Origin of the sequence: Nostoc sp. DedSLP03 (assembly GCF_034530815.1) — a bacterium.
In the GTDB taxonomy this organism is placed as follows: domain Bacteria; phylum Cyanobacteriota; class Cyanobacteriia; order Cyanobacteriales; family Nostocaceae; genus Nostoc.
Window position 1 is genome coordinate 1 of record NZ_JAVRCK010000080.1, and the last position, 42,651, is coordinate 42,651.

Genomic DNA, 42,651 nt, shown 5'->3' on the forward strand with positions numbered 1-42,651 from the left:
TTTTTCTTTTAGTCCTTTTATTTAGAATACCCGGAAAGTGACAGAAGAGGGGTAACTGGTTGTAGCTGAATATAACTTGCCAAAAAGACTGTTCATCATTCCAAATTGAGTTGATATAGTCAGACTCTGCTCTACGACCTAACGAATTATCGTAGATATGTCTTGCTACGATAGATAAATCACATTTTCTTCTCTCGCTAAAAGCTAGAAATGCTGGTGGAATTTGCTTTTGAGCATAGAAACGCAAAATATTTTTTACATCTTCATCTCTGTAACCTAGCAAAGTTTGATAGTCAGGAAAATAAATTTGCTTTGCAGTTTGCCAAAGCTTTCCAAGTTCTGCTTCGCTCAATATTTCCCTATCTTGTAAATCAATACTTTGGAATATAAGCTTCAAATCGTTAACAAAATTATCGTATGCTTCTTCTGTATCGTCATACAACAATACATCATAAGGTCTAGGATTAGGCTCATATCCTTCGGATGGTTCGAGAATGGAAAAATGATAAATTCCAATAGGAATCCTTTTCAAAAAGTCTAGTTTTTCTAAACTACTAGTATCAATTGAGTTATCCATGATACGAGCGAATTCTTCGATCATCTCAATAGATATCAGTCGAGCAGTTCTATTACTTGATGGAATTCCTTTTACAATAAATTCTGCATCTTCTTCAAAATGAAGTTTTTCTGGGTTCACCCAGTTAATTTTGTTTTCCCAGTCATCAATAAAACTGACCACATAAGCTTTTTCTGTACCGCCTGCTTTTTGCCCACGCAAAGCCCGACCAATCATTTGTGTCATTAGTATTGTAGAGGCGGTCGGTCGTGTGAGAAAAACAGTTTTTAGGTTAGGTAAATCTGTTCCCTCAGTCAACATTTCTACATTTATCAATACCTCAAGCTCTCGATTTCTGAATTTTTTGATTTTTTCTGAGTTTTCCTCGGCAGAAACTGTAGCACCTGTAGTTAAATCTTTAACTGAAGATACAACAAAATCAGAATTGACTTTTTTCGCCTTAAACAGTGCGTTCAAAGTGATTGCGTATTCTACATCAACTGCAAATACTAGAAGAGGTTTGTATTCAGCCTTATTGTTAATATAATGATCAACAATTTGATTGTTACGCGTACTAGATTGAGCAATTTTCTCAGCAATGTCCTTTGGCAGTCTGTCAAAATCTTCGATATTTTTTATTTGCCTTGCATTCAATTCATTCAATTTTTGCTTGATTTCTATGTTCGTTTTGAGATTTTCAAAAATCGGTTCAGCAAGGATTCCCTTGGCGATTAAATTTCTCAGGTGTTCTGAGAAGATAATATCATTTGGAAAAACTAACTTTAGTAAACTCTTCTCACTCTCATCTGTTCTGAAAGGGGTAGCCGTTAGTCCCAGCATTTTAAAGCCGTTATTATGACCTCGTTTTTTTAGATTATCCTTGACAGCATTAATTAATTTACGATACGTCTTAGCTGTTGCATGATGCGCTTCATCTACAACCAAAAGAACTTCATTTAAGTGACCAACCCAGTTTTTCAATAAATGATCAAGCCCACTGTTTAGACTATCTTTACTGGCAATGATGATGTTATCAGTCTTTTCAATATTTACAGGTCGATCGTGTTTAGGATGACCGGAGATAATGCGGTATTTAAATCCTGATACATTGCTCAATAATGATGAATAAGCACTAAGTTGAAGTGTCTCAAGTGCTTGGTCGAGTAATTCATGGCGATGAGCAATCCACAGAACCTTTTTGTTTTTGTTAATAAAATTACGTAGTAGCCAGTGAATTGCCGTTAAAGTTTTTCCGCCACCCGTAGGTAGAACTAGTAAACCTTCAAAGGCATTTTTATTAGTTTCATTCAGTGCTTTGATTGCTTCGTTCTGGTGGGAGTATAGCTCTTTGGGAGCCTCACCTCTTGTTACTTTGATTAGACCTGCGTATGTAACTTGAACAGTTGTCATAATATCTAAAATCCTAGAAAGACAGTGCTTTAGGTGAAAGGCTGGAACTATGGCTAAATCAACGGATTACAGCAATCCATTACCCTAATTGCCAGTATTCCCAAACCGATATGCTGTCTAACTAGTTACTAGAATATTGATTTAGAAATGAATGTATGAATAAATACTTTTATTCAGGCGATCGCACCTTTGAAAGTAAGATTAGTACCCAAATAAATTGTTAATTTGAGCCGTTCATGACTCAATGTCTGATTAGACGTTCCTCACTTTCACGAAGAAACAACTTTCAAATGTGAGCCATGATGAGATAGGTAGCTGGAGTTAATCACCCGATTACGCCCAGAGGTTTTAGCCTGTAACAGACATTGATCGGCACGATGCAGCAGACTCTCTCCTTTTTCATCATCCTCAGCTTGCAGAGAGGCTGTACCCAAACTAATGGTGACATTAATTGTCAGTTTATTGTTGAGTGCAAATGGTTCGTCGCTGACTACGCGATTGAGACGACGGGCTACTAATAGTGCTTCGTCATCGGTAGTGTTCGCTAGAAGAATTACAAATTCTTCGCCACCATAGCGGAATGCTGTATCTTGACAGCGCAGATTGTGGCGCAAACGCTGACATAATATTTGCAAGATGCGATCGCCTATTAAATGCCCATGAGTATCGTTAACTTTTTTGAAATGATCTACATCCAGAATAATCAAGCTCAAGGAAGTTTTTTGAGTCTTGGCTCTTTGAATTTGCCTTGGTAAGTCCCATTCTAAAGCCCGACGATTATTTAATTCTGTCAAGGAATCGGCTAAGGCGATCGCAGATAACATATCATTTGTGCGAATCAAATCTCGGTATTTTTGTGCTTTCCGCAAACCAACTGTCAATTGAGCAAGTATTAGTCCATGATTAGCAGTCAACTCTGCCAAGCTATAGTCTGTTTTTTCTTCAATAAGATGCCAAATATATGCATCGGCTCCTTGCTTTAGCGCCGCAGCACTCATTTCCAATTCCCTATGCCAACCTTTATTTCGATCGGTAAGCTGCTGGGAACGATCCTCGAAAAGAATACAATATATCCATGATAGTTTTGTTTGATCTTTCAACCAACCGCAGAGTTCCATACTATTATCCAGGCTAGCCTGCACCAGGATTATATCGGGAGGTGTTGTTTTAATCCGTGACACTGCTCGATCCAAATTGTCTATAACTTCTACACTAAAAGCAGTCGCATAACGGATCTGATCTGGAAGTGTGGCGATAAAATTATTTTTTCCAAAGATCAGAATAGAAATATTCATTGCTTTATTTTTTATCCTATTTAAATTTTAAATAAATTTACTTGGGTAACTACTGCTTTTATCGTCTAATACTAAATATTATGTTCTAGGCTCAAGTAGATTTTTTTCATCTTGTTTTTTGAGCATCTATTAGATAGTGAACTTTCAAACTTAATCTCATTTTAAGATTTTATGTTTACTACTACCGTTTCGGAAATATTGATTTCTAATAACTAATGTCTTCTTTACGGTTTATTTTTAAAACAGTAAAAATACTGAATATTATTTAAATGCATAAAAACTGTTTTTGTTATTTTTTAAGTACTATTCACATGATGAAACTACCGAAATAAATAGTTTTCAATAACCATTGCGTTAGGTAAATAAATTTATTCCTAAGTAGAAAAATTAAGAAAATATAAAAATTTTTAACTGAGTTATCAAATCTGAAATTTTATTATGTAATTTAAAATATTATTTCTCATAAAATAAAATTTTCTAGCCTTTTTATTTATAAGCTAGGCTTAGATTGCATATTAAAAAAATGTTTAAAACATATATAATATACACAGCAAAACTACCTCCTGTTATGTACAGTAGCTTTTTGGGGCTTACCTCTCATCTCAATAAAGACAGAAGTTGTCGGGTAAAAATTTATAATTTAAGTAAAATTTAACCCAAAACAAACAATGCATAAGCAGGAGAAATAAAATATTTCTGCCAAAGTCTTATCTAGATTTGCCTATTTACTAATTCACGTCTTTTTTATTTGCTGTAACAGCATAAGTTTAGAAAACAAAGCTAAATAAAAAGTTATGTCAAAACCTGCCACTAATTTGGGGAAGTTATTTCTATTCCGCCTTTATACAGGCATAAAATATAAAAAAATTTTGTTAGGTCGCTTGAGATATTAAAGTCTAAACTTCTTCTATGAAAAGCTGAAATCCGATCGATAACCTTCTCCAGCGTAACCAGCAACAACAATTACTTGTTTGATTGACTCCTCAGAAGCTTCGGACTCCACCGTGACAGTTTTTGCGTTAATCTCAACATTCACTTCGATCTCAGGTTCCATAACGTAGATAGACTCAGTAATTATTTCGGCACATCTTTCAAAAGCAATATCTGATACTTTCAGTTTTAGTGCCATTTGCTACCTCAGTATGGGAATTTTAAACTATTTCTTAATGATTAATTTTAAGCATCGAAATCCGATGTTTACAACGGGCTACGCCTATGCACATCCTGCCAAAGTTAGATAGTAGTCTAAAAGCATCATAGTAACTGCATATATCTCACCCAATGGCAGAATTAGCTGGCAGTAATATGAAACAAAATGCAAGAATATATAAAGCTATTTATGAAAATACACCTACCTAGTGCCGCTACGCCTAAGTCGAAAGTCTAAAGTCTAAAGTTAAAAACACCTATGTCTTCAAATCCCCAGTACCTAAGCGGTAACGAAATTCGCAACATATTTCTCGACTTCTTTGCTCAACGGGAACACCAAATTCTCCCAAGTGCCTCCCTCGTGCCAGAAGATCCAACCGTGCTGCTGACGATCGCGGGGATGCTACCATTTAAGCCAATATTCTTAGGGCAGCGCACACCAGAATTTAAGCGGGCTACGACTTCGCAAAAGTGTATCCGCACCAACGACATTGAGAATGTCGGACGCACCAAACGGCATCACACCTTTTTTGAGATGCTGGGTAATTTCAGCTTTGGTGATTATTTTAAAGAACAAGCGATCGCTTGGGGTTGGGAAATCTCCACGCAAGTCTTTGGCTTTTCCCCCCAAAATCTTGTCGTCAGCGTTTTTGAAGATGATGATGAAGCCTTTGCAATTTGGCGCGATCGAATCGGTGTGCCGGTAGCGAGAATTAAACGTTTGGGCGAAGACGATAATTTTTGGGTGTCTGGCCCGACTGGCCCTTGTGGCCCTTGTTCCGAAATTTATTATGACTTCCACCCAGAACGCGGTGATGAAAATATAGATTTAGAAGACGATTCCCGGTTCATCGAGTTTTACAACCTCGTGTTTATGCAATATAACCGGGATGCGTCAGGCAATTTAACACCACTGCAAAACAAGAACATCGACACCGGAATGGGTTTGGATAGAATGGCGCAAATTCTCCAAAAAGTGCCCAATAACTACGAAACTGACCTGATTTTCCCAATTATCCAAACAGCAGGGAAAATTGCTGGCATTGATTATCACAGCAGTGATGAAAAAACCAAAACTTCCCTAAAAGTCATTGGCGATCACGTTCGCGCTGTTATCCACATGATTGCTGATGAAATTCGCGCTTCCAATGTGGGAAGGGGTTATGTGCTGCGGCGGTTAATTCGGCGGGTGGTGCGTCATGGGCGGTTAATTGGGATTTCTGGAGAATTTACTACTCAAGTTGCCGAAACTGCGATCGCTCTTTCCGAATCAGCTTACCCCAATGTGCGCCAACGAGAAGCCGCAATTAAGGCTGAGTTGCAAAGGGAAGAGTCTAATTTCCTCAGAACTCTGGATAGAGGCGAAAAACTGCTAGAAGAAATCATCCAAGAGGTGAAACAGCGAGGGGAAACTCAAATTAGCGGTGAAAGTGCTTTTACTCTTTATGATACCCACGGTTTCCCCTTTGAACTTACTCAAGAAATTGCTGAGGAAAACAACTTGACAGTTGATGTTGATGGATTCCAGAAAGCAATGGAAATCCAACAACAAGGAGGTAGAGGCGCACATGAAACCATCGATTTAACTGTGCAAGGTTCTCTCGACAAATTAGCAGAACACATCCACGCCACCGAATTTATCGGATATACCCAACCTGCGGCGACTGCGAAAGTCGAAGCGATTTTGGTAGAAGGTGTTTCTCAAGAAGAAGCAGAAGCCGGGACACAGGTACAAATAGTCCTTGACAAAACGCCATTTTATGCTGAATCTGGGGGGCAAATCGGCGATCGCGGTTATATCTCCGGTGATGGTATTGTTGTTCGGGTAGAAGACGTGAAAAAAGAATCTGATTTCTTTGTTCACTTCGGACGCATCGAACGCGGTACACTGCGCGTAGGCGATCGCGTCAGCGCTCAAATCGATCCAGCTTGTCGCCGTCGCGCCCAAGCTAACCATACCGCAACGCACCTATTGCAAGCGGCATTGAAAAAAATTGTTGATGAAGGCATATCTCAAGCAGGTTCCCTAGTTTCCTTTGACAGATTGCGCTTTGACTTCAACTGTCCCCGCGCGTTGACAGCAGAGGAAGTTCAACAAGTTGAAGAACAGGTGAACAGTTGGATTGCTGAGGCTCATGCTGCGAAAGTGGAAGTATTACCAATAGCCGAGGCGAAAGCTAGGGGTGCTGTTGCCATGTTCGGAGAAAAATACGGTGAGGAAGTGCGCGTGATTGACTTTCCTAGCGTATCAATGGAACTATGCGGTGGAACTCACGTAAGTAATACTGCTGAAATTGGCGTTTTCAAGATTATCTCGGAAGCTGGCGTAGCTTCTGGGGTGCGGCGGATTGAAGCCGTTTCGGGGCCAGCAATCCTAGATTATTTGAATCTGCGGGATAAAGTAGTTAAAGATTTGAGCGATCGCTTTAAAGTTAAACCCGAAGAATTACCAGACAGAATCACAAGTCTGCAAAGCGAACTGAGAAATAGCCAGAAGGAATTAGAAACCTTAAAGGTACAGCTAGCGATCGCAAAATCAGACAGCTTGCTACAAACAGCCCAAACCGTAGGCGATTCTAAAATTATTGTCGCCCAATTAGAAGATGTCGATCCAGAATCATTGAAAACCGCAGCCGAACGCTTGTTGCAAAAAATCGGTAACGGTGCAGTGGTGCTGGGTTCTGTTCCAGAAGAGGGAAAAGTGAGTATAGTTGCAGCTTTTAGTTCAGAAGTGAACAAAAAAGGTTTGCAAGCTGGTAAATTTGTGGGTGCGATCGCTAAAATTTGCGGTGGCGGCGGCGGTGGAAGACCAAACCTAGCCCAAGCTGGCGGACGCGATGCAAGTAAATTACCAGATGCATTGGCACAAGCGGAAAGTGATTTAAAGTCCGCATTAGGTTAACCAAATCGAAGGAGAACTCTTAATAGGGGAAGAATTTGAAGCTTTGCATATTTACGCGATGATTTCGCAATTTCCAAAATTCCCCCTGCCCCTCTGCCTCCCCTGCCTCCCCTGCCTCCCCTGCCTCCCCTGCCCCCTACTTCTCCCCATTCTCCAGATATGCTTCAGACTTTTCTATAATTAAGTGATTCCCGTCATCAAAAACAGCCTGTGACTACCACTCCCCTATCTCCAAGTTCAACTGCTCAGGTTCCAGATACGTTAGGCCGCTTCGGACAGTTTGGCGGTAAGTATGTACCTGAAACCCTCATGCCTGCCCTAGCTGAACTAGAAACAGCTTATCAGCAATACCGCAATGACCCTGGTTTTCAAGCAGAACTACAGCAGTTGTTACGAGACTATGTAGGACGTGCGACACCATTGTATTTTGCTGAACGCCTGACTGCTCATTATGCTAGACCCGATCGCACCGGGCCACAAATTTACTTGAAACGTGAAGATTTAAATCATACTGGCGCTCACAAAATTAATAATGCTGTTGGTCAAGTATTGTTGGCTAAACGCATGGGTAAGCAACGGATTATTGCCGAAACGGGTGCTGGACAACATGGAGTGGCTACAGCTACAGTTTGCGCTCGTTTTGGGCTGGAATGCATAATTTACATGGGCGTTCATGACATGGAACGCCAAGCTTTAAATGTGTTTAGAATGCGGCTGATGGGGGCAGAAGTGCGTCCGGTGGAGGCGGGAACCGGAACTTTGAAGGATGCTACTTCTGAAGCAATCCGCGATTGGGTGACAAATGTAGAAACGACTCATTACATCCTGGGTTCGGTAGCAGGGCCTCATCCTTACCCGATGATGGTACGTGATTTCCATGCAATAATCGGCGAAGAAACTCGCGCCCAAGCAATCGAAAAGTGGGGTGGATTACCTGATATTCTCTTGGCTTGTGTGGGTGGTGGTTCCAACGCGATGGGACTATTTTATGAGTTTATTAATGAGTCTTCTGTACGCTTAATTGGGGTTGAGGCAGCCGGAGAAGGTGTCAATACCGAAAAACACGCAGCAACCTTGACAAAAGGACGAGTTGGTGTATTGCACGGAGCAATGAGCTACCTACTGCAAGATGAAGATGGGCAAATCATTGAGGCACACTCAATTAGTGCGGGGTTAGATTATCCTGGTGTCGGTCCAGAACATAGTTATTTGAAAGATATTGGTCGCGCTGAATATTATAGTGTGACGGATGCCGAGGCTTTGGAGGCATTCCAGCGATTAGCGAAATTGGAAGGGATTATCCCGGCATTAGAAACAGCCCATGCGATCGCTTATCTCGAAACTCTCTGTCCTCAACTAACCGGCAGTCCTCGAATTGTAATTAATTGCTCTGGACGTGGTGACAAGGATGTACAAACGGTAGCCAAATTATTATATCCAGCGTAAATATAGCTCAAATTTTTGGGAGGAAGCAATCATGAATCGACAATTCCAACACCCAATGTTACCGCAACCCACTCACGACGAGTTGGCACGCCAAAACTTTGTGCAAACTATGAAAATGCACATTTTCAAGAATGTCACTCCTGGTAATAAAGAAATTTATGAAAAACTAGCCAAGCCGAAGTTTGAACAAGAACATCAGCGCCCTCCCGAAAATCGTTATGAAATTCGGGAAGTAATGCAGCACGAACCCTACTATCGCTGGACTAGTGCCCTGAAGCGCATCAACCAGGAAATGTTATGGGATGCTGTAAATGCCAACGTTGACAGACAACTGCCTGAGTTGATTGAGCGTGCCAAAGATAAGGGTGGTGAACTGGGTACTTTAACCCTCGATCCAAATTTTCAAATACCTGCTTATCAAAAGGCTGTAGACATTCACTGTATGCCCGGAGGATATCACGGTGACTTCACTGCTGATGATGTCGCAGCCGGTGCAACCTACGATCGCGGCGCTTACGTTTATGGACTAGGTTGGTTGGGGCCGCTCAACGATGATATGGGGCTATCTATAGTCCAAAACTACGTTTTAGCAGAGTTTTCCAACTTTCGACCGAAAAAAATCCTTGATATGGGATGTTCTATTGGCAATAGCACATTACCTTATGTGGATGGTTTCCCAGATGCAGAAGTCCATGCTATAGATATAGGCGCATCTATACTGCGTTATGCTCATGCAAGAGCCGAAGCCTTGGGAAAACGGGTACACTTCTCTCAGCAAAATGCCGAACATACTAACTTCCCTGATGAATCATTTGATTTAGTGGTTTCTCACATTTTGCTGCATGAAATCCCTCCGTCAGCTGTGCGTAAAGTTATGCAAGAGTCTTATCGTCTACTGGCTCCTGGTGGCATGATGATTCATCTAGAAGCACCCCTTTATCGTCACATGGATGTTTATACACAGTTTATTTATGATTGGGAAACCGCTAACAACAACGAACCTTTCTGGAGTGCTGTACGCGATTTAGATTTGGTGCCGCTAGTTACTGAGGCTGGTTTTGCAGCAGATAAGACATTCGAGAAATTTGTCCCGAATGGGGCCTGGAAAGCAAAAGAAACTAATGGTATGTTTCAAAATCGTAACTCAGCCACCCAAGGCACTTGGTTTGTGGTTGCTGCAACTAAGTAAGCAGAGAAAATTTTGTAATTCGTAACAGGCTATGGCCTGCTACGAAGACAATAATTTGTAATTGGGAAAGTCAGATTTTTTCTGGCTTTCCTCATTTTGTATGTCTAGTCTTATTTTTGGAGAATTGGTATTAGGATGACAAAAATAGCCAAAGGTAAACGACCTGTTTACTTAGAAAATCCCCAAACTGATAAATTGTTAGCGATCGTCATGGCCTTGACTGGTGAGGTGTCCGTGCTGCATGAGCGGCTAGACACCATCGAACGGTTGCTAGAGGTGAAAGGTATTTTATCGACTAGTGAAATTGAAGCTTACGAGCCGGATGTCAAAGTAACCAAGGAACGGGAACAGTGGCGTGCAGAATATATTGCACGGGTGTTGCGTGTGATACAGGAAGAGTTAGAACCCCTTAAATAAGTCTAGTTAAAATCACGTAGAAAAATGGCTGAATAAATCCAGCCATTTTTTATCAGACATTCCGCATCTTCAACTACTACAATCGGTTTTTACTGATTTTTTAACATAAAAAAGCTATATAATATACTTAAATACAGTAAAATAGCTGAATTTATGAAGATAAATATGCATAATCTAAAACTCATGAATTCAAATAAATCTAGTAATTACACTAGATGACAGTCTAAATGCGAAATCTTAAATAAACATAATTATACTAATGCTAGAAGACAAATATTGATTAAATAGTATCAATTTTGCGTTATATCGTGCATTTTAACGCTTGATATTAGTTTTTAAGTAAAAAAGCCCACAATTAGAGCAATTTAGACCTATAAGCAATTTGTCACATTGATATTAGTCGGTTACATTGTCTAAAACTTTACAGCCAACAAATGATCAAACAAATAGTTTACAACGTTGTTTTAGGCACTCTTGCTCTCAGTAGTGGAGCGATCGCTACTTCTGTAACAAATCCAACTTGTACGCCTGTGTCTCCAAACGTATCGAATAATACTAATCAAATTGCAGCATCTAGTACGGACACTGCTGCTCTAGAACAGTCGATTTTTAACCAAATCAATAACTACAGAGTTTCCCAAGGGCTACCAGCGCTAACTCGTAATTCTGCTATGGATAATCCAGTTAGGCTTCACAGTAAGAACATGGCTAATGGTAGTGTTCCCTTTGGACATAATGGATTTTCAGAACGTCTTAATGCAACCGGTGTTTCTTACAGATCGGCTGCTGAAAATGTCGCTTACAACCAGGGATATGGCGATCCTGCCACAATGGCTGTTCAAGGCTGGCTCAAAAGTCCAGGGCATCTTGCCAATATCAGAGGTAATTACAATCTGACGGGGATTGGTGTTGCTAAAAACAGTCAAGGCGCAATCTACTTCACACAAATATTCATTCGCTCATAAGTTTGACGCGATGTGCAACTTAATATTCTGACCTAACTTCCATTCCTCTCTCCTGCAAAGAGCTATCCATTACCCGGATCTTTTTCAAAATTTGCGAGAGTATTCACTTACGTTTTTTATAACCCTGATTCGTTCGTCATTATTTCTCAATAAAAACCTACTTTTAGCGAGAAGAAGAGCTAACTTGTCAAGTATGCCACACACCGAGCGTGTCAAGATTGTAAAGAAAGATGTGACTAATGGATAGCCTGCAAAAAGAGAGAGGCTTTGAATTCTATCTATTCCTTATTGTTAGGCAAGGAGATTAGGTTTGAGTAAAAATTGCACATAGTGTTAGATTTAGTAAAGTTTAGGTTTTTTCGTAAATTCCCCAGACTTTAACCTGTTAGTAAAGCTTTTGCTAGATAATTCATGAAAATCTGAAATTATTAGCAAAATTAACCATGATTTTCATGAAGCTGACCTATTGAAGTACTGACAATTGGAAATTATTGTTTGTGTTACTTGTAAAGGATGTAGCCAAATTGCCGAAATTCATCATTACTTAACAGTATTGTGGTATATATCCTTGGAACAATAGGGTAGAGTAGAAGTCTTATATCTCTACACATTACGCAATTCTCCATGTTCCGACAAACTGCTTTTGGCATCGCTTTAAGTGCGCTTGTCCTTGCTAGTGGATTAACGACTGCTCCGATACCAAATCATACTTCTACGAATACATCCACCCGTAATAAGCTGTTGTCGCTTTTTTCTAGTCAGGTTGCAATATCGACTCCTACTTTTAAAACTACTGAGCTAGAAAAATCAGTATTTGACCAAATTAATCGATATCGGGCTTCTAAAGGGCTGCCAAAGTTGACTTTAAATGCAAATTTAACTCGACAGGCAAGAATTCATAGTCAAAATATGGCTAAAGGTAAAACCCCATTTAGCCATCAGGGATTTGAAGGGCGAGTTAAAGCTATCCCGATTCGCTACAACAGTGCAGCAGAAAATGTTGCTTTTAACCGGGGATATAGCAACCCCGTAGAGGAAGCTGTTACTGGCTGGATCAAAAGTCCCGGACACCTAAAGAACCTTAAAGGAAATTACAATCTGACTGGAATTGGCGTTGCTACTAATAATCAAGGCGAAGTCTACCTAACACAGATGTTTTTTCGCACTAGGTAGATTTAATTTCTGATTTTTTTGCACAATAATAATGTAGTGTCTGACAAGACTTTTTTCTGCTGGACACTGCTATTATTTTTGAACAATTGATGACATTACCAGATTTTCAGGTGAGCGATCGCGACCTCAGTGACGCAGCCCTTAGCCAGTATTTAGAATCTACAGCGATCGCAGTTGATACAGAAACGATGGGATTGCTGCCGTTGCGCGATCGCTTGTGTCTCGTCCAGCTGTGCAATCTTGAAGGGAAAGTAACTGCAATCCGCATAGCCAAAGGGCAAGCTGACGCCCCCAACTTAAAAAAACTCTTGGAAGCAGCCAATGTCGTGAAAGTGTTTCACTTTGCTAGATTTGACTTGGCCACTTTGCGAGCCAATCTAGGTATTCAGGTACGGCCGATTTTTTGCACCAAAATTGCCAGTAAATTAGCCCGTACTTACACAAATCGCCACGGACTCAAAGACGTGGTACAAGAGTTAGAACAAGTGGAACTAGATAAAAGCTCTCAAAGTTCTGATTGGGGTAACGCCGTTAGCTTATCTGAAGCTCAACTAAGTTATGCTGCCAACGATGTACGCTATTTACTTAGTGTGCAGCAGAAGTTAATACAAATGCTGAAACGAGAGGATCGTTGGCAAATTGCTCAAGAATGTTTTGAGTTTCTACCAACTATAGTTTCCTTAGATTTATTGCAATTCAAGGATCTATTTGAACACTAATCGAATAGGGAATAGTGACAAGAAATTTTTATTGTTCGTCAATTTCCACTAGTTATATATTAAGTTGAAATTGATAGATAAGCAGGTTCGTAGTAAGTACTAAAGTCGTTCTTTCCCAGGCACTAAAGTGCTTACTACAAACCCTCATGCTAAATTACAGCAGATTTCAAGGAAAGTGAAATACACAAAGGTTCGTCTCAAAACCAGGTATATATAAAGAAAGCCTCTTTTGCTTTTGGATTCTGACGCCTCGGCGAAGCGTCTTTGGCTTTGCTCCCAAATTCTGAATTCTGCTGTATTTTTTGCCTAAGAGCCAGCATTAGAATCATTAGTGTCTCTAGAAGTAGATTCACTAACGCCTTCCTTGAGGTTACTTGCTTGCTCTTGAGCACCTTCTTTGAGGTTACTTGCTTGTTCTTGAATGCCTTCCTTAAGGTTACTTGCTTGCTCTTGAGCGCCTTCCTTGAGGTTACTTGCTTGCTCTTGAATACCTTCTTTAAGGTTACTTGCTCCTTCTTTGAGGTTACTTGCTCCCTGTTTAATGGAATCCGTGACGCTAGTACCGCCCTTTTGCAGATTTTCTTCGTGGTTTTTTAGCCGATCTACAACATTGTAGTCATCTGCACCTGCGGGAGTTTTTGATTCAACAATACCTTCTGTTGGGCCGCCGATCGCCTTCCATGCGCCAAGACCACCTTTGAGTTGGGAGACATGCTCAAATCCATTAGAACGCAGTTGTTGTGCGGCTTGGGCAGTGTCTTGTTCGTTATCACCGTAAAGGTAAATGTCACGGCTCTTATCTAAAGAAGCTACTGCACGTTCTACCAATTCATCTGCTGGCATTGGCATTGCCCCCATGATGTGACCTTCGTTGAAGGTTGCGCGATCGCGCACATCCAGGATTGTAAAAGCTGGTTCGCCCCATTCCAGACGACTTTTTAGGGTATGAGCATCAGTTTGTGCTTCTATTGGTGGTTGTGGAGGAATGATGCCGCCGACTAAGTTATTGACCATAATTTTTCCTTGCTGACGATGTTAATAGTAATTTAGCGAACTGAAGATATTCAATTGATCTTTCTCTGGTATGAATATTTTCAAACTCTCTCCTCAGATAGACGAGTATTTTCCCGAAAATCAACCAATTAATCAATTGTAAATAATGCCCTTTGAGAGTATAAAGAGACAAGATTTTCTTTAAATCTAATCCAATATATTTAAAGTTTATATTTTTTTGATATTTTAGTTATTTAGATATTTGAGATTTTACTTAATTCCTCATTAATCGATAAAACATTATGTTTAAATGAAAATATTTAACAATAAAATAGTAATTAATACCTTTTTAATAACAGCGACCACTAATAATAATCTCTCTTCATTTCCTGCCAAAATTGTAGAGTTATATACAGCAAATTAGAAGTTTGTGAGGTACATAAGTTAAATCTGTTAAGTAGGTAGACATAATTAAATATAAAATAAAGTTCTAGTTTGTAGTGAGCGATTTCTCGCTCAGAGCAAGGATTATCAGCACTAAAGTCCTAACTACAAACTTTAAATTTATTTATGCTTAGATACTTACCCAAATACAAAAGGTGTTTTACTTCTTAATTCTGCTGTCAGCAGTACTATTAAAACAAGCTTCTAGCAAGTTATTGACATCATAATATTGCTAGAGAAATTCTTGTTGCTATTGCTTTTGTCTGTTAAAGCTGGTTTTGACGCCCTATATACCTTCTGGCGATGCTTTCAGTCTTTTTGTCATAGCTCAGGCTGAAACTTGTAGTATAGTATATGCTTAAGAGGGCAGCTATATGTAAATGCACCAGGGTAGATTTTCGTAGACCTTCTTCAAGAGAACATACCTGTTGGTTATAGTACAGTCGAGTAAGTAGGAGTTGAGAATCTAGATTGGCTGATAAGTTAGTTTTTCAGCCTTTATAGAGACCTAATTAACCAGGGAGTGCCTTACTCTTTTAAATTTGTAGCAATTCCCGTCGCTTTTGGATGTGTCTTTTGACTATTTGCGGTTACGGAGATGGTTTTTAATTACACTTATTCCAAATGTAAAAGTTTGACATTATACAATACAAATTCAAAATTATGCAAAAATCATGCCATAATTATAAATTTTATTGGCCCTATCGTGGCTGAGGTTGCGATCGGCTTCATGGAAAATTAAATGTACACAAGTACTACAGTAGCGGTGGTACTCAACAAAAACACGTAAAGTAAAGCTGGCACAACAGCAAATCGCCCAATCTACAATAGATAGCACTATGGTTATGGTTACTGCTACTACTACTACTACTCCCAAAATTCTGATCGTTGATGACGACTTCGGCGTCCGAAATCTTGTCTATCGTTTTTTAAGTCGGAAATATCAAATAGAGTCGGCAGCAGATGGTAGGACTGCTTTATCGTTGTTTGAGCAATTCAACCCAGCTTTAGTAATTCTGGATTGGAATTTGCCGGATGTTACTGGTTATAGCCTTTGCCAAGAAATGCAGAGTCGTACTAATGTTTTAGTGCTGATACTGACTAGTAGGACTGACGAGGCTGATAAAATTAAAATCTTAAGCGCAGGTGCTGATGATTTCATGACTAAACCATTTAGTCTTGCAGAAGTTGAAGTTAGAGTAGAAGCTCTTTTGAGGCGGATACGCTACATCAATCCCTCCCCAACACAACGTATCGTTTTCAAGCAGCTAGTAATTAATCCAGAGGGCCGCGAGGTAACACTTAACGATAAAACTCTTCCCTTAACAGCACTAGAATTTAATATCTTACATTTTTTGGCAAGTCATCCTAATCAAGCTTGGAGTCGTCCACAGCTAATCCAAAAAATCTGGGGTTGCGACTATGTAGGAGATGGCCGGGTAGTTGATGTCCATATTGGTCAACTTCGCAAAAAGATGGAAGTCGACCCCAGCATACCGGAGTTTATCAAAACTGTACGAGGCTATGGTTATAAGTTTGAAGCGCCCGAATAGAATACTAGTTTTTATGGCTACCACAAAAGTGCAAACAACACTGAAAGAAGAAATAAATGCTTAACTGAACCATATTCAGAACTGATTTGGTCGTGTCTTGAAGATTTTAAGCAAAGCTGCACTTAAAGATTATTTATTATTTTTCTTAGCCAATCTTTGACTAACTAACTCAGCGGCTAAATGTATTGCTGCTTTTATACTCGTAGCATCAGCGATTCCTTTACCTGCAATATCGAACGCTGTGCCATGATCGGGTGAAGTGCGAACGAAAGGAAGACCTATAGAAGTATTAACTGCCCGATCGAACGCCATCAGCTTCACAGGAATTAAGCCTTGGTCGTGGTAAAGTGCCAAGTAGCCATCAGCTGGATTTTGTACTAAAGAATTTCCATACCAAGCTTGACCAGGTTTAACCCACATCGTATCTGGCGGTATCGGGCCATCTAACTGCAATTGCGGTCGGTTTTGCCGCTCTTGCTCTAACCAGGGAATTAACCAATCTTGTTCTTCGTGTCCAAGTTGTCCCTGTTCGCCACTGTGGGGATTTAAACCGGCGATCGCAATTCTCCCTCTATATATACCAAAATCTTTCTCTAAACACTCTACTAACAAATCCAGTTTTTGTGTCAACAACTGCGGTGTCAACACATCGGCTACTTGACGTAAGGGAATATGTGTGGTTGCAAGTAAGGCGCGGAGTGTCCAATTAGTATGAGGCGATCGCGCTACAAATAACATCCCAAAACGGTCAACACCAGATTTTTGTGCCAAAAGTTCTGTTTGCCCTGGATAATTATATGCTGCGGCCTTCCAAGCAGATTTGGCGATCGGCCCTGTGACAATACCATCAAATTTACCAGCCAGTGTTTGAGCGATCGCATATTCCATATACGCAAAACTAGCCGCACCACTGGCTGCATTACCTATTCCTGAAATAATTCGATCTTTAATTTTTCCATCTAATTGCACATCGCTGACTGACAAATCATCTGGATTTGCCAAAGCTACTAAATTCTCAGTTAAATTCAGTTTGTAATAAATCTCTGCCAGCAAATCTCCGTTACCCACTACTGTAACGTCATATTTTTGACGAATTTCTGGATCGGCTAAAGCTTTCAAAATCACCTCCGGCCCAATTCCCGCCGGATCTCCAAGCGTCAGCGCCAAACGCGGACGATTCTCTTTCACAAAATTTATTAAATTACCTTGATTATTTTGATACATAAAAATTCTTCATAATTGTTATCATCAAAATTTTCCAATTTACCCATCTTCCCTTCTACCAAGAATGGGGATTACCCCCCAAACCAGTAGGGATTAGCTGCTAAACTAGTTTAAAATTGTTTACACAGGTCTAATCCTAGCAACTGTTGAAAAGCTTCTGGTAGACCTAGTTTACACACCAATTTGCATAAGGAGAATCACACTAATGGGCGGCGAAATTTTGAATGCAGCTCTATTGTCTTTCGGTTTAATCTTCGTAGGCTGGGGCTTAGGCGCGTTGTTACTGAAAATTCAAGGCACAGAAGAATAATTGAGTGCTGAGTTAGAAGTAGAGACGCGATTAATCGCGTCTGTACAAGAGTTATTATTCTCATCATTCCCCATTCCCTACTCCCTTTTTCACTGAAATGAGAAAAAAGCTTGTTCGTTAATCGGACAGCTATTTTCTCATGAGTCCATCCAAATAAATTGATTTTCTGAGAAAAGATGTAAACTTTTGTTTGCATAGGTTATTCTGATAACATTCTTTTCATAAAACATTAAAATTTATTACAATCCTCATGACCTTATTAATCGTCGGTGCCACTGGCACCTTAGGAAGACAAGTGGCTCGTCGTGCTATCGATGAGGGATATAAAGTACGCTGTCTTGTCCGCAGCAGTAAAAAAGCAGCTTTTCTGAAAGAATGGGGAGCAGAACTCGTCCCTGGAAATTTACGTTACCCCGATACCCTAGCAGAAGCTTTAGTTGGTGTAACCCAAGTTATTGATGCCTCAACCTCTCGCCCTACAGATTCACTAAGTATCAAACAAGTGGACTGGGACGGGAAAGTAGCATTGATTCAAGCTGCAATTGCAGCGGGTGTAGAACGTTTTATTTTCTTTTCGATTTTAGATGCTGATAAATATCCAGAAGTGCCGCTAATGGAAATTAAGCGGTGTACAGAATTATTCTTGGCTGAGTCAGGCTTGAATTATACCATCTTGCGACTAGCCGGGTTTATGCAAGGGTTAATCGGCCAGTATGGGATTCCTATTTTGGAAGGACAGCCAGTTTGGGTGACAGGTAATTCTTCTCCCATTGCTTATATGGACACTCAAGATATTGCTAAGTTTGCAATCCGGGCATTAAGCGTACCAGAAACGGAAAACCAAGCTTTTCCTGTAGTTGGTACTCGTGCATGGAGTGCAGAAGAAATTATCAACCTGTGCGAACGCTTATCTGGAAAAGATGCTAGAGTAACGCGGATGCCAATAAACTTACTGCGTACAGTGCGGGGCATAATGCGATTCTTTCAGTGGGGATGGAACGTAGCAGACAGACTGGCGTTTACAGAGGTATTGGCTAGTGGTAAACAGTTAAATGCTTCAATGGATGATGTATACACAGTATTTGGTTTAGATCCGCAACAAACCACAACCCTAGAAAGTTATCTCCAAGAGTACTTCAGCCGAATAATGAAGAAACTCAAAGAAGTAGACTACCAGAAAAATAAAAATAAAAAGCAAAAACCTAAAAAAACTCCTTTTAAACAGTCTTCAAAAGCTAATAGTCAATAGTCATTACGAAACAGACATTAGTCGTTAAACTCTAGACTCTGGATCTTTGACTCTAGATTAATGACTACATGACCAAAATGTGTAACGATTACATAATACAGAGCATCGCCTAAACTTGGATATTTGAGTGTGCCGAAAGCAGGCATTATCTACAATGACGTTAAACCGATAGCGGGCCGTGTCGCTATTGAGTTGAAAGACAAGCTAACCGCAGCCGGTTGGAATGTATGTATCACATCGAGTATCGGTGGTATATTGGGCTATCCTAACCCGGAGAGTCCTGTGTGCCACACTCCCATTGACGGTCTGACACCCCCTGGTTTTGATTCAGATATGGAGTTTGCAGTGGTATTAGGGGGAGACGGTACTGTTCTGGCAGCGTCTCGTCAAGTAGCCCCTTGTGGTATTCCACTGTTAACAGTGAATACCGGCCACATGGGATTTTTGACGGAAACTTTCCTGAATCAATTGCCTCAAGCACTAGAACAGGTAATGGCAGGTGAGTATGAAATTGAAGAACGAGCAATGCTCAATGTCAAAGTGTTTCGGGATGATTCAGTGCTATGGGAAGCCCTATGCCTGAATGAAATGGTGCTACACCGAGAACCTTTGACCTCTATGTGTCATTTTGAAATTGCCATAGGGCGTCATGCGCCAGTAGATATTGCCGCAGATGGTGTGATTGTTTCTACGCCTACTGGTTCTACAGCTTACTCATTGAGTGCTGGTGGCCCGGTGGTGACTCCTGGCGTACCTGTTTTACAGCTAGTACCCATTTGTCCCCATTCCCTAGCTTCTAGAGCATTGGTATTTCCAGATACTGAATCGGTCAATATCTACCCAGTCAATATCCCTCGGCTGGTAATGGTAGTAGATGGTAATGGAGGGTGCTATATCTTACCAGAAGATCGAGTATATATGGAGCGATCGCAATATAGTGCCCGATTTATTCGCCTGCAACCGCCTGAGTTTTTCCGAATTTTGCGAGAAAAGTTAGGTTGGGGTTTGCCACATATTGCTAAACCAACTTCGGTAGAATTGCCGTAGGGCTTGGGGATTGGGGATTGGGGATTGGGCACAAGAAGCAGAGGGGCAGAGGGGAAAAACTTAGTGTAACTTCTCCTCTGCTACTATGCCCCATGCCCAAAAGAGCTGATTTCCTTCCAGAATTACTGGTATGGAGATGGAATTTGGAGTTAGTTATTAAGATTGCATCCGAGAATTCGATAGCTGACACCTGAACGTGCTAAAACATCCTTAGCAGCGTGTCAAATCAGAATTGCTACATCACTAAAAGCTCGTAATTGCACTTTATAACTGATGTAAAGATTTTCTCTGGAATATCTTTACAATCCCAAATCCAATATCCCAAATTGTTATGACAGTTGCTCAAAGTCCTTGTGTTTTGGTGATTGAAACCGATGAGAGCCTTGCAAATCAGCTTTCTTGCGATTTGCAAGAAGCCGGTTATGAATCAATTTTGGCTCATGATGCAACGAGTGGTTTACAACACTGTCGCGATCGCCAACCTGCTTTAATTGTTTTAGACCGGATGCTAGCAGGAGAATCAGGACTCTCATTGTGCAAAAATATGAGAAGCACTGGTATGCGATCGCCTGTATTGATTTTAATGGCAAGGGATACAGTTGACGATCGTGTAGCTTGTCTAGAAGCTGGAGCGGATGATTACATCCTCAAACCTTACCGCTCAGAAGACTTTTTGAAGTTGATTCGCCTCTACTTAAAACCCGATGTAGATACCACAGAGCAATTACGCTTTGGGGATTTAATTTTAGACATAGCAACTCGCCGTGCCATACACAACGGGCGACCAATTGACTTGACAATGAAAGAATTTGAACTATTAAAATTCTTAATGGAACATCCCCGTGAAGTATTAACCCGCGAACAAATTCTAGAAAATGTTTGGGGTTACGACTTTCTGGGTGAGTCAAATGTAATTGAAGTGTACATCCGTTACTTACGGTTAAAAATCGAAGATGAAGGTCAAAAGCGCCTGATTCAAACAGTGCGAGGCGTAGGGTACGTTTTAAGAGAATCCTAGTATACTATAGCGGGAGTTTGCTTATCTCCTTGCCTCATTCTCAGTTTCGGATTGGGAATGTAAATTTGGGTGCTAATGCCTTCCACCCAAAGGGTTTTTCTGCCTACAACACTGTAAAATTGAAGTCTAAATTACAAAATCGAAAAGCTATATGACTCGTCGGCTAAGTCTGCTCTCAATAGTGCTGAGTATTTTTCTGATGGGTTGTTCTGTGCCAACAACTGCTAAATCTCCTAGCCCCACCTCTGGTTCTAAAACTCCAGCACCAGAAAGTTTAGGTCAAAAACTACCAATTTCTGCTAAAGCCATTGTGCCGAATGGTACAACGATTCAATTAGAGGTAGCACAGACGCCAAAACAGCAAGCGATGGGATTGATGTATCGACCAGCTTTACCAGATGACCGGGGGATGCTGTTTGGCTTCCCTTCAGCACAACCAGTCAGTTTCTGGATGAAGAATGTACCTGTACCCCTAGACATGGTATTTCTACATAAAGGTGTAGTTAAATATATTCAGGCTGCTGCACCTCCTTGTACAAGTGAGCCTTGTCCTACCTATGGTCCCAATACACCAATTGATAAGGTGATTGAACTTCGTTCTGGAAGAGCTGCCGAATTGAAGTTAAAAGTGGGCGATATTCTCAAAATAGAGTTTTGAAACTCTAGTGTTTTGCCTGGATAAAAACTTGGGTAATTACTCGGTTGAGAGCCTATACGGTTGAAATATATGTTTTTTTTGTAAAAAATGTCACTGTATGTGGTCAAACAGCACTTGTAACGCTACTATTTAAAAACTGTAGTAATAATGTAAAATTCTACTGTCTCAAACCTGAAATCGCAGTTTTCAGGTTTAGTCTCAAAAATATTCCCTTGGGCGTAAGTGTAAATAGTCGCCAATAAGAGAGTATAGGCTATGGAATCTTTATTACTACCTGTGTAATTAAATAAAACACAAAGGTAAATAAGATGAAGTCAATTTAATTAAGTAAAAATACCGCTTAATAAGCTAGCAAAAGATTTGTATGAGAATTTTTATTTCTCAGACCATCTATAAGAAGCTTCTGTTGAAGGCGGATTAACAAAAACTGTGCTGGGGTGTATGGCCGAAAACGGCACAGTGACAGATGAAATACTGGTTACTGTCTACTGAGTAATGGTGAACTGATATATGACAATACATTCTGCACAAGGAGGTGAGATACAAATGTCACCATCAAAATATTCTCGACTGATTAATTTTTTGCAAGAAGATTTGGCAATTTCCACAGCATCACTAGCGGTGGCACTTCGGCATCGGGAGCAAGACCCAGGTCCTTTGGCAATGATTCTTTGGCAATATGGTTTGATTACTCTAGAGCAGTTAGAACAAATTTATGATTGGCTGGAGACGGCGTAGGTTATACCAATTTTAGATTGTAAATTTTAGACTTTGGCTTAAAAGTTTCTACCAAATGCCTATTAGCAGAATCTCAAACAATACTATTTATACGAATTTTGGATGATACTAAGTTGCCAAAGTTAGTCTTGTTTGGTGTCAAAGATACAATACAACTTTCTTCAAAGCAAATAATACTATCTAGGGCAACTTGGTGTCATTTAAGAGGATTGAGGTATGTCACATCAACTCTACCTTACGTAAAGATTGATATATATCTTTCTTGACTGACAGTTTCTACTTAAATATCAATTAAAAGAGCGAGTTGATAATTTAACTCGCTCTTTTGATTTATTACTCAGGACTAACTAAACACTTTAACTGCTGCTGCTATACCAGAACCAGGAGTGAAATCTTCGTAGCCAAGTTCTGTGAGGGTAACTTCTAAGGATGCTATACAGCTAAGGATATCGCGATCGCTGACAAAACCCAAGTGACCAATACGGAAAATTTTATTGCTCAAATGATCTTGACCACCAGCGAGGGCAATATCAAAGCGTTTTTTCATCAATGACCGAATTTTATCGGGTTCAATTCCTTGTGGTGCTACAGCCGTAATCGCCGGACTAGCAGAATTATCTGCTGCAAGCAAGGGTAAATTTAACCCTTTTATGGCGGCGCGAGTCGCATTTTTCAGCCGTTCATGTCGAGCAAAGATTGATTCTAAGCCTTCCTCTTTCATGATTCGCAACGTGGTGTGTAACGCTACGATCAAGTTCACAGGCGGAGTAAATGGAGTTGTATTTTTGCCTGTAGCTTTGCGATATTTGCCTAAGTCCAAATAATATTTCGGTAGCTTCGCAGTTTTGTAAGCTTCCCAAGCCTTGGGACTGACAGAGACAAAACCCAACCCTGGCGGAATCATATAACCTTTTTGGGAACCGGAAGCGACGATATCCAAACCCCAAGCATCCACGGGTAAATTGAAGGCACCCAAGCTCGTGACGGCATCAACGATAATTAAAGCTTCACCATGTTCTTTGACGTGGCGGTTGATGGTTTCTAGGTCATTCAACACACCCGTCGAGGTTTCGCTGTGGGTAATGATTACAGCTTTGATTTGCTTTTGGGTATCTGCTTGGAGTTTTTCGGCAAATACTGCGGGGTCTAAGGGTTTTCCCCATTCCACCTTAACTTCTTCTACATTCAAACCGTAGGCTTGACCAACTTCTACCCAGCGTTCGCCAAATTTACCATTAGAGCCAACTAAAATGCGATCGCCTGGAGAAAGAAAATTAATTATTCCCGCTTCTACAGCACCCGTACCACTGACATTCAGCATCAACACATCACTTTGAGTTTGGTGCAGCCACTTCAGGTTTTCTGTCACCTCTGCCAATATATTGCTAAATTCACTAGTACGGTGCCCAATCGGATGCTTGGCTAATGCCAGTAAGGCAGCTTCTGGCACCGGTGTAGGGCCTGGAATCATCAGCATCAGCTTATCGTTCATGTTTCTATCCTAAAAGTCAAATAAAAGTCAAAATTGTGGGAAGTCGGTTAAGTCTGGTAGCAAATCCTAGATATTCATCTACAAATTCCACTCAGATTGTCACCAGCATTGTTGTATATTTTCCAAATTTATAGGAAAAGTATTGTGGGAGTTAACGATCGGTCAGCTTGACCTTTGCAATTTATACCAGACTCCAACTCAGATAAAACCTCTGTTCCAGGCAATCTTACCACACACCTAGACGCCAGGTTAAGGTGTCTGCTCGTAGGCGAACGGCTATTTTAGCCAAGGATTAAACATCTATCTAGATGAAGCATCGGTACGATAAATTCTTAAAATCTACCCATAATCCACCTCAGTTGTTTTTATAGAAAAACGCGAAATCATTTTGAACATCGCGGTAATTATCGCTGAAAAAGTTGTGTTTTGCTTCCATGAAAGAAGTAACTCCCTACACTATACAGAAGACTTGGATGTTACCGTTTGCTAAGAGATAAAAGATACCCAACCCAAACTTTTCAATCTATTTGGGTCAAAGATTTGTTCTTGGGTTGCCATTCTCTAAACAATACCTTCGTTTATGATTTATATGAGTCAAAATCGCTTTGCCACTAATATCCAAGCCTTTTCTAGGTTATTTGATAGCGACTAATTTGACGCAGAAGTTGAGATATCTATGCTACTAATTGCTGCACTTTTTGATACTGCACTTAGTAGTAAGCAATGTCGGCGGCGGGTAGTAATAAACTATAAGTTTTTATACTATACTTACAAAATTGCTACAATCGTGCTTAGTCTCCTTAGTTACTATTCACGGTGAGTCGTTTTTAACTAGTGTTCAGTTCATAAAGTGTCACTCACTAGATCCCCGGTATTCTTACAAAAGAGATATTCTTAGTTAGTGCAAGGAGTGATACCATTTCACCACATGTTTGTCACAAGTTATCCCCGTAATATTCCCTCCTGAGGGAGTGTTGCAGATTTCAAATGTTGCATCAAACGAGTGAGTTGGTATAAGCTTTTACGGAAAAGCGCTTGAGTAAGCAAAATTCTCAAGCGCTTTTTTGTGTATAAATAAAACAGTCTAACTCTCTGGACGCTTGGATAAATGTTTTTAAATACACATCTACCAGAGAAGGAACCTACTGTTATAAAAATTGTTGCAACATATACTTGATAACTCTAGCATTTGTGCGTACCACCAAAACCTTTTTAAGTTACTGGACGTACCACACGAATTAGTTTTCCTTGCAAAGGTTCTTCTGTTGCCACAGCCTCATCTATCCGTGCTGCAAATTGTTCCCAATTACGATTATTCGTGCAAACAAAAATACCGAAGTGGTTAGAATCACGACGATGCAAACGGATAAAACCAACTCTATTGATAGTTAATATTGAGCGTTCTTGACTTATGGCAAATGCTAGCACTTCCTCATCAGGTATACCTTGGTCTGCATTTTCTGCTTCTTGAACTGTCAAAACATCATGCCCCAAAGCGCGTAATAATTCCACAACTGGAAAGGGAAACTGCTCATCTGCGTAAAACCGCGCCATTGATTAGGCTACCTCATTACGCTCAATTGCCAATTCGATTTCATCGGGATGAGCTTGTGCATATACCCAAGCATTAGCTAAATCTGTAGCTGTAATAGTTGGATAACTCGTCAAAAGGTCAGCATCACTATATCCAAGACCGCGAGCTTCCACAAGTACCCAAACAGGAATACGAGTTTTAGCGATGCGAGCCTCTCCACCACAAACTCTAGGAGTTTTTTCAATTCCTTGGCAATTGTTGCCGAGACTTTGAGCAAGTAACTGTATAGCCTGCAATTTTTCATCAGGACTGAGGGCAAGAAGTTGTTGTTCTAACTCTTTGAGTGTCACGGATGTAAATCCTCTGATGTTTTGTCAGGCTAAATTTACAATTTTATCAATTGCTAAGTACAAGATTTCATTAATTCGTAGCGAATTCCCTATGGTAAGGCGTACCACTTCGTGGAAGCAAGCTACGCGTAGCGTCTCGTAGAGAAGCGCATCTGCGTTTAAATTTCAACTCTCAATTTGCCACGATTTTATGCAAAACTGTACTTAGCTAACTACAAAATTCACCAACTTTCCAGGCACCACAATTACCTTTTTAATCTCTTTGCCTTCGATGTAACGCTGGGCAATTTCTGATTCACGAGCATATTTTTCCAACGCTGCTTTATCTGCTTGTGCTGGTACTTGAATTGAGCCGCGAGTTTTACCCATAATTTGAATCACTAAAGTGATTTCATCAGCTACTAAAGCAGCAGGGTCAAATGATGGCCAAGTTTGAGTATGAACTGAATCACTTTCACCCAATAAATGCCACAATTCATCAGCAATATGTGGTGCAAATGGTGCTAGTAAAACCACCAAAGTGCGAATACCTTCTGCGTAAATCGGTGAACTTTTGCCGTCAGCATCAGTTAAGGCATTACTCAATTTCATCAATTCTGAAATAGCGGTATTGAATTGATATTCGTCTTCCACGTCTTCTGTCACGGCTTGAATCGCCGTGTGAATCGCCCGCCGCAATTCCTTTTCTACCTTAGTTAAATCAGATTGGGGTTTTTTATGGGATACCCCAGCCGCAATATAATCTGTCACCAAACGCCAAACTCGATTTAAAAAGCGGAATTGTCCTTCCACATCGGCTTCATCCCATTCCAAATCTTTTTCTGGCGGCGCTTTGAACAAGATGAACATCCGCGCTGTATCTACACCGTATTTAGAAATTACATCTTCTGGTGCTACACCGTTGCCCTTTGATTTAGACATGGTGGCATAGAGACGTTGCAACGGTTCCCCTGTCTGGGGGTCGCGCGGGTCAGCAGAATTTACCAGATTAGAAGGAATCCATTTATCTTTGCCGCCTTTGTTGGGATTTAGGTAAGTTAAACCCTGTACCATACCTTGAGTTAACAAGCGTTGGAAAGGTTCATCAAAGTTCAGTAACCCTCTGTCCCGCAGAACCTTAGTAAAGAACCGCGAATACAACAAATGTAAAATTGCGTGTTCAATCCCACCCACATACTGGTCAACTGGCATCCAGTCATTGATTTTACTGGAATCAAAAACCTGTTGTTCATTTTTAGCGTCAGGGAAGCGCAAGTAATACCATGAGGAATCAATAAAAGTATCCATCGTGTCAGTTTCCCGCTTTGCTGGAGTGCCACAAGTCGGACAAGGTACGTTTACCCAACTCTCTAACTGAGTCAAAGGTGAACCGCCACGTCCAGTAAATTCCACCTCTTCCGGCAACTGTACTGGCAAATCTCGATCGGGAACTGGTACTATCCCACAGTTGGGACAGTGAATTACAGGTATCGGTGCGCCCCAGTAACGTTGCCGTGAAATCAACCAATCCCGCAAGCGATATTGCACTCGTACTTTACCAAAACCTTGTTGTTCGGCGTATTCAATTATTGCTTGTTTAGCCTCTGTGGAAGAAATACCAGTAAAAGCACCGGAATTAATTAAAATTCCTGGTTCGGTGTATGCCTGGTTATATTCAATTTGCACTAGTTGTGTGACTTCATCCGTCTCCGATGTTGGAGTTAAATCAAAACCTGCAACATCATCTGGGGAAACGATGACAAAATCAATTGGCAAATCGTAATTTTTGGCAAACTTAAAATCCCGGACATCATGTGCCGGCACACCCATCACTGCTCCAGTACCATACTCATACAGTACATAGTCAGCAATCCAAATCGGCACTTCTTCCCCTGAAAATGGGTTAATTGCCTTACCACCTGTGGGTATACCCCGCTTAGGTTTGTCTTCAGCAGTACGTTCCAACTCACTTTGATTGGAAACCTCTTTAATAAAGGCTTCTACCGCTGCTTGTTGTTCTTTTGTAGTGACGCGCTTTGTTAAGGGATATTCTGGTGCTAACACTAGGTAGCTAACACCATAAACTGTATCTGGGCGTGTGGTGTACACTCCGATTTTTTCATCTATCCCAATGATGGGAAATTCTAAGTAAGCGCCTGTAGATTTGCCAATCCAGTTTGCCTGCATAGACTTGACGCGTTCCGGCCAACCTGTCAATTGATGCAAGTCATTGAGTAATTCTTCGGCGTAGTCAGTAATCTTGAAAAACCACTGGCGTAATAATTTGCGCTCAACTACTGCCCCACTGCGCCAAGAACGTCCTTCGTTATCAACTTGCTCATTTGCTAGTACAGTTTGATCGATCGGGTCCCAGTTTACAGCTGCTTCTTTTTGATAAGCTAACCCTGCTTGCAAAAACTGCAAGAAAATCCATTGCGTCCACTTGTAATAATCTGGCGAACAGGTAGCGAGTTCGCATTCCCAGTCAATAGATAAACCGAGACGCTGCAATTGTTGTCGCATCTGGGTAATATTTTGATAAGTCCATTTTGCTGGCGGTACACCACGGTCTATGGCGGCATTTTCTGCTGGCAAGCCAAAGGCATCCCAACCCATTGGGTGTATTACCCTATACCCTTGCATTCGCTTGAGGCGGGCAATCACATCGGTAATCGTATAATTACGGACGTGACCCATGTGTAGGCTGCCCGATGGATAAGGGAACATGGAAAGTGCATAGAATTTTGGCTTGTTGCTAACTGTTGGTGTCTTATCTAAGCCAAGTTCTACCCATGTTTTTTGCCATTTTTCCTCAATTGCTGCTGGGTTATATCGGGAATCTACAGAATCACGTATTTCCAATGGTTTCATGCCTGTTACACTTTATTTCTACTAATTTTCTAGCATTTGTTTACTAGTACATTTGAACCACTATATTGAGGGAATTATCTGTCTAGTAATTTTCTAATTTAATTTACAAAATCAATTTACTATTTCTTTCTACCCCCTATTTCTATCTATCTTATATCCCTAAAGTTCAACAAGTTTAGGTATATAGTGCATAAAAAAGTCCCTTGGTGGTTTTGATTTCGAGTTCTGCACGTGTGAACATAAAATAGAGTTACCCATTTGTAAAAGTGGTATCGGTAGGTAACAACTTTCCACGGTCGATTGCCTACGGTTTAAACACTCTAATGGTTTGTCTCCACATCACTCAAGCTATATTTACATCTCTCAATAATGCCTAACCCTAAAGGTAAACCTGAAAATTTAGAACCGATTAAGTCTGACAGAGAGAAACCTTTGCCAGAAAAACTTAGTTTCAGAGTTACCAAGGAAATGAAAGAAGAAGTGCAGCAACAAGATAACCCTCCTGAATTTTGTAGAGAAGCTATCCAAGAGAAGTTAGACAGGAATAAAGGGCAAGAGTAGTACTTAATTGTTTAACTATTAATCTGAGTAAACAAAAATATCTCTAGAACTGATATCTAAAGGTATTCAAAATCATAGGTTTTGATTGCTGTCAAGTTAGATGGTTAAAATAGGCAATGGTTGAATCAAATATAAAATTGTCTGATTTAGTGCGGATTTTTGTCTACGGCACGCTCAAACCAGGTGAAGCTAACTATAAAAGATACTGTGCTAGCAAAGTAGTTGATGTCAAAACAGCCATTGTACAAGGCAAATTATTTGCTCTGCCAATGGGCTACCCAGCGATGACGCTAGGAGATAGCCAAGTTTATGGATATTTACTCTCTTTTTCCAACCCAAAGATTTTAAATGAGCTAGATGTGCTGGAAGATTACCAGCCCAATAGACTAACACCAGAAAACCTCTATAATCGACATATTATCGAGGTTTATGAGCCACAGTCGCTCTCTTATAGTTGGGCTTGGGTTTATTTAATGACTCTAGAACAAGTTGAGCAATTAGGAGGTTTACTCCAACCTAACGGCTGGTGGAGCGGCTGTGGTTTAACCCTAGAGTACAGTTTTGAACTGTAAACTTTGCGATTAGTTTATGTCCTGTTTGGGGTCGTGTCGTTGCGGCTGAACCTGATAAATTGAATTTTCTGGAGAGGCTACTGCTGCTTTCGGAATTTCAATTACCGGGTTATTTAGTCCCACCATCAGCGGGGAAGGGGGAACTATAGACGCTGAGGACGTTTGTATCGGTTCTCTTTGTGGTCGTTGCGCCAGTTGCGGCACCATCGAACCACCACCTACTAAGCCAGATATTGCACCGATCGCACAAGCAGCAACAGCTGCACCTGCCGCTATCCAGTTTAAACGGGAGCGGCGGCGCAAACGTGTCAATACTTGCTGAACTGTTTCTTCTGGCGACTGTTGGGCTGCTGGCACTGGGAGCGTCCGCAAACCTTGGCGCAGTTTTAACAGTCGGGCATACAAACATTGAACTGAGGCATCATTTGCCAGCCATTCTTCTACTTGCCTGCGTTCGGTGGCTGTGACTTCACCATCGAGGTAAGCACTCAATAACTCGAAGCGATCGCGCTTCACCATATCCATAAGACCCGTTGATTCATTGGTATGCTTGGCCATTCCATCTGACAAATCTTGAGGAAGTTGCAAAGGAGAACGGTCGTAAAACTGAGAATCAGTAGTCATCTTAACATTATTACCAATTCATACACGGGTAAACTGGGCGGGAATTTTGGGAAAATTAGCCAATTTTCTACCTTTAGGCAGAAAAAATCTACGTCTTTCTAGTAATTTTTAATCTATGCTTAAATTCTGCCATTGGGCAGAAGCAAGATACTGTAAATTAAGAAAATTAGGAGTCTAGATAATTCTGCAAGTGGGCTTGCAGCCTCGATCTAGCTCTGGCGATTCTGGACTTCACTGTTCCTAGAGAAACTCCAGTGATTTCGGCAATTTCTTCATAAGCCATGCCTTCGATTTCTCTGAGGACAATGGTAGTACGAAAAACTTCTGGTAAATCCGCGATCGCTTCCCGCAATTGCTCGTAAAATTCTCTCGTTGTCAGTTCTTCTTCAGGGCCTGGCGTATCGCCAGCGATTTCCCAATCCATCTCGCCGTCCTCTAAGGAACGGGGAGCATCCAGTGACAAAGGACTCATCACCCGCTTGCGTTTACGTAACTCGTCGTAAAACAAGTTCGTGGCAATGCGGCTTAACCAGCCCCGAAATTTAGCAGGCTCTTGTAATCGGTTAATGTTCCGATACACTCGAATCCAAACTTCTTGAGCCAAATCGGCTCTGTCAGGCCAATCTGGAGCTAAGTGGTATAGAACTCGATCGACTTGACTTTGATAGCGACGTAATAGTTCCGCAAAAGCAGCACGATCTGGTCGCAGTCCGGCTTGACAGCGCAAAATTAAATCGTGGTTAGGGAGTTTGTCAACTTGCACTGATGCTTCTGGATACTTTGCATCAACCGTTGACCAGGATACAGTAATCGATTGACTCATAGATCGTACTGGCTCTAAATCATCCCTATCTATTAGACCTGCTAATGGTACAGAAGTTCCATGCTCAGGTGACGGATTTATGACTGGAACACTGAAGCAGACAATTTTGGATACATTTATAGCAATAAGCAGAGCCACTTTTCCTTATACTGCTCCCATAGTTACCTAAGACCGATCGAGGAACCAAGGCGCGATCTAATGCACATTTTAGTACTTTTGGCAACTGGATATATACGCTTGATCGAGATAATTAAATTTAGCTATAAAAATGAAGATAAAATTTTGTAATTCTAACTTCTTGATACCTTTAAAATTCGGGTAATAATTTCTGGAAGTTAGGTTGCTGTGGTTGCTAAGATGGTGATTTAATTTTTTGATTTCGTTACCAGAATAGTTGCTGATTGTTCTGATTGTGGCCCGAAAGCAGTACTAGAGTTATGTTGCTCTGGTACGCGAACTTGAAAAAAGAAATTGAGGGAAAATGTAATTGTTACCGCTAGCAATAGTTTTTCAAACATGGTTTTTCACCCACCTACACCATTAATGATTGATTGCTACATTTCAAGAGTTCCACTAAAAAGTCCGAAAAGAGGCTTACGACCCTCAAAACTTTTGAGGAATAAGGTTGCTCACTTGGAATTTTGCCACTGGGACAATTTATATAGTCTTAGTTTGCCCAGAGGTGTTGGCAGATTTACAGCGGAAATGATAAGTATTGATAAATTTTTGATAATAGGATGATGAACTCATCCAATTGCTCGGCTGGATATGTCAGGGATAAACAATAGGCGATGGCAATGGTAAGAAACGAATCTGTAGGGCGTATGGTAATGCTGCTTTGTTTTGGCACAGCATTTTTATCCTTAGCTGTCCATTGGCGCATTAGTACGGCGGAACGGCAATATGAGAAGTCTGCATCTACTTCGATGCGGCGAGATTCTACCCGAACCAATCTTAAGGGAAGCCGGACAGAGGGAGTCTACAAGAATCTTTCCCAAGTGAGTTTGGGGGAAATTGCGCTGGGTGGATCTGTGCCACCTGATAAAGTTACCCAAGGCTCGACTGCCCAGAGGACGTTTACACCAAAGTCCTCTGCTATTAAACCTAAAACTAAATCAAAAATAATTAAGAAGAATCTAGCTAAAACAACTACTCGTAGGGCTTCTACTATTAATAAGTCGCAAATAATTAAGAAGAATCTAGCGAAAGCAACTATTCCTAGAGCTTCTAAACTCAAGCCTGCTACCATTCAGCCACAAACTAAGCCCCAAATTATTAAGAATAATGTAGCTAAAGCAAGTGACGTACCAACTCAGACGCAGTTGATGGCGAAAGTAGAAAGACAAAATCCAATTGCAGATAGTTGGCCAAAAGGTCTGTGGTCTCAGGCTTCAGCCCAACAAGTACCATCTAGTAGGCTGGCAAATGTCAAGACGCAGGTAGTGGTTGATTTAAGCGATCGCCGCACTTATGTATATGCAGGAGACGAGGTGATCGCCAGCTACCCCATTGCTGTTGGTAAGAAAGGTTGGGAAACGCCCACAGGTTCTTTCCAGGTGATCCACATGCGACACTTTCCAATCTGGCGTCACCCGATTACTGGCAAAGTATTTCAGGCTGGTACGGATAGTCCCTTGGGAGATAGATGGATTGGTTTTTGGTCAGATGGACGCAATGAAATTGGCTTTCATGGCACGCCGGATGTTGACCTGGTAGGAACGGCTGTATCCCACGGCTGCTTAAGAATGCGAAATTCTGATGTCCGATTGTTATATGAGCAAGTGAGTATAGGGACAAAAGTGTTAGTACGTGATTAATTAGTTAAAAGTCATTAGTCCTTTGTCCTTTGTCCTTTGTCTAAAACAAATGACTAATGACTAATGACTAATGACTCTTAAAATTATAATTTTTGCTCAAAGTTAGGCGCGTATGTTTGGAGTAAAGCACTAACTTGGCGTACAACCTCATTGCCAGTATTTTTACCCAAAGCTTGACGTTCTGGGAAGAAATTGGGTCGATCGAGGTAACGGTTAATCGCCTCACTTATTTGTTGAGAAATTAAGTCTTGCAGTTGTGCCTGAGCCGTTTGGCGCTGGAAGTTAGCACCCTCTTCTGTAGTAGCATACAAAGGTGGTAGCCGATTGAGAGCGTAAGCGGCAATATCCCCGACATCTAGAGAACTTTCGCTGGTGGCTTCAATTTCTGCGACTCGGGCGATCGCTTCCGTCAGCACCAATTCTTCCATAACGTTAATAAATTGTTTGCGAGGTACCGCCACTACCTCACCAGTCAATAGCGCACCCATCAGCCGATCCAACGCCATATACTCTTCAATTGAGAGTTCTGAGGCGTTATCACAGATTCTACCGACTTCTGCTTCCATTGCTGGTGTCAAATAACCATCTTGGAGAGCTTGTTCTACAATTTTTTCGATACTCATAACGCTTATCATCATTTATGTTGGCAAAGCTTGGTAGGGACGGTATCAATCCAATTTATTTTGCGTAATTCTCAGCAAAAAATACACAAATTATGCAAAGACAGGATCAATTCTGCCTCTATCTAGTTAACAACCTTAGTTCGCCAAGGTGTTGGATCGACAGATTGTCCGTTGACATATAGACCCCAGTGTAAATGCGGCCCCGTGGCAGCACCTGTTGAACCTACTGCACCAATTAGTTGACCAGCTTTCACAAAATCACCTTCTTTAACGTTAATACGACTCAGGTGCATGAAAATACTGGTTACTCCTTGACCGTGGTCAATGCCAACTACGTTACCGTGTATCCGAAACCCTTGGGATACCCTACCTACCAAAGCAACTCGCCCAGCGGCTGGGGCAATTACCGGTGAACCGGCAGCACCAGCGTAGTCAAGACCACGATGATAGTAGTCTTTTGCAAATGTACCATTATAGTAGCGACGTACACCATAGTTTGTACTCATCCGCCCTGCATTTGGCTTCAGGAATACTCCATTCCAATACTTTTCTGGTGTTTGTAGCGCCTTAAAAGCTGCCACACGCTTAAGTTCATACTCTGTGGCATCCACTCCAGCTTTACCAGGTGGCAAAGTAATACGTTGTACGGGGAATTTGCGATTAAGCACATTCACTGCCAAGTTTTGCACTTGACCATCCCCCGCAACCCGAAGTGTTCTAGTTCCAGCTTTTTCTAATGGAGTTGTGGGAACAAAAGCCCGATACTGATTGGGCGCAATTTCAAAGGCTGGGTATGTATTCTTGCCACTAGCTACTGTTGGTTTTGTACCATTCTCTGGATTATCTAGATTAATCTGCACCGAGAGTGTATCCCCTAATTTAGGATTAGTTGGAATCACCTTTACTTGCAAAGCATCTACAGGTAATGCCAAGGCGATCGGGAGAACAGCAAATATTCCCTTTAACACATTTATTGCACGGCAATTGGCTGTCAAAGTTTTGACATCAAAACCGAGCAAATTTTTGTTTGAACTACTAGCGCTATCCTCAATAATCATAGAACTACAAAAACCCTTGCTTGTATTGGAAAATAGATTAGCTTATTATCGCTAGTGTTTCCTGTTTGAAGCCGATGTTGTTGACAACCATAAATTTTCGGAAATTCTCCAGGTATTTATGGATTGCAAGGGCGAATCATTTTATCTGTAATTTTAGGAAATTGGTCTTGACTCTAATAACCAAGGTGTATGACATTGGCAATGAGCATAAAATTTAACTGTGATTACATAAATAATACTTGAAGGAAATCTCGGAATCAACTGGACACTTTTTCAACTGGACACTAATATCACATTCTTAGGTTAAAATTGGTATGGGGAAATTACTTAAACTAGGTAAATAAGTCAGTGAAGATAAATTAAACTATATACATACCATTCGGAAATATTATTTTAAAACTTACTGAGAATAGCGCTTTAGTTGGCAAAAAACTATGATAGTGAGGCAAAAATGTGAGTCTGCCACGCCACACTTCAGATTTACTTTATAAATCAACTCCTGATCAGGGAATACGCTAATTAACTTTAGGCTGATAGTATTACTTTTGACTTGAGTATGCCATCTTCCATCTGAACTATGCGATCGGCAATGTCTAAAATGCGGTTGTCATGAGTAACCATCAAGATGGTACAGCCTTGTTCTTTTGCCAGTTTTTGCATGAGATTGACTACATCTCGTCCTGACTGACTGTCAAGGGCAGCGGTGGGTTCATCCGCGAGAATTATTTGAGGATGACTGACTAAAGCACGAGCGATCGCTACTCGTTGTTTTTGTCCCCCAGACAGTCGATCGGGATAGTAATGCAAATGATTTCCTAATCTTACTTGCTCTAACATTAGGGCTGACCTAGCTTGCATTTTTTTTAACTCAAGATGTTTGTGCAATTCTAAAGCCATTTTGACGTTTTGGAGTGCCGTTAAACTACCATGCAAGTTATGTGCTTGGAAAATATAACCGTTATAGCGTCGCGCTTGCACTAGTTCTTCAGCACTAGCACCACAAAGTTCTCGTCCCAACACCTGCAAACTACCGGATTGGGCAGAACGCAATCCACCCACTAAGGTCAACAAGGTAGTCTTTCCAGAACCAGAGGGCCCGGTCATGATAATAATTTCACCGGCATTAATTTCTAGATTGATGTTAGATAAAACTTGCTTGCGGAGTGAGCCGTGACCAAAGTGGTGGTCGAGATTTTTAATAGAAATGACGGGTTGACTAGTCATAAATAGATCGATTACTCGTGACGGTCGTCATTGGTCATTTGTCCTACCCTGCGGGAAGCCGCTGGTGCGTCTATGTTCTTTGCAAATGACCAATGACCAATGACAAATGACAATTTTTAAAACATATCAGCGGGATCGGTGGCTTGGAGTTTGCGGGTGGCGATCGCACCGGAAATTGTACACATAATGATGGTCAGTACTAATACCTGTAATGTCCGAATCGCGGTCATGTACATGGGCAAATTTGTAGCACTGCGAGTCAGTTGATAAAGCACTAAGGACACTCCTAATCCAGGAAAGAAGCCCAATGCTGCTAATATCAACGATTCTTCAAGCACCACACCTAGCAGGTAGTAATTGCGATATCCCATTGCTTTGAAGGTGGCGTATTCTCGAACGTGGGCATTAACATCGTTAGAGAGGACTTGATAGACGATGATTACGCCTACCACAAATCCCATCGATACACCTAGACTGAAAATAAACCCAATTGGGGAATTTGTTCTCCAGAAGTTATTTTCAAATTCAATAAATTCGGCGTGGGTTAATACTTTGACATCATCTTTGAGGTAGGCTTTGAGCATTGCTGCTACTTTTTTCGGTTCATAACCTGGTTTTAGAAGAATCAAACCTAGACTGACACTGCTCGACTGTCGCCCAGAAAATAGCCGCAAAAAATTTTGATCGCTGGTAATCAGGTTGCCATCAAAGCCAAAGGAAGCGCCGACTTGAAATAAGCCACTAATAGTAATTGTGCGCCGTTCTATTTCAGTAGTCAGGGTTTTACCTTGGTCAATTTGAGCGATCGCTTTTTGATAATCTCCTCTTGCACCACGATCGAACAACACCGTATCCGGCATTTTGATCGCTTGTAGTTGCTGGTTAACATCTGGTAAGTCAAAAGCTGGTTTGTCTGGGTTAAAGCCGATAACTAACACCCCTGTTTCACGGTGTGTTTGGGGATTCTTCCAGATTGTATTGTTAAAATACATTGCTTGGGCCGACTTCACCCCTGGTATATCCATTGCTTGGTAAAGTCGCCGCCGAGAAAATATAGACAAGCTTGCTAAGTTACGGGCTTGGGGACTGATTAAAACAATGTCTGCTTGCAAACTGCGATGTAGTCTGGTGTTACTGTCATACAGCGCAGTTTGAAAACCTAGCTGCATAAACATGAGAAGATCCGCAAAGGCAATGCCTGATAATGCTACGAAAAGACGGCTTTTTTCATGATTCAGTTGCAGCCATCCTAGAGGGGTTCGCCGTCGCAGTTGTTTGAGCAATCCCATGATAAGAAAGAAGTGGGGAGATGAGGGAGCAGGGGAGCAGGGGAGCAGGGAGCAGGGGGCAGGGGGCAGGGGAGAATTACTAATGACCAATGACCAATGACAAATGACAAATGACTAATGACTAATGACTAATGACTAATGACAAATTTCACAATTCAATTACTGCCTTAACTTGCATATTGGTTAAGGTGGCGGCTTTTTGGCTGGAAGTTTCATCTAGTCGGATGTGGACTTCTACTACTCTGTTGTCGATATTGCTGACGGGATCTGTGTTAATGACATTCTGTCGTCGCACTTGCAAGCCTTTGCGATCTACGATTCCTTGCAATTCAATTGGCAGAGAATCACCAAGTACTCGTACTTGCTGCCCTGAATGCACTTTGCCGATATCGCTTTCGTAGACTTCGGCGATGACATACATCTGGCTGGTTTGTCCAATATCTGCAATGCCATCATTTGATACTAATTCTCCAGGATGGGTATGGATCTCAAATACCTGTCCATTTTGGGGCGATCGCACTACAGCCTGTTCAAGATTGACTTTTGCCAGATTCATGGCTGCTACGGCACGATTGACTTCTGCTTGGGTGGCTTCTACATCTACTCCCCGCACTTCGGCGATTTCATCAAGTGTTGCTGTAGCTTGTTTAACTTGTTGCTGGCTAGTTGATTGGGTACGATTTAACTGTGCCTGGGCTTCTTGCAAGCTTTTTTGGGCGGTTTCCAAGTTTAAACGCTTGCTATCCCGTTGGGAAGCGGAAATTGCGCCTTGTTGATATAGTTGCTGATAGCGTTCGTCTTCTGCTTGGGCGTTACGCACTTCGGCTTGGAATCGCTCAATTGTCGCGGCTTGAGCATTAATATCACCTTGGCGTTCGGCTTCTAGGCGGGCGATCGCAGCTTTTTGAGCGGCAATTTCACCGCGTTTAGCACCTGCTTGGGTGCGGTTTAGGTTTGCTTGGGCTACTTTTACCTGTTCCTGTGCCTCTTTAAATGCTGCTTGGAGGCGATCGCGGCTGTTCAAAATTGCGATCGCCTGTCCTGCTTTTACCCTATCCCCTTCCTTTACCAACAACTTTTCTACCCGACTTCCTTCCGCAGACACCGCAGCAGAGAGTTTAATTACCTTTCCCTGTGGTTCGAGTCGCCCTAAAGCTGTTACTGTTTTTAATTGTGGCAATTGTGTTGCTGGTACTTGTGCCTCTTGATTGGCATAATTTTGCCAGCGTTTTACTATATAAAAACTTATGCCGCCAACCAATAAAGATATAGTTATACCTATAGCAACGGATGGACGCAGAATAGACTTAGGGAACGTTCTGTACCCTAGCTTTGAGTTTCGCACCATAGATTACCTCTTAACTAGTGGCGCAGAAAAAAGAATAGATTAGGCTTTTCTCCGTACTTGTTTGCTAATTCCTACTTCTTAAGTCAGTTATTGTTGATTTATCATTTATAAGTCCATAAAATAATTTGGAAATTGTTGAGATTTGACTGAGATAAAGTGATTTAGCTGGTTAGGATAACAACGAATATCTCTACCAAATTATAGGTTTATGTTTTTAGCAAACTACTTTTGTTTTATCAAAGTACTCAGGTATAGTAAACGGTTTTAAAATTCCGGGTTGTAACAGCGCCAACAATCATAATCAAATTAAGTAAATAACAACAAATATTTGGTGTGATTAAGATTGGTGGAAATTTATATCAAATTTTGATGATTATAGCGTTTAGTAATCGTATTAGGTACATCATATTCCCCTCCTCACTTGCGGGGTGGTGTTGGTTTTTGTACCTCATAAGGGACAAGAACCCTTATAGTCCCATTCAAAGGTTAAAACGAAACATTAACCAAACCGCATTGAGACACGTGTAGCTTGCAATTCTCACAAATCAAATAGGATTACTGTATTAAGTCTGTTTGCTATTGGGAATTATAAAGATAGGGACACAAAACTTTCACAATAGTTTTGATGTATCCTTTGTATAGTATTAATGTACTACTACTTTTAGTGATACAGCCATGCAACCTCTTCAGCCAGTTAGTGTATCAGATTTGCAAGCATTCTTGTCAGCATCAGAGCTGTTGTTGCAGCAGCCAGTAGCTTTGCAATTAGCCGTTGCTAGTTTTCTCCAAACACCGCGCAGTCTCTTAGAGATTCTAGTTAATAGTCCTGATGAGCAGGTAGCACAAGCTGCAAGTTTGCACGTAAATTTGGCTGGTGAACTAACAGACGGATGGCAGCAAGCAGTAGATGCAATGCTGCAACAACAGCAACTAGGGCAAAACGATCGCCTCGCTGTAGAACTGCTAAAGTTAGGCCCAGTACCACCATGCTTTCTCAGCGAGTGGGTTCCAGCCGAGCGGCTAATTCAAGGGTTACGAAATCCCCAAATGCCCTTGCGCTATCGGTTGCAATTATTAGAACGACTGGCACAGGAGCCAACTTTAGAACCACGCTTGCAAGTAGCAGAGTCGCCAGAAACGCCCTTGGCAATATTGGAACAGTTAGCGGGTGATTTAGAATTACCAGTGCGGTTGGCGGTGAAATTTAATCCTAGTTGTCCACCACCATTAATTGAACTGGTAGAAGGGCAGCATACCATTGCCTCTAACTGGAATACAGATGCAGAACAGCTAGGGATGCTGGGGCAGAGTAGTTGGCCGTGGGTGCGGTTGGCTGTGGCGCAAAATCCCTCAGCGACAGCAGAGACGCTGATGCAGTTGGCTGGAGATGCGGTGTACAAAATTCAGTTAGCGGTAGCGAATAATCCAGAAACATCGGCAGAGACACTGATGCAGTTGGCTGGAAATGCTGTATATGCAATTCAGTTAGCGGTAGCGAAGAATCCTTTCACTCCAACAGAAGCACTCAATTTGCTTGCAAACCATACTGATAACGAAATTCAAACGGCTCTAGTAAAACATCCGAAGATTTCAGAGCAAGTATTATTAAAACTATATCCCAAACACAAACGTACAATTATTACTCAAAGGAAAAATTTACCCCTAATTATTATAGAGCAAGTGGTATGCGATCGCAGTGAAAAAAATTTTTACTATTACGTTAATTCGGTAATCAATCAGCCAAACATATCAGGAGAAATTCTCGAACTTTTAGCAAATGATTCATTAGAGTCAATGCGAATTAATATTGCTAAACATCCACAAGTATTAAGAACTACACTCAAGCAATTGGCTCAAGATTCAAGCTTTCAAGTACGGGAAGCAGTTCTCAGCAATCCGAAAACACCGAAAGCTATCAAAAAGCGTCTATTAGCAACAAAGTCAACTGACCATGTTTATCATATTTCATCAGGATCTAGACCACAAGATAAACAGCAAAGCTTAGAGCAACAAAGCCGAGATCCAAACACATCACCTAACACCTTGGCAGAACTGGCAAAATCATCAGATAGCATCATCCGTTGTTATGTAGCGAAAAATCCTTCGATACCCGCGGAAGTTTTGATTGAGCTAGTGAAAGATAGTGACATACAAGTACGGAAATGCGCGTTGATAAATATCAATTTACCTTACTTAGATGAACATCAACAAATGCTGATAGAAAAAGAATACAAACAAATGATTTTGGGATCTTACTGTTTACTTTTAGCTCAATCAGAAGCAGAAGAAACTGCAAAAGCAAACGAACTAATAGCACGTCGTCCCGACAGTCCTCATGCTTTAACACAGGTTGTGCAAAAGGGAGATCAAAAAGCGAAATTGACCGCAGCACGTAGTAATAAAACTCCGATTAAAGTCTTGGAAGAACTAGCAAAAGATGCAGATGAAACTGTGCGTCAAGTTGTTTTACAAAATGCCAATTTACCACTACAAAGTTTGCTAGAATTGGGGCGAGATAAAATCTTGAATGTGCGTTTATGGCTTCTCCATCAATCATCTCAGAATAAAATACCAACGCCTATTCAACTATTAGAAATATTGGCGCAAGATGAATCTGAGCAAGTCCGAGCCAGAGTTGCAGAACATCGCGATACACCTGTTGAAATTTTGATGCGGTTAGCCAACGATACCAGCCGTGAAGTAAAAACGAAACTGACTGCTAACCCTAACACTCCTGTCACAATTCTGACTCGCTTAGGCTTAGAAGAAAATCTTGTAAATCAACGCAATCCTAATACACCAGGAATCGTACTTGCTCAAGCAGTTAAGAGTATGAGTAGCAAAAATCTTGCTGATTTTATTAAACATCCTGTCAAAGGTTCACAAATGCCTGCTGAAACTTTGTCACAGTTAGCAAGTCACACTGATAGTTCAGTGCGTTATCGAGTCGCATCTCACCCTAATACACCAGCTACCGTTTTAAGACAGTTAGCGAGAGATTCTTATGTAGCTACAGTTCGTGCTGTCGCCAGTAATGCTAATACATTTCCTGAAACTTTGGAAGTGCTAGCTAGTCACCCAGATTTTACAACTCGTTTGGAAGTTGTTCGCAATCCCAACACACCGCCTCGCGCACTTGCTGAAATTGTTCTGAGTAGCCAAAATTCAGGAAATACGCCAAATCAAACAGTAGATATGCTCAAAAGTGCATTTCCGGGCGATCATAATGATGTGTTGCGTTCAATAGCTGGTAATCCTCGCACACCTATTGAGGCATTGGAGATTTTAGCAAGAAGAGAATTTATTGGTGCAACACCCGATCCTCGCTCGTTTATTCCACCTACAACTGATGATAGTATAGTGCGATCGCTTGCATACAACCCCAGCTTAACACCACAACTACTGAGCATTCTTGTCCAAGATCCTTGTGTAGAAGTGCGCGTTTGTTTAGTTCGCCATCCCAATTTGACAGAGGCTTTGTGGTTGCGTTTAGCAGAAGATACGGAAATATCCGTGCGTGAAGCTGTTGCGGCTGCAATCAATTCACCTGTAAGCGTTTTGGAATTACTGGCGCAGGATGAACAAGTAGAGGTGCGAATCAAAGTAGCAACTAACCCCAATACACCAATTACTGTTTTACAAGTTCTCGCAGGTGATGAAAACTCCAGTGTACGCACTGCTGCGGCTAGCAATTCTAACCTACCTGAAACGATACTGACACAACTGGCAAACGATGAAAAAGTCGAAGTCCGTCGCGCAGTTGCTCAAAATCACAACACCCCTGCACCCATCCGCGAAACCCTCCGCGATTTGATTGTACAACCCACCACCCGCCAAACCAGTCCCACATTGCGCGGACTCAGCCGCCTCTACAACCCCAGCACTGATGATTTAGTAAGCATACTTGCAGAATACGCGAGTTCAGGAAATGCCTTTGTGCGGTTCGTGACACTCCTCCACCCGCTAACTCCCCATGCAATACTGCTCGGTTAAGGAGAAATAGAGGTAAAACAAAGAAAATAGTGTTCGCG

The 42,651-nt window shown here is 41.3% G+C and carries 34 protein-coding genes and 1 pseudogene; 18 read left to right on the plus strand and 17 right to left on the minus strand.

What is annotated here, in order from left to right; genetic code table 11:
• The 3 genes from RM368_RS29020 to RM368_RS29030 form a co-directional block, all read right to left on the minus strand.
• On the minus strand, positions 1–1,966 hold a 1,966-nt coding region (locus RM368_RS29020), incomplete at its 3' end, for a DEAD/DEAH box helicase (RefSeq protein WP_322697268.1).
• A gap of 269 nt (positions 1,967–2,235) precedes the next feature.
• Positions 2,236–3,261 (minus strand): diguanylate cyclase, encoded by a 1,026-nt coding sequence (locus tag RM368_RS29025; protein WP_322697269.1) that lies wholly within the window; start codon positions 3,259–3,261, stop codon positions 2,236–2,238.
• A 907-nt stretch (positions 3,262–4,168) separates the two neighbouring features.
• On the minus strand, positions 4,169–4,390 hold the full coding sequence (locus RM368_RS29030) for a copper chaperone (RefSeq protein WP_322697270.1): 222 nt from the start codon (positions 4,388–4,390) through the stop codon (positions 4,169–4,171).
• A 279-nt stretch (positions 4,391–4,669) separates the two neighbouring features.
• Here RM368_RS29030 and alaS point away from each other — a divergent pair, with 279 nt between their 5' ends.
• From alaS to RM368_RS29065, 7 genes are all read left to right on the plus strand, one after another.
• Complete coding sequence (gene alaS, locus RM368_RS29035) at positions 4,670–7,312, plus strand: alanine--tRNA ligase (protein ID WP_322697271.1); 2,643 nt, start codon at positions 4,670–4,672, stop codon at positions 7,310–7,312.
• 210 nt (positions 7,313–7,522) lie between these two features.
• Positions 7,523–8,758 carry a tryptophan synthase subunit beta gene (gene trpB, locus RM368_RS29040; RefSeq protein WP_322697272.1) on the plus strand — a complete coding sequence of 412 codons (1,236 nt, stop codon included), beginning with the start codon at positions 7,523–7,525 and terminating at the stop codon, positions 8,756–8,758.
• Between the two features lie 31 nt (positions 8,759–8,789).
• Positions 8,790–9,947: a class I SAM-dependent methyltransferase gene (locus RM368_RS29045; RefSeq protein ID WP_322697273.1), complete on the plus strand. Its 1,158-nt coding sequence runs from the start codon at positions 8,790–8,792 to the stop codon at positions 9,945–9,947.
• A 135-nt stretch (positions 9,948–10,082) separates the two neighbouring features.
• Positions 10,083–10,364: a hypothetical protein gene (locus RM368_RS29050; RefSeq protein ID WP_322697274.1), complete on the plus strand. Its 282-nt coding sequence runs from the start codon at positions 10,083–10,085 to the stop codon at positions 10,362–10,364.
• Positions 10,365–10,798: 434 nt separating this feature from the next.
• Entirely contained in the window at positions 10,799–11,329 is a 531-nt protein-coding gene (locus RM368_RS29055; RefSeq protein WP_322697275.1) for a CAP domain-containing protein, read from the plus strand.
• Between the two features lie 624 nt (positions 11,330–11,953).
• A complete protein-coding gene (locus RM368_RS29060) occupies positions 11,954–12,502 on the plus strand; it encodes a CAP domain-containing protein (protein WP_322672488.1) in 549 nt (182 codons plus the stop codon).
• Between the two features lie 89 nt (positions 12,503–12,591).
• Positions 12,592–13,221: a ribonuclease H-like domain-containing protein gene (locus RM368_RS29065; RefSeq protein WP_322697276.1), complete on the plus strand. Its 630-nt coding sequence runs from the start codon at positions 12,592–12,594 to the stop codon at positions 13,219–13,221.
• A 567-nt stretch (positions 13,222–13,788) separates the two neighbouring features.
• On the opposite strand, the pseudogene RM368_RS29070 reads toward RM368_RS29065, so the two are convergent.
• Positions 13,789–14,235, minus strand: a pseudogene (locus RM368_RS29070) (rhodanese-like domain-containing protein); the annotation flags it as partial.
• Between the two features lie 1,262 nt (positions 14,236–15,497).
• Between RM368_RS29070 and RM368_RS29075 the strand changes: the two are divergent.
• Entirely contained in the window at positions 15,498–16,211 is a 714-nt protein-coding gene (locus tag RM368_RS29075; RefSeq protein WP_322697277.1) for a response regulator transcription factor, read from the plus strand.
• Between the two features lie 129 nt (positions 16,212–16,340).
• On the opposite strand, the gene pdxA is transcribed toward RM368_RS29075, so the two are convergent.
• Entirely contained in the window at positions 16,341–17,435 is a 1,095-nt protein-coding gene (gene pdxA / locus RM368_RS29080; protein WP_322697278.1) for a 4-hydroxythreonine-4-phosphate dehydrogenase PdxA, read from the minus strand.
• A 205-nt stretch (positions 17,436–17,640) separates the two neighbouring features.
• On the opposite strand from pdxA, the gene RM368_RS29085 reads away from it, so the two are divergent.
• From RM368_RS29085 to RM368_RS29110, 6 genes are all read left to right on the plus strand, one after another.
• Positions 17,641–17,745, plus strand: coding sequence for a PetM family cytochrome b6-f complex subunit 7 (locus RM368_RS29085; protein WP_094344256.1), 105 nt, complete (start codon positions 17,641–17,643; stop codon positions 17,743–17,745).
• A 250-nt stretch (positions 17,746–17,995) separates the two neighbouring features.
• A complete protein-coding gene (locus tag RM368_RS29090; RefSeq protein WP_322697279.1) occupies positions 17,996–18,994 on the plus strand; it encodes an SDR family oxidoreductase in 999 nt (332 codons plus the stop codon).
• Between the two features lie 129 nt (positions 18,995–19,123).
• Positions 19,124–20,041 (plus strand): NAD(+) kinase, encoded by a 918-nt coding sequence (locus RM368_RS29095; protein ID WP_322697280.1) that lies wholly within the window; start codon positions 19,124–19,126, stop codon positions 20,039–20,041.
• Positions 20,042–20,372: 331 nt separating this feature from the next.
• A complete protein-coding gene (nblR, locus tag RM368_RS29100; protein WP_099103317.1) occupies positions 20,373–21,059 on the plus strand; it encodes a response regulator transcription factor NblR in 687 nt (228 codons plus the stop codon).
• Between the two features lie 151 nt (positions 21,060–21,210).
• Positions 21,211–21,717, plus strand: coding sequence for a DUF192 domain-containing protein (locus tag RM368_RS29105; protein WP_322697281.1), 507 nt, complete (start codon positions 21,211–21,213; stop codon positions 21,715–21,717).
• Positions 21,718–22,227: 510 nt separating this feature from the next.
• Positions 22,228–22,455, plus strand: coding sequence for a DUF2949 domain-containing protein (locus tag RM368_RS29110; RefSeq protein WP_292719964.1), 228 nt, complete (start codon positions 22,228–22,230; stop codon positions 22,453–22,455).
• 343 nt (positions 22,456–22,798) lie between these two features.
• Here RM368_RS29110 and RM368_RS29115 read toward each other — a convergent pair whose 3' ends face one another.
• The 4 genes from RM368_RS29115 to leuS all read right to left on the minus strand — a co-directional run bounded on the left by RM368_RS29115 (position 22,799) and on the right by leuS (position 28,681).
• Positions 22,799–23,947, minus strand: coding sequence for an alanine--glyoxylate aminotransferase family protein (locus RM368_RS29115; protein WP_322697282.1), 1,149 nt, complete (start codon positions 23,945–23,947; stop codon positions 22,799–22,801).
• Between the two features lie 1,212 nt (positions 23,948–25,159).
• On the minus strand, positions 25,160–25,501 hold the full coding sequence (locus tag RM368_RS29120) for a DUF5615 family PIN-like protein (RefSeq protein WP_322697283.1): 342 nt from the start codon (positions 25,499–25,501) through the stop codon (positions 25,160–25,162).
• Positions 25,502–25,504: 3 nt separating this feature from the next.
• Positions 25,505–25,831, minus strand: a complete 327-nt coding sequence (locus RM368_RS29125; RefSeq protein WP_322697284.1) for a DUF433 domain-containing protein — start codon at positions 25,829–25,831, stop codon at positions 25,505–25,507.
• Between the two features lie 204 nt (positions 25,832–26,035).
• On the minus strand, positions 26,036–28,681 hold the full coding sequence (leuS, locus tag RM368_RS29130) for a leucine--tRNA ligase (RefSeq protein ID WP_322697285.1): 2,646 nt from the start codon (positions 28,679–28,681) through the stop codon (positions 26,036–26,038).
• Between the two features lie 369 nt (positions 28,682–29,050).
• On the opposite strand from leuS, the gene RM368_RS29135 reads away from it, so the two are divergent.
• Both RM368_RS29135 and RM368_RS29140 read left to right on the plus strand, forming a co-directional pair.
• Positions 29,051–29,242, plus strand: a complete 192-nt coding sequence (locus RM368_RS29135; RefSeq protein ID WP_322697286.1) for a hypothetical protein — start codon at positions 29,051–29,053, stop codon at positions 29,240–29,242.
• 116 nt (positions 29,243–29,358) lie between these two features.
• Complete coding sequence (locus RM368_RS29140) at positions 29,359–29,814, plus strand: gamma-glutamylcyclotransferase family protein (protein ID WP_322697287.1); 456 nt, start codon at positions 29,359–29,361, stop codon at positions 29,812–29,814.
• Positions 29,815–29,823: 9 nt separating this feature from the next.
• On the opposite strand, the gene RM368_RS29145 is transcribed toward RM368_RS29140, so the two are convergent.
• From RM368_RS29145 to RM368_RS29155, 3 genes are all read right to left on the minus strand, one after another.
• Positions 29,824–30,438, minus strand: coding sequence for an anti-sigma factor family protein (locus RM368_RS29145; RefSeq protein ID WP_322697288.1), 615 nt, complete (start codon positions 30,436–30,438; stop codon positions 29,824–29,826).
• Between the two features lie 166 nt (positions 30,439–30,604).
• Entirely contained in the window at positions 30,605–31,261 is a 657-nt protein-coding gene (locus tag RM368_RS29150) for a sigma-70 family RNA polymerase sigma factor (protein ID WP_094352725.1), read from the minus strand.
• Between the two features lie 365 nt (positions 31,262–31,626).
• Complete coding sequence (locus tag RM368_RS29155) at positions 31,627–31,779, minus strand: hypothetical protein (protein ID WP_292736083.1); 153 nt, start codon at positions 31,777–31,779, stop codon at positions 31,627–31,629.
• A 279-nt stretch (positions 31,780–32,058) separates the two neighbouring features.
• Between RM368_RS29155 and RM368_RS29160 the strand changes: the two genes are divergently transcribed.
• On the plus strand, positions 32,059–33,078 hold the full coding sequence (locus RM368_RS29160) for a L,D-transpeptidase (protein WP_322697289.1): 1,020 nt from the start codon (positions 32,059–32,061) through the stop codon (positions 33,076–33,078).
• Positions 33,079–33,161: 83 nt separating this feature from the next.
• Here RM368_RS29160 and RM368_RS29165 read toward each other — a convergent pair whose 3' ends face one another.
• The 5 genes from RM368_RS29165 to RM368_RS29185 form a co-directional block, all read right to left on the minus strand.
• Positions 33,162–33,701 carry a late competence development ComFB family protein gene (locus RM368_RS29165; RefSeq protein WP_190909652.1) on the minus strand — a complete coding sequence of 180 codons (540 nt, stop codon included), beginning with the start codon at positions 33,699–33,701 and terminating at the stop codon, positions 33,162–33,164.
• Positions 33,702–33,823: 122 nt separating this feature from the next.
• Positions 33,824–34,759 carry a M23 family metallopeptidase gene (locus tag RM368_RS29170; protein WP_322697290.1) on the minus strand — a complete coding sequence of 312 codons (936 nt, stop codon included), beginning with the start codon at positions 34,757–34,759 and terminating at the stop codon, positions 33,824–33,826.
• Positions 34,760–35,284: 525 nt separating this feature from the next.
• Complete coding sequence (locus RM368_RS29175) at positions 35,285–35,983, minus strand: DevA family ABC transporter ATP-binding protein (protein ID WP_322697291.1); 699 nt, start codon at positions 35,981–35,983, stop codon at positions 35,285–35,287.
• A gap of 116 nt (positions 35,984–36,099) precedes the next feature.
• The gene (devC, locus tag RM368_RS29180; RefSeq protein ID WP_322697292.1) at positions 36,100–37,272 is read right to left on the minus strand and encodes an ABC transporter permease DevC; all 1,173 of its coding nucleotides are present in this window, start codon (positions 37,270–37,272) and stop codon (positions 36,100–36,102) included.
• Positions 37,273–37,420: 148 nt separating this feature from the next.
• Complete coding sequence (locus RM368_RS29185) at positions 37,421–38,617, minus strand: ABC exporter membrane fusion protein (RefSeq protein WP_416212263.1); 1,197 nt, start codon at positions 38,615–38,617, stop codon at positions 37,421–37,423.
• Positions 38,618–39,295: 678 nt separating this feature from the next.
• Between RM368_RS29185 and RM368_RS29190 the strand changes: the two genes are divergently transcribed.
• On the plus strand, positions 39,296–42,613 hold the full coding sequence (locus tag RM368_RS29190; RefSeq protein WP_322697294.1) for a HEAT repeat domain-containing protein: 3,318 nt from the start codon (positions 39,296–39,298) through the stop codon (positions 42,611–42,613).
• Positions 42,614–42,651 lie beyond the last annotated feature (38 nt).

Excerpts from the sequence above, each read along its gene's own strand:
- RM368_RS29045 (WP_322697273.1), top strand. The coding sequence starts at position 8,790 with ATGAATCGACAATTCCAACACCCAATGTTACCGCAACCCACTCACGAC.
- RM368_RS29050 (WP_322697274.1), top strand. The coding sequence starts at position 10,083 with ATGACAAAAATAGCCAAAGGTAAACGACCTGTTTACTTAGAAAATCCC.
- RM368_RS29160 (WP_322697289.1), top strand. The coding sequence starts at position 32,059 with ATGGTAAGAAACGAATCTGTAGGGCGTATGGTAATGCTGCTTTGTTTT.
- RM368_RS29085 (WP_094344256.1), top strand. The coding sequence starts at position 17,641 with ATGGGCGGCGAAATTTTGAATGCAGCTCTATTGTCTTTCGGTTTAATC.
- RM368_RS29165 (WP_190909652.1), bottom strand. The coding sequence starts at position 33,701 with ATGAGTATCGAAAAAATTGTAGAACAAGCTCTCCAAGATGGTTATTTG.
- RM368_RS29170 (WP_322697290.1), bottom strand. The coding sequence starts at position 34,759 with ATGATTATTGAGGATAGCGCTAGTAGTTCAAACAAAAATTTGCTCGGT.
- RM368_RS29190 (WP_322697294.1), top strand. The coding sequence starts at position 39,296 with ATGCAACCTCTTCAGCCAGTTAGTGTATCAGATTTGCAAGCATTCTTG.
- alaS (WP_322697271.1), top strand. The coding sequence starts at position 4,670 with ATGTCTTCAAATCCCCAGTACCTAAGCGGTAACGAAATTCGCAACATA.
- leuS (WP_322697285.1), bottom strand. The coding sequence starts at position 28,681 with ATGAAACCATTGGAAATACGTGATTCTGTAGATTCCCGATATAACCCA.
- RM368_RS29075 (WP_322697277.1), top strand. The coding sequence starts at position 15,498 with ATGGTTATGGTTACTGCTACTACTACTACTACTCCCAAAATTCTGATC.
- pdxA (WP_322697278.1), bottom strand. The coding sequence starts at position 17,435 with ATGTATCAAAATAATCAAGGTAATTTAATAAATTTTGTGAAAGAGAAT.
- RM368_RS29135 (WP_322697286.1), top strand. The coding sequence starts at position 29,051 with ATGCCTAACCCTAAAGGTAAACCTGAAAATTTAGAACCGATTAAGTCT.
- RM368_RS29175 (WP_322697291.1), bottom strand. The coding sequence starts at position 35,983 with ATGACTAGTCAACCCGTCATTTCTATTAAAAATCTCGACCACCACTTT.
- RM368_RS29150 (WP_094352725.1), bottom strand. The coding sequence starts at position 31,261 with ATGAGTCAATCGATTACTGTATCCTGGTCAACGGTTGATGCAAAGTAT.
- RM368_RS29105 (WP_322697281.1), top strand. The coding sequence starts at position 21,211 with ATGACTCGTCGGCTAAGTCTGCTCTCAATAGTGCTGAGTATTTTTCTG.
- RM368_RS29145 (WP_322697288.1), bottom strand. The coding sequence starts at position 30,438 with ATGACTACTGATTCTCAGTTTTACGACCGTTCTCCTTTGCAACTTCCT.
- RM368_RS29140 (WP_322697287.1), top strand. The coding sequence starts at position 29,359 with ATGGTTGAATCAAATATAAAATTGTCTGATTTAGTGCGGATTTTTGTC.
- RM368_RS29060 (WP_322672488.1), top strand. The coding sequence starts at position 11,954 with ATGTTCCGACAAACTGCTTTTGGCATCGCTTTAAGTGCGCTTGTCCTT.
- RM368_RS29065 (WP_322697276.1), top strand. The coding sequence starts at position 12,592 with ATGACATTACCAGATTTTCAGGTGAGCGATCGCGACCTCAGTGACGCA.
- RM368_RS29120 (WP_322697283.1), bottom strand. The coding sequence starts at position 25,501 with ATGGCGCGGTTTTACGCAGATGAGCAGTTTCCCTTTCCAGTTGTGGAA.
- RM368_RS29090 (WP_322697279.1), top strand. The coding sequence starts at position 17,996 with ATGACCTTATTAATCGTCGGTGCCACTGGCACCTTAGGAAGACAAGTG.
- RM368_RS29115 (WP_322697282.1), bottom strand. The coding sequence starts at position 23,947 with ATGAACGATAAGCTGATGCTGATGATTCCAGGCCCTACACCGGTGCCA.
- devC (WP_322697292.1), bottom strand. The coding sequence starts at position 37,272 with ATGGGATTGCTCAAACAACTGCGACGGCGAACCCCTCTAGGATGGCTG.
- RM368_RS29030 (WP_322697270.1), bottom strand. The coding sequence starts at position 4,390 with ATGGCACTAAAACTGAAAGTATCAGATATTGCTTTTGAAAGATGTGCC.
- nblR (WP_099103317.1), top strand. The coding sequence starts at position 20,373 with ATGACAGTTGCTCAAAGTCCTTGTGTTTTGGTGATTGAAACCGATGAG.
- RM368_RS29025 (WP_322697269.1), bottom strand. The coding sequence starts at position 3,261 with ATGAATATTTCTATTCTGATCTTTGGAAAAAATAATTTTATCGCCACA.
- RM368_RS29055 (WP_322697275.1), top strand. The coding sequence starts at position 10,799 with ATGATCAAACAAATAGTTTACAACGTTGTTTTAGGCACTCTTGCTCTC.
- RM368_RS29155 (WP_292736083.1), bottom strand. The coding sequence starts at position 31,779 with ATGTTTGAAAAACTATTGCTAGCGGTAACAATTACATTTTCCCTCAAT.
- RM368_RS29110 (WP_292719964.1), top strand. The coding sequence starts at position 22,228 with ATGACAATACATTCTGCACAAGGAGGTGAGATACAAATGTCACCATCA.